This is a genomic window from Streptomyces sp. CNT360 (assembly GCF_000424785.1).
Window position 1 is genome coordinate 104,315 of sequence record NZ_KE384246.1, and the last position, 56,167, is coordinate 160,481.

The window sequence follows — 56,167 nt, forward strand, 5'->3', positions numbered from 1 at the left end:
CGTCCGGCTTCTTGGGCTTGTCGGGGACCTCCGGTGTGTCCGGCTCGCGGCTACGGTCCGGCTTGTGCGGCGACCCGTCCGCCCCAGGAGGCGTGTCGGACGGTGGATCCGGGGCGTCGGAGCCCTGCGCCGGATCGTGCTGACCGCTGTCACCGGAGGGGTCGTTCTTACGCGGCTTACGGCCGGAGGGGGCCTGGTCGTCGTACTTGTGGACCCGGTTCACGTGTCCGGCGGAGTTGACGACGACCGCTGTCGCATTGTCGGCGTCGTTGACCCACAACAGGCCGTCCCGGACGAACAGGCTGAGCTTGCCGCGCTTGCCGGTCACCTTGATGGGTGAGGCGATCGCGGCCTCCTCGGTGTCGTACACCTTCAGTGTGCCGTTGCTGTTGTCCGGCACATACACCTTCGAACCGAGCACCTGCGGAGTGCCGTAGTCGTGACCACCCGCGCCCAGACGGGCATTGAGCAGCGAACCCGTACGGGTGTTGACCAGCGTCATCCGGCCCGACTCACGGGCCAGCACCGGCACCACGTCACCCGCCGTCGACGCGGGAACGAGCACCGAACCGGTCGGCGCCTCGGTCACAGCACCCGGCAGTTTGAAGCGCATCCCGCGCCCCGAGTGCTTGAGCAGCGTCACCGTGCCGCCCTTGGTGTCCGTGACCACTGGACGACCGTCCGCCAGCGTCATCACCAGCGTGTCGGGCTTGCCGCTCCTGTCTGCCACCGCAACGGCGTGCCCCTTCTTGCCGTGCGGGAACGGGACGACCCTGCCCTGGCCGGGAACCGGCACCCACAGCGTCCCCTTGCGGTCCGCGACAGCCTTGCCCAGCGGTCCCGAGCCCAGGTCCACGGGGGCACCGATCCGCGTGGTGCGCACCGGGTCGATGCGCTGCACCCGGGCCTTCACAGGGTCGACGAGATACGCGTACGAGCCCCCCGACACCAACTGCAGGCCCGTCCCGTAGCGCGAGGACTGCTCCGCGGAGAGCTGGGAGGGATCGATACGGACGAGCTTGCCCGTCTTCTCGTCCAGCACCAGCACCGTCTTGCCGTCCTGCGAGATGGAGACCGGATGGTCACCCATGCCGGGCAGCTTGACCTTGCCGTCCACGTCCCCGGTCAGTCCGTTGGCGTGCGCGGCCTCACCGGTGCGGGAACTCGTCAGCCAGGCACCGATGTCGGACAGGTCGGGGACGGCCCCCGCCTTGCCCGAGCCGACCACCACGGACGTACCGACCAGCGCTCCCACCGAACACAGGGCGATGTACCCGGTCGCCCGGCGCCTGCTGGGCCGCACGGCCGACCACAGGGAGGCCAACAGCCCCGTGCAGCGCGCCTTGAGGGCCGCCGGTCCCCGCGGGCCGCGCTCCTCGTCCGTCCCGTTCGTCTCGTCGACCAGCCGCCGCGGACGCAGCCCCGGCGTCCGGCCCTCTTCGGAGCTCCCCCGAGTCTCCGGCATCGACGTCCCCTCCCCGTCCGTCCCCACGCGCCTCGTCCATCCGCACGGGCGCCGCCCGCGCTGCGCTGCTGCCCTTGAAGGTTAACCGGCCCACCCGGCCCGGGGTCAGCGCTCAACGCGGTGCTGTGACAGGAGTATGACGCGCGGCACCGACAATCCGGCACCGGCAATCCGGCCTCGCCGGTCGGATCGACCGAGGGCGGCGCGAACACGGTCGAGCGTCAGCAGCACCTCGCCCTGGTTCTTCGCCTGCTCGATCCACGCCGGAACCGGGCGACCATCGTCATCTCCGGCCCGTGCCCGTACTACGGCGCCAGCTCCCGCGGCGAGGCGGCGACGAAGCACCGCGGCAGAGCCGGATGTGCCAGGTCGTGGGCTCACACGCCCGGCCGTGCCGGGACGTGCCCTGCCACCGCGGCAGCGTGCCGAACCAGACGTCGCAGACGGGCTCGTGCCGGCCCCGGTGGAAGACGGCCCTCCCCGATATCTCCCGGACTCCCCGCGCAGTCCCGGCACGCCGGCCGGGGGGCGGGTAACCCTGGCGCTGCCCGCCCACCGGCGCCACATGTGCGACACCGTCACACCCCGGGCACCGCACCGGCACGGAACCGAGCAGATCCGTACTGAGCCATCGCAGGGCCCGGCATCGCGCGGGCTGCCGGGACGCCGTCACCGGGTCAGTACGCGGGCGTCCGCGTCGCCGTACCGTCCGCGAGGGCCGGGCCCTGGCGGAATTCTCGCGGCCGTACCTGCGTCCCTCGTTTTTCGGGAGCTGCGCTGCTGGCAGGATGCCTGTGATGAGTCGACCCCTTCTCTACCTGGATGTCGACGGCCCCCTCAACCCCTGGGCCGCGGAACCGGAACGACTGCCTGCCGGGTACACCACGCACCTGATGCACCCCGGCAGTTGGATCGCTCTTCACCCCGGCGTACCACCGGACGCGGTGCCCACGCTCCGCGTCCGGCTCGACCCCGCTCACGGCCCCCGCCTGCTGGAACTCGCCAGCCTGTACGAGCTGGTGTGGGCCACCACCTGGGGCGACGACGCCAATGTGCACATCGGCCCGGTACTGGGCCTCCCTCACCTGCCGGTCGTGCACTGGCCCGAGCTCTTCGGCGCCGGGGAGGAGGGCACGTACTGGAAGACCGCTCACCTCGTCGCGCACGCCGCCGGGCGGCCGTTCGCCTGGGTGGACGACGAGATCACCGACGCGGACCGGACGTTCGTCGCGGCCCGCCACGAGGGCCCGGCCTTGCTGCACCTCGTCGACCCCCGACACGGCCTGGCCGACGCGGACTTCACGGCCCTCGACACATTCGCCCGCTCTCTGGGCCCGCTGAAATGAGGAAGCCGGTCACGCGGGCGAACCGGGCCCTCCCGCCGGTTCAGTTCTGCGGCGACGCCCCCTCCCGCGCCTCCTGCATGAGTGCGGCGGCAGCCACAGGGAGTACCCGGGTAGGGCGTGATGCCAGCAGGGTCGCGCGGTTTGTCGTACCTGTTCCGGACACCCGACTCGGCCGTCAAGAACATCCCCCAGCCTCCAGTTGGCACTCACCTCGGGCGCGGAGAGCGACGCAGTCACAGAGCGCTCACGACATCCGAGCACGCTACCGGCCCGTCTGTCAGACCCTTCTGAGAGCATGACGGCCATGACCTCTCCCACCGGAACCGCGTCCGGGCCCGCCCCACGAGACAGCCGACAGGTCATCGAGACGGAGCGGCTGGTGCTGCGGCCCCTCACGCTGCAGGACCTCGACGCCTTCGTCGCGCTGCACGCCGACCCCGAGGTCACCCGCTTCGTCCCCAGCTACCCCCGCGGCAAGGCACGGGCACGTCTCACGGACATCGAACGTCAATGGGCGGAACGCGGGCACGGGCTGTGCGCCGTGGAGTTGAAGGACACCGGGGAGTTCATCGGCCGCTGCGGCCTCAACCACTGGGAGCAGTTCGACGAGGTGGAAGCGGGCTGGACGTTCCAGCGCGCCTCCTGGGGCCGGGGATATGCCACGGAAGCGGCACGGGCCTGCGTGGCATGGGGGTTCGAGCACCTCGACGCGGAGTACTTCACCGCCATGATCGCGCCGGGCAACACCGCCTCCGCCAAGGTCGCCGAGCGGCTGGGCTTCACCCCGGCACGCCGGGAGCGCTTCCTCGGCCTCGACGTCGTCGTCCATACCCTGCACCGGCCGAACCCCGGGAAAGGATGACGCGAGCACCATGTCCGCAGCGGGGACACCACCACCGCGCCTCGGCGCAGACGGCGGTCGCGAGGGGACGCCGCTGCTGCGGCTCAGCGGCGTCAGCCGTCGCTACGGTGAGCGGCACGCCCTCCACCCCCTCGATCTCGACATCGCCGCGGGGACGTGTACCGCGCTGTTCGGGCACAACGGGTCGGGGAAGTCGACGCTGCTGCGCCTGGCCTGCGGCCGCGACCGGCCGACCACGGGCACGGCCGCATTCGACGGGAGCACCGTCGACGAGGACGACCCCGCGGTTCGCGCCCGCATCGCCGTCGCCGGGGACACCGTCGCCTTCTACCCGGATCTGACCGTCCGCGAGCACCTCGAACTCATCACCGTCGCCCACGACGTGGCCGACGCGGACGCCTGGATCGACCAGGTGCTCGCCGACCGCAGGCTGAGCGGCCACGCCGACCATCTCCCTTCCGCCCTCTCCTCCGGCCAGACCCAGGCCCTTCAGCTTGCCGCAGCCCTCGTCCGCCCCCGCGACCTGCTGATCCTCGACGAACCAGAACAGCGCCTCGACCCGGCGGCCCGTACCCGGCTCGCCGCACTGCTCCGTGGCGAGAAGGCCGACGGGGTGGCGGTCCTGCTGGCCACCCACCAGGCGGAACTCGTGCGTGCCGTGGCCGACCGGGTGGTCGTCCTGGAGGACGGCCACGTCCTCGCCGAGGGAGACCCCGGAGCACTGGACGGGTGGGACGGCTTCGCATGAACCGGGCACCCGCAGGAGCGGACGACACGCGCCGTCCGGTATCCCGGCAGAGCTCCTGGACGGAATCCGACGGTCGCGTGGACGGCGAGATCGCTGAGGGAGCCGACGGCAACCGGCAGGACACCGCAGACGCGTGGAGCCACGAGTACGACCGCACCACCGAAACTCTGCGCCTGCTGCGCACCAGACGCCGGGCCCACCGCGCGCAGCGCAACCGCGACCTGGCCGTCGCCGGCTACGTGGTACTGCTCCTCGCCGTCGGATACGGCGGCACCCTGGGCTACCGCTTCGCCCAGCGGCTCGCTCGCCTCGCGGCGCAGGACGGCACCGTGGAGGCGCTGCGCAGCGCCCTGCCGACCGTGCTGATGCTGCTGGCCTGCGGGCTCGCGGTGCTCGCGGCGCGGGACGCGCTGTGGCGCGGGCCCGTCCTGGTGTCCCGCCCGGACGTGTCGTGGCTGCTGACCCAACCGGTGCGGCGGGAGCGGGTGTTGCGGCCCGCGTTCCGGTCGACAGCGGCGTTGATGACGGCAGGCGGAGTGCTGTGTGCGGTGGGCGGCGCCGTCCTGCTGCGGCTGACCGGACTGGCGCCCCTGGGACCCGCACTCGCGCTGTGCCTGCCCGCCGGGGTCTGCCTGCCGCTGCTGGCCGCCGCGCTGGCGCTGCGGGTCGAGCGCGGTCAGCGGCTACCGCGACGGGTGCGGGCGTCGACGCCGTACGCCGTGCTGCTGCTGGCCGCACTCGCCGGGCAGGCGGTCTGGGCTGTGGCCTCGCAGACCGCCGACGGCGGCCCTCCGCCGGGACTGCGGCTGGTGGAGACGGTCGAGCTGTGGTCGGGGCCCTGGGGCTGGGCGGCGCAACCGGTCGTACACGCGGCCGGCGGGCAGGCGCCGGGCTGGCCCGCGGGCGTCGGGCTGCTGGTGGCTGCCACGGTGGCCGCCGTGGCACACGCCGAGGTGACGGCCGCACGCATCCCCACCCGGCACCTCCGGGCCCGTGCCGCGACGGCGACGACGGTCGCGTCCGTCCTGTGGTCGGTCGAGCTGCGCGTCGCCAAGCTCGCCATCGCCGACGCGCTCACCGGCGACGCTCCCGCCGCACGCCGCCACCTGCCCGCGCCGCCGTCGCGCAGGTTCGCGATCGTGTGGCGGGACGCTGCCGCGCTGCTGCGCGCCCCGGCGCGGCCGGTCGGCGCCGCCCTGTGGACGGCCGCCGGTGCGGGCGCCACCGGGCTGGCGGCCGACCTGGACGGAGCGGCGCGCATCGTCGTCCTGGCCGTGGCGCTGACGCTCGGCTGGGCGGGAGTGAGCCGGCTGGCGGAGACCGCGCGGCTGGAGGCGGACGACCTGCGGCGCTCCTCCTGGTCCCCGTTCCGCTTCGCTTCCCTCATGGTGCAGCACACCGTGGTGCCCGCGGTGGTAGGTGCGGTGCTGGCCCTCCTGGCGGCCGTTCCGTTCGCGGCGGGCGGCGCAGCGTGGGCGCTGCTGCTGATGCCGCTGTGTGCCCCGGTGTTCGCCGCCGCGGCGGTGCTGGGAGCGGTACGGGGCCCGGTACGGACCGAGTTGCTGTCCATGGGCCTGGTCACTCCCGCGGGAGACGTCAGCGGCGTCCTCTTCCTGTCCTGGTACGCCGCGCCATTCCTCGCCGGTGTCGGCACGCTGACCGCCGTACTGGGGACGAGCGCCGCGCTCGATCCCGCAGCACCGGCCGGAGCACTCGTCGGGCCGGTGACACTCGTGGCCGGTCTCACCGCCGTACTGCTGTTCGCCGTGGTGAGGCGGTCCAAGGCGTTGCGGCGCACCGCTGGTTGAGGGAAACGGGCGCGCCGTCGACCCTCGTCCGGGTGCCGGGTGCCGGGTGCCGGGTGCCGGGTGCCGGGTGCCGGGTGCCGGGTGCCGGGTGTGGGACTCCGGCGCTGTTGGAGATCAGAGCCGCGAGCAGCGGCCGGTCTCCGCGCGCCGGGTCAGTCGGCTGCCGCCGGTTCCGGGAGGATCTGGCGCAGCAGCCCGCGCGGGTGTCCCCTGCGACGCCACTCCCTCGGGTAGCCGATGGAGACCTCTTCGAAGCGGACACCGTCGTGGCGAGTGGTGCGGGGGATGTGCAGGTGGCCGTAGACGGCTGCGGCCACCGGGTAGACGGTGTGCCAGTCCGCCGTCAGCTCCGTACCGCACCACTGGGCGAACTCCGGGTACCACATGACATCCGTGGGCTCCCGCAGCAGCGGCCAGTGGGTGACCATCACGAGCGGGGTGTCGCTGTCGAGAGCGTCGAGCCGCCGACGGGTGCTCGCGACGCGCTCCCGGCACCAGGCGTCGATGGTCGGGTACGGGTCGGGATGCAGCAGATACTCGTCCGTGCACACGATCCCGGCCTCGTGCGCGCGGGCCAGCGACTCCTCCTTCGTGCGGGTGCCGGGCACCCGGAAGGTGTAGTCGTACAGCAGGAACAGCGGCGCGATCACCACCTCGCCCTGCGGCCCCGACCACCGCGCGTACGGGTCCTCCGGCGTGAGGACACCCAGCGAACGGCACAGCTCCACCAGATGTGCGTAGCGTTCCGCACCGCGCAGTTGCAGCGGGTCTCCGCGCGGGGTCCACAACTCGTGGTTGCCGGGAGTCCAGATGACGCGGGCGAAGCGTTCGGACAGGAGCCGCAGGGCCGCCTCGATGTCCGTGGAAACCTCCGCCACATCACCCGCGACGATCAGCCAGTCCTCGTCCGTGTGCGGCCGCAGCGATTCGACGAGGGGCTTGTTGTCCGCCATCCCCACGTGCAGATCGCTGACCGCGAGCAGGCGGCCCCCGTCGGATGCCATGCGGTCCCCTCCTCGGTACCCCGTCATCCCCTGTCGGTACGACCATAACCGGCGGCCCCGACAGGGCTGTTGCGAGGGCCCGTCGCCCCGACGCCCGCCGGACAGCAGGGCGTCGAGGTGGCAGGGGCCCTGCTCACACGGAGGTTCTCGGCGAGCCGCTCGGCGAGCAGGCGTACCAGGAGAACAGGGTTCCGCGCGGGCTGAGCCGCGGCTCGGGTCCGTGGCCCGTGCGCGCACCGGCCCTTACGCGCCCCGCGGGTCACTCCGCGCCGCACGGCGGAGCGTGGCTTCTTCCGGCGTATGAGGAAGCAGTCTCTCCAGTGTCAGGATCGCCAGATCGTCCTGCTGGTACGGATGGGTGAAGTCCCGCACGTCGTCACGGAGTACCTGCGCCAGGCCCCGCGCGGGGTCCTCCGGCTGTTCCGCCAACTCGTCGCCGGGGTCTCTCAGAGTCTCCACGAGGTCGGCCAGCCGACCGGCCAACGGATAGAACAGCCCGGCACCGTTGCGCGCCTCCGACAGGCCGTCCGTGTACAGCAGCAGAGTCGAGCGCGGCGGGAAGAAGAACCCGTCCGCCACGCGCCCCTCCTTCACCAACGACGCCAGTCCCAGCGGGACCCCTGTGTCAACGAGTTCCACCCGCGTCGGATAACCGGTGTCCCGTACGAGATAGGGCGCCAGGTGACCGCAGTTGACGGCCTCGGCGGCCTCCTGGTCGAGCGGGTCGACCGAGAGGACCAGGGCCGTCACGAACCGCTCCGGCTCACCCGAACGGCGCGCATACGCGTTGTGACGCACCACGGACATCTCCAACGCGTCCACCAGGCCCGTCAGCGTCGGCTCCCGGTGCGCCGCCTCCCGGAAGCCGCCCAGCACGGCGAACGCCACCCCGACGGCCGACAGTCCCTTGCCCTGCACGTCCCCGATCAGGATCCGGGTGCCGTGGCGGGTGTCGGCCACGTCGTAGATGTCCCCACCGAAGAGCTTGTCCTCCTGCAGCGGCTCGAAGACCCCGTCCACGCGCACCTGGGACGTCAGCTCCGGCAAGGGATGCAGGATGTGCTGCTGGATGACGGTGGCCGTGGAACGGAGCCGGAGCAACTCGGTGTCCCGCGCGATGCGCCAGCGGCTCCCGTAGACCGCCAGCCCCGCGAAGATGAGCGTCAACGCCAGCGTGAGCGCGTCGTCCAGGTGGTAGCCGGGCGACCGCGCGATCGACGCCGCCACCGCCGCCGTCGCCCACGCGGAAGCGAACTGCGTCTGCCGCACCGTGCCGAGGCTCGCCGCGATCGCCGGAAGGAAGATCAACAGGCCGATCAGCCGCACTTCGGACCCGGCCGCCAGGCTCAACCCGAACACCAGCAGCGTCAGACCGGCGGCCCAGGCCACGAACGCACGTGCGGAGAGCGACTTCGGCTGCGGCTGCTCCATGCCGCTCAGCGGCTGTGGCAGGACCCGCCGCGGCTGGTACACGGCCCTTTGCTGCTGCTCCATGGCCCGTTCCTAGGGTGCGATGCTCCGAGAGTGCGTCGTCGTCCGTCCTCCCATCCTCACCCGTGCCCGGCCCCGCATTCGCCACGACACCGCGGAGCACTCTCGCGGAACGCACCCGACAGTGCGGCGAGGGCAAGAGCGACGGAGGGGAGGGGGTGGGAGCGAGCCGGGCTGCACCCGGGCGAAGAGGCGGTGCGCCGATCGGGGGAAGAGCGCGCCTCAAGAGCAGGGCGCGCCGTGAGAGGGACGCGCCGCGAGAAGGATGCGGGACGGGTCTTCCATGGTGCCGACCGGGTCAGGACTTGGAGTCCGGGCCCTTCGAGTCCACGCCCATCGGGTTGAGCGGAAGGTGCGGGTTGGCATCCTGCTGCCAGGACGTCTCCAGCGGCTCCGGGCTGTGCAACGGAATACCCGGGTCGATGCTGTCGGCGGGCGGCCACTCCGGACGCTGGTCAGCAGGCAGGCTCCGCAGCGCGTCACTGACGCTGGAGAAGACCGGCAGCACTTCGGTGCTGCCGGTGAGGGCCAGCACCGCTGCCAGCCGCCGCCCCACACAGGCGAGCAGCAGGCTGCCGTCTCTGCGGTGCAGCAGCCATCGCAGGGCCAGGAGGCAGTTGAGGCCCCGGGAATCGCAGAAGACCAGCGCGGTCACGTCCAGCACCAGATGGCGGTACCCCGTGGCGACCACGGCACCGATACGGTCCAGGTAGAACTCTTCCGACCCTCTGTCCAATTCGCCGCTGAACCTCAGCACCGCGCAGTCGTCCTTGACGGTCAGCGGCGTGATGGCCAGACGGTCGCTCTCTCGCGACCTCACTCCGCCTCCGTTTCCCGGCGCAGTGCCGGTCCCCTGCGTGCGCCTGTCCGTCCACCGGCCCGTCCCGTCCGAGTATCCCGAACCCGGCCATTCGAACAGAATTCCGCGAAGCAGAAGCCGACATACCCGGCAGCCGTGCTGACGCCCATCAGACACCCCCCACCTTGCCGAGCACGAGCGGACACCGAGTGAGCCCGTCGGTGAGGGAGAGGGGCTCGGACTCGGCCTCGCACCCGTCTTCCTCAGCGCTCACTCGATATCGCTTCTTGCGTACGTTCCGTCCACGGAGATCGTACGTCCCCGTTCGCCGGATGTGACGGCGCGTCGGCGGAGTCGCCCCTCTTGGTGCTGCATTCCGCGCTTTCCGCCCCCCTAACGTCCGTGCGGTTCTCCCCGTGAGCTCCCGATGGAGCCTCGGTGCTGCCCTCCCGCTCGGCGCCGTTCTGACGGGGTGATGCCGCGGGCACCGTGCGCCGCCTGCCGTGCGGGTCGGTCAGCTCAGCGGTGAACTGGGCGCCGGCCAGCAGAGACAGATTGGACAGCCACAGCCAGATGAGGAAGACCACGATCCCGGCCAGTGGGCCGTACAGCTTGCTGTAGGCACTCAACGACGCGTACAACGTGAACCCTGCCGACGCCGCCAGCCACAGCAGCGCCGCCAGGACGCCGCCCGCCAGTCGGTACCTGCGAGCCAGCGACGTCGCAGGCCCCGTGCGGAACACCATGACGACCAGCAGCGTCACCAGGCACAGCAGCACCGGCCACTTGAGCGCCTCCCACACCAGAGCACCCGTGCCGCCCGACCCCAGCCGGCGGCCCATAGTCTGCGCCAGCGGTCCCGAGAGGGTGAGCACCAGGGCGCTCGCCACCAGCAGCCCCAGCGCGGCGAGAGCCGTCAGCACGATCCGGTGCGCCTTGCGCAGCACCGGGCGCCTGTCCTCCACCGCGTGCATGGCGTGCAGGGCCCGGCGGAAGACCGCCAGGTAACTGGACGCCGACCACAGCGCGCTGACGCCGCCCACTATGACGACGGTCAGAGCCGCCGACCGCTCATCCGCCATGTTTCGCAACGCGTGATGCAGCGACTCGCCCGCCTGCGCCGGCGCCCACGCCGTGATGTGTCCGATCAACTCGTCGGTCGCGGCCGGACTCACCAGACCGATGAGCGAGACGGTCACCAGCAGCGCCGGCAGGAGCGCGAGGATGGCGTAGTAGGTGAGAGCGGCTGCCCAGTCCGATACGTCGTCGTCCCACATCGAGACCGGCGTACGCCGCAGCGCCGTGCGCCAGTCCTGCTGCGGCCGTGACGACGCCGTCCCCTCGGCGGGCGCCTGGGTTCTTGCCATGCTGCCTCTCTTACCTCTCTTGCCTCGCCCGCGTGATCCGTGCCTCGGCGCGTCCGCTGCCGATGCAGCGCTCTGCCGGTGTGCGGCAGCCCTCCCGGTGTCTCTGCTGCGTCGGGTTGCCCCGGACGCCGAGCTCACCCCTCTCTGCTCGTCGCCTGCCCTGGGCTCGTCGCCTGTGCCGGGTCTGTCGCCTCCGTTGGCTCGTCGCCTGCGTGGGGTTCGGCACTCGCGCTGTGCTCGTCATTTGACGCGCTGGGCGCGATGTGAGCGTACGCTCACCCGGACGTGGGCGGTGACCGGGCGGGGCGCGGCTGCTGCCCGTGCCTCCGTGATCGGTTTTTCATAGAGCTGTCTCAGGACGGCCTGCGGTCGAGCGTCGGCTCCCAGCTGTATGTGGATGTGTGCCTGCAGTTGGTCGCTCTTCGCCTGCACCCGCACGTGAGCCCCCGCCACCGAGGGCAGGGCGCGTACGTGTTGCGTCAACGCGTCCGAGAAGGCGCGGGTGCGCAGGGTGACGTCCGGAGGGGAGAGCGGCAGCACCCGCAGGCCACCACGGCGCCCCTCGGCGAACAGCCACCACAGCAGAGCCAGGAGCAGCATCGCTGTGCCGGCGATGACGACCGGTGTCCACCAGCTGTGCGCCCGCAGCTCGCCCAGCCCTGGCCTGTCCAGCAGCACCGAGTCCCGTTCGGCCTCGGGCCACCAACTGGGCAGCCCACCGCCTGTCCGCTCGCTCACCCAGGAGGAGGCCGTCACCAACCAGAAGCCTCCGACGAGCAGCGCGGCGCCGAAGAGCAGGAGCAGTGTCCTGTTGGCGGCGTTACGGATGTTGCTCATCCGATGCTTCCCCTTTCTCTTCCTCGTCGGTACCGGCAGTGCCGTCTTCGGTTCCCGAAACGGCGTGCGCGGGCTCCTTGGTGCCTTGGCAGCCCTCGCTCTGAGAACGGTTCGGCTCCGTGGGGTCGGACCGGCCGGTCCAGTGGGTACGGCCTATGTCAGCTGCACGTTCTGGTCGGACCACCTGCTCCGAGCCGTGTGGATCGCTCTCCTCGGCCTCCGTCTCCGGGGTGGAAGGCGCCGTGTCGTTGCCGGAGAGGGCCGGGCGGAGGGAGGCAGCGCCCGGGGCGGGAGACTGACCGGGCGGGCGCCAGTGTGGTGCGGGCCGTACGCTGACGCGCAGCCGCAGCGAGCGAATCAGGCCGCAGCCGCGGAGTGCCTCACCGGCCGCCGCCCGCACGGCCTCCCGAGCGGCGCTGCGGTCGCCGAAGCTCACCCACGTGCGGACCCGGACACGGCGGTGCCCGCACCGGACGGTCACCCGCACCACGCCTTCCACGCCCGCGACAGCCTCCCGCACCAAGGCCCCCACGGAGGGGCGTTCCAGCGTGACGCGGACGCCGCCCCCTGGCGGCGAGGCCGGCACCAGCGCGCGGCGGCCTGGCGTGAGGGCCAGCCATATCAACCACAGCCCGAGCACGGCAGCCACCGCTCCGCAGACCGCGACCACCTCGTCGTCCGGGCCGTGCCGGGCAAGCCACGTGACCAGATGGCCGCGCCACGGGGAGGGGGAGCGGTGCGCGAGATGTACGGACACCACGTCGGCCAGCAGGGCGGCGCAGGTGCAGGCCGCCAGCAGGATCAGTGCCACCACCGGCAGCCTCCGCTGCGACCAGGGCCGCCGTGCGCGGAGGCGCGGCGTGACGACAGACTCTGCGGTCGTCGGCCTCTGCGACCGGGTGAGACCGCCCTGGGCGGAGGGCTGCGCGAGGCCGGTCACCCGGACCCGGGCCTCCGGCACCGTGAGCCCCGTCAGCCAGGCGGTGCGCTTCCTCAGATGCTGCTGCACTCTCGCACCGGTCTCCGTCAGCGTTGCCGGATACGGCAGCGTGACGTCCACCGTGACGCGGGCGCGTCGCCCCTCGACGGAGGCCGAGGCGTCCAGGACCTCGACCTCGCCTCTCGGCAGCGCCTCGGTGGCCGCACGTTGCGCGATCCGTCGCACGGCGCGGTCAGCGACGGTCGTGGAGCCACGCAGGCCGGGCTCGATCACCGACGCCTCCGGTCCGTGCCGCTCAGGAACTCCCGCCAATCGAGGCCGCCGTCCACCATCCGGCCGGCCGCGAACCCCACCGCTCCCATGGCTGCCACGAGCAGGAACGCCCCGAAGCCGCCGAACCATGCGGCGAAAGCCAGGGCCATGCCCACCACCAGGCCGACCAGTGCTCCGGTCACCCTTATCTCTCCTCGCGTCGTCCGTTTCCGCCCAGCTGTCCGTACGTGGGCCCGGCACCTCGTGCCTGTGCCTCGCGCTCGTGCGCTTCGGGTGGCGCCGACGGTGCCGGGCGGTGGGTGCGGTCACCGCCCGGGCCGTGCGGCGGCCCCGGTGGTTGTCACTCGACGCGGGTGTCCGGGCCGGTCTCCTCCTCGTCCGCCAGATGGATGTCGTTGACGGCGACGTTCACCTCGACGACCTCCAGGCCGGTGATGCGCTCCACCGCCGAGATGACGTTCTCCCTCACGTCCCGCGCGACGTCCATGATCGGGACGCCGTACTCCAGGACCAGGTCCAGATCGATGGCGGTCTGTCGCTCGCCGACCTCCACCTTCACTCCGCGCCCGACGTTGGGGCGGCCGCCGGGGACCCGGTCACGGACGGCGCCGATCGTGCGGGAGAGGCCGCCGCCCATGTCCCAGACGCCGGGGATCTCGCGCGCCGCCATGCCCGCGATCTTGACGACCACGACGTCGGCGATAGAGGTCTTGCCGCGAGTGGGTGCGGGCTCGGCGGAGCCGGGGGTGCCACCGCTCACCGTCGTCGCCCCGGGCGTCTTCGCCTCGCTCGCCTTGTTCTCCACGGGCGTGGTGGTCTTCTGCGACGGGGACATCGGCGTGGTCATCGTGGCCTCCTCGAAGGGTCGGGATCGTGCGTGTCTACTGCTTCCGACACAGCTCCGGCGGATCCGTTACGCGGATTGCGGAAAAAATTGTTCTGAAAGATCTGCCCGGACCGCGTAACGGATTTCGGCGTCGTGGTGTCCAACCCGCAGAGGCGAGTGAAAGGAGCCGCCCTTGTCGGGGGATGAGAAGACGAGGCCGCCGGTGGACGCCGAGAGCGCCCTGCGCGACGCGCTGCTGGCTGTGCGGGCGGGGCAGGGTGACGAGGAAGCCTTCGAGGTCCTCGTACGCCACTACGCGCCTGCGCTTCTGCGGCTCGCGACGCGGCTGCTCGGCAGCCGGGCGGAGGCGGAGGACGCGGTGCAGGAGTCCTTGGTGAGCGCGTGGCGGAAGCTGCCCGAGTTCCGGCAGCAGGCGAGCTTCCGGACGTGGATATACCGCATCGTGAGCAATCGCTGCCTCAACGTGCTGCGCAGCCGCAAGCCCTTCACCGGTCTGGACAGCATTCCTGAGCCGGCCGCGCCCGACCACCTGGTCTCGCCGGAGCGGTCGGCCGAGTCGCAGGCGGCGGGCAAGGCGTTGTTCGAGGCCCTCGCGCGGCTCTCTCCCGAGCAGCGCGTGTGCTGGGTGCTCAAGGAGATGGACGGGCTTTCCCACGAGGAGATCGCGGAGACGGTCGGCATCCGCCCGGAGGCGGTCCGGGGGCGTGTCTTCCGTGCACGGCGCTGTCTGACGGAGGCGATGGGCGCATGGCGATGAACGACGAGACCTACCCGGTGCACGGAGCAGACGGACACCGGGTCGGCCGCCCTCCGCAGGCCGAGGCCCACCTGGCCGGCGCGGTCGATCCGGCACAGGTTCCCACCATGGGCGAAAGAGGTGGCGCTATGGAGGAGAGGGAGGACGAGGGGGGCGACGAGCGGCTGCCGTGCGGCCGGCTGCTCTCGGAGGTGTGGGAGGCCGAGGAGCAGGGGGTGGCGGACCCGCATCTGCACACCTGCCCGCACTGCTCGGCGGCGCGGGCGGAGCTCGACCTGCTCGGAGACACGGTGCGGGACGTCCTGGCGGCGGAGCCCGACGTCGAGGGAGAGGCGTGGGACGCGACGGCGCTGACCGGGCGCGTCATGGACGTGGTGCGGCTCGAACTGAGGCCGGGCCGTCCGCTGCCGCTGGGGGAGTACCCGGAGGACCTGTGGATCATGGAGGCGGCCGCGGCGAAGACGGTGCGTGCCGCGGCCGAGTCACTGCACGGTGTACATGCGGGCTCCTGCCGTATCGGCCCGCCCCAGGAGCAGATCGGGCCTGACCGCCCGGCGGGGCGGCGTCGCTCGGCGCATGTGGAGCTGGAGGTCGTCGTCCCCGCGTTCGCTCCCCTGCAGGACGTGGCCGAAGGGGTGCGCGAAAGGGTGCGCACAGCGGTGGACCACGAGCTGGGGCTGGAGATTTCCGCCATCGACGTGCGGATCACCGACATCTACGCCGACGAGGACGAGGACGAAGGGATAGCCATGCCGGAGTCGGTCGGGTCGTGCGAAGCGCGGGGGCCGGGGCGGCCGGCCATCGGCGGACAAGGAGGTGGCCACTGATGGCCGGGGAGGACCGGGAGGAGCGGGCCCGGGCCGCAGCGGACGCGGCCCGCCGGGTACCCGGAGTGGCCTTCCTCAAGCCCGGTCTGGCCGGGCGCCTGCGGGCATCCGCCGCCAGGGTGGGCAGAGGCGCAACGCGCCTTCACGCCGATCCGGCGGCCGGTGTCCGGGTGCGGCCGGGCTCGCCGTGGGCGGTGGAGGTTCACCTCGTCCTCAGGCACGGTCACCGTGCGCTGGACGTCACCCGGGCGGTACGGGCGGCGGTCGCCGATTCCTTCGGCGAAACACCGGTCCATGTCACGGTCACGGTCTCCGGAATGGTCTGACCTCTTCCCACCCGAGCGTGGTGATGCATGAAGACGGGACCGTCGGGTAACTGACCCTGCATCCGTTGGAGCGTTCACGCGGGGCATCGTTCATCGGACGGCGAGGTAACACACCGTGCAGACAACCTCGCCGGGGAGAAGAAAGACCCCCACATTCGCGGGTCCGAGCTGTTATTCACGGCGAGTGACGCGGAGACGGGAGACAGGTATGGATCAGGCAACAGCCCTCGAGGGCGAAGAGGAGGAGACTCTTCCGGTAGGTGCGGCACAGGCTGTTTATGTGTGCACCAGTTTCCAGGCGCGCCAGCTCACCAGGGATTTTCTGGCCACCCTCGCACCGCCGCCCTCGCCGGAGACCACGGAGACGTTCCTGCTGGTCGTATCGGAGTTGGTGACCAACGCCCTGCGGTACGGGAACGGGGTCACGGACTTCCAGGTGGGTGCTACGCGTAACACCCTGACGGTGGACGTGGGGGATTCCAGTTCCGCGCTTCCCCGTGAGCGGGCGCCCGGAAGTTTTGAGGGTGGGGAAAGCGGAGGATTCGGCTGGCCCATCATCCGCCACCTGGCTCACGACATCACCATCCGGCTGCGTCACAACAATGGGAAGATCATTCACGCGGGTATTCCGATGTAGGAGCTATTCCGGTTGCCAGGAGCGCCGGCGAACGAGAGGCCGACGGGCGGTGGCATGGGAATGAATGTCGTACGGGGAATTGACCACGTCGGAGTGACCGTGCCCGATGTCGAGGCGGCAACGGCATTTTTCTCCCACGCTCTCGGCGCCGAAACGCTGTACGACACGCTGCCGCGCGGGGAGGGACCCAAGGGAGGCGAGGAGACCACCAGCAGACTGGGCGTGGCGCCGGGTACGGAACAGGTGGCCGTGCGGATGCTGCGCCTGCCGCACGGCCCCGGGTTGGAACTGTTCGAGTTCCGGGGCCCGCAGCAGCGTGAGGCGGCAGTGCCCAGCGACATCGGGTGGCAGCACCTGGCCTGTTATGTGGAGGATCTGCGCGTGGCATGCACCGCGGTACGGGAAGCCGGCGGCACCGTGCTGAGCGAGCCGCACCCTCTGCCCGGTCCCGAAGCAGGGCCTCGCAACCGGTTCGTCTACTGCCGCACCCCTTGGGGCAGCACGCTCGAACTGCTCACCTACCCTGACCCGATGCCGTACGAGGACGTCACGGCGGAGCGCCGGTGGCGCCCATAGGCAGGAAGAGACGAAGAGGCAGAGGCAGTAAGGCTGCCGCTGAGCGCGGCGCGCTGGTCACAGGGTCACAGGCCGGGTGCGCCGGTGTGCGCTCGCGCCCGCTCCCGCGTTCGCCAAGCGGCATCCGCCAAGCAGCATCCGCCAAGCAGCGTCCGCCGAGCGGTGTTTGCGGAGTCTCCCCCTCCGGTTCCCTCCGGCGCGGAGCTTCCCGCGCAGAGTTCCCAGACCCCTCCGAGCCTTACGGGGTCTCGTCCCCCTTTAGATCACCCTTCGGCTCGTCCGTCCCCGTCCCCGGTCCCGTCCCCGTCCCTGCCGCGGCTCCGGTCGGCTTGCCCTGACGTGCCGGTCTCCGAGCCCGCGTCCGTACCGGTGGCTTCCGCCCCGACACCCGCGCCGACACCCACATCTGTGCCCGCCTGGGCGGATGCCTCGCGGGCGCGCAGTCGCTCCCGTTGCGGAACGACGGTGTACTTCGGGTCGGCCATGGCCGCGCGTCCGGCGTGGAAGACGCCGAGGCGGGTGCACACCGAGCCGGCGACCAGCGCCGCCCCGCTGAGCGCCGCCAGGCCGCGGTGGCGCCCGCCCGTTGCGGCTCCGGCCAGGGCACCAGTTGCGGTGAGCACCTTGGCGGAGCGCATCAGGCGCCCCGCCAGCCGCTCTTGGTACGTCTCGGCGACCATGCCCAGCCGGGTCTCCATACGGTGGGTGGCGGCGGCCTCCAGGCCGGCGCCGAACAGGGCGGCGTGCCGTGCGGGGCGGTTCTCCCGGAGCGGCGCCGCAAGCAGTGCGGTGCCGGCGGCGGCAGCGGTGGCCGACCCGGCGAAGACATAGGGGAGTTCGCGGTAGCCGTCGTGCCAGGCGGGCACGGCTGTGTCGGCGGCGAGGACGGCGGTGTAGGTGGCGACGGCGGGCCCGAGGAGAGCGGCCCCCGCGGTGGCGGCGTCGCCGGCGCGGGGCAGCAGACCTGTGACGTCGCTGAGGGCGGCCGCGCCGGCCAGCGGGCCGTAGGCGGCCAGCAGCCAGGAGCCGACGCTCATCGGGGAGGTGGGCTTGAGGACGCGGAGCATGTTGGCGAAGCGGGAGGGCCTGCCCAGGTCGTGGATGAGTGCGGCGGCGGAGCCCGCGATGGAGACGGTGGAGCTGATCTTCATGGCCCGGGCCATCGTCGGTCGTCCGGTGGCCCGGGCGCCCGCCGCCAGCAGTGAGCCGGTGCCGGCCAGGCCGCCGAGGAAGAAATAGCCGCCGATGTTGAGGGGTTTCCAGTCCGGGGTGTTGAGGACGGGCTTGCCGTAGTAGGAGGTGAACTCCGCGTCGGGGACGACGGTCTGTTCACCGCGACGCTTGCGTCGGCGGCGGCCGCCGTTGCGGGAGGCGCCGTTCCCTGGTGAGCCGTCGTGGTTGGTGCCGTCCCAGGGGGTGCCGTCCTGGGGGGTGCCGTTCCGGGGCGCTGTCGTCATGGTGTCTCGTCTCCCTGTGCGACCGGCTGCTCGCTCGTCACCGTGGCCACCTTCGTCCGGACCGGCGGCCCGGCTTGCCGGACGTGGCGAAGGCGGCGGCGATTCCGCCGAGCAGGGTGAGCGCGGCGGCGCCCGCGTGCTTCCACATCGCCGGCAGGTCCCGGGTGGTCACCACCGGGTCGGGTGGCAGGCCGTAGACCTCGGGCTCGTCCAGCAGGAGGAAGAACGCGCCGTCGCCGCCTACGCCGTCCTCCGGGTCGTGCCCGTACAGGCGCGCGTCGGGTACTCCGGCGCGGTGCAGTTCCGCGACGCGGGCCGAGGCGCGCTCGCGCAGTTCGTCCAGGGGGCCGAACTGGATCGACTCGGTGGGGCACGCCTTGGCGCAGGCCGGGGTCTGACCGGCGCCGAGACGGTCGTAGCAGAGGGTGCACTTGAAGGCGCGGCCGTCGTCGGGACGTTGTTCGATGACGCCGTAGGGGCAGGCGGGTACGCAGTAGCCGCAGCCGTTGCAGATGTCTTCCTGGACGACGACGGTGCCGAACTCGGTGCGGAAGAGGGAGCCGGTCGGGCAGACGTCCAGGCAGGCGGCGTGGGTGCAGTGCTTGCACACGTCCGAGGACATCAGCCAGCGCAGTTCGGACGAGCCGGAGCCCTGGGCGGCGAGGGCGAAGATGTCGGCGCTGTCGTCGGCGCCCGCGTGCTGCCCGTCGCCCTGCCGTCCCCCGGGCGCGTCGTCGCCCCGGTCGCCACCGCGCTGCGCGAGCGGGAGGTCGCCGCCGGGCTGCGCAGGATGAAGGTCCCCGCCGGGCCGGCCGGTCGGCCGGTCGCCGGGGCGGGGGACCGGCTGTCCGTCCGGCTGGTGCGGGCGGACGACGGGCTTGTTCTGTTCGATGAAGGCGACGTGCCGCCAGGTGGAGGCGCCGAGCCCCTGGGTGTTGTCGTAGCTCATCCCGGTCAGCTCCATGCCGTCTTCCGGGATGGCGTTCCACTCCTTGCAGGCCACCTCGCACGCCTTGCAACCGATGCAGACGGAGGTGTCCGTGAAGAACCCGACCCGCTCGGTCGTGGCGCTCACCTCGCGGGTGCCCGTGCCGCCGACGACCTTGTGTGTGCCCGCACCGCCGGTCGCGGGCCGCCCACCGTTCGGGGTCGTCCCGTCGGCTGCCGGTGTCCCCGGTGCCGTGCCGCCGCTCATCCCCGTACCTCCGCTCATCCCCGCACCTTCGTCCCGGTGTTCTCGCTGACGCCCGCCCGCTCGCGGTAGTCCTCCAGCAGCGTCAGCAGCGCGGGGCCGCGCGGTCGGCGGCCCGGCCTGATGTCGGCGGTCAGGGCCTTGACCTCCTGGATGTGCACGTTCGGGTCGAGCGCGATGGACGTCAGCTCGTTCGCGGAGTCGCCGCGCGCGTAGCCGTTGCGGCCCCAGTGGTAGGGCAGTCCGATCTGGTGGATCTCGCGACCGCCCACCCGCAGCGGCCGCATCCGCTCGGTGACCAGCACCCGTGCCTCCACCGCGCCCCGGGCGGTCACCAGGGTGGCCCACCCGGCGTGTTCCAGTCCGCGCTCGGCGGCGAGCCGCGGCGAGACCTCGCAGAAGAACTCCGGCTGGAGCTCCGACAGATAGGGGGACCAGCGGCTCATCCCGCCCGCCGTGAAGTGCTCGGTCAGCCGGTAGGTCGTCACCACGTACGGGTAGACGCCGGCACCCGCCTCCTGCCCACTGGGGTGGTACGCGTTGGCGGGGTGCGGATGGGTCTCGCGTACGGGGCTGCGCTGCTGATCGGGGTGGAGGGGGTTGTGCACCGGTGAGTCCTGCGGCTCGTAGTGGGTGGGCAGGGGGCCGTCCATCAGCCCGGCGGGCGCGTACAGCCAGCCCTTTCCGTCGGCCTGCATGATGAACGGGTCGATGCCGGACAGGGCGTCGGGCCCGGTGGCGTCCGGGTCGGGCCGGTAGGAGGGCGGGCGGTCGGCGACGAAGTCGGGCACGTCGTAGCCGCTCCAGGAGGACTGCTCCTGGTCCCACCACACCAGCGCCTTGCGGGGGCTCCAGGGAGCACCGTCGGGGTCGGCCGAGGCGCGGTTGTAGAGGATGCGCCGGTTGGAGGGCCAGGACCAGGCCCATTCGGCGGCGATCCAGTCCTGTTCGGTGTGCGGTTTCTTGCGGGCTGCCTGGTTGATGCCGTCCTGGTAGACGCCGCAGTAGATCCAGCAGCCGCAGGAGGTCGAGCCGTCGTCGCGCAGCTCCTGGTAGCGGGTCAGCGGGCTCCCGTCGGCGTGGCGGCCGTTGATCTCGGCCAGTACGGCGTCGGCGACGGGCTCCTCCAGCGGCCCGTCGACCGGGTAGTCCCAGGTCAGTTCGAGTACGGCCCGGTCGCGCGGGTCGGTGGAGCCGCGCAGCTTCTCGCGGATGCGCCGTCCCAGGTGGTACATGAACCACAGGTCGCTGCGGGCTTCGCCGTCCGGTTCCTTGGCCGGGAAGTGCCACTGCAGCATCCGGTTGGTGTTGGTGAACGAGCCGCCCTTCTCGGTGTGCGAGGCGGCGGGGAAGAAGAAGACCTCGGTGGCGTTCTCCTCCGTCTTCAGTTCGCCGGTCTCCGTCTCGGGGCCGTCCTTCCACCAGGTGGCCGATTCGATGAGGGAGAAGTCGCGCACGACCAGCCATTCGAGGTGGGACATGCCCAGTCGCTGCATCTTGGCGTTCGCCGAGCCGACGGCGGGGTTCTCGCCCAGCAGGAAGTAGCCCTTGCACCTTCCGGCCAGTTGTTCGAGCACCGTGTCGTAGGTGCTGTGCGAGCCGGTCAGCTTGGGCAGGTGGCCGAAGCAGTAGTCGTTCTCGGCCGTGGCGGCCTCGCCCCAGTAGGCCTTCAGCAGGCTGACGACGTAGGAGCGCATGTTGCCCCAGTAGCCCTTGTCGGTGCGCATGGCGTCGACGAAGGCGTCCAGGTCCTCGGCCTTGTGCGCGTGCGGCATGGGGATGTAGCCGGGCAGCAGGTTGAAGAGGGTGGGGATGTCGCTGGAGCCCTGGATGCTGGCGTGGCCGCGCAGTGCCTGGATCCCGCCGCCGGGCCGCCCGATGTTGCCGAGCAGCAGTTGGAGCACGCAGGCGGCGCGGATGTACTGGGCGCCCACCGTGTGCTGGGTCCAGCCCACGGCGTAGGCGAACGCCGAGGTGCGCTCGCGACCCGAGTTGTCCACCAGCGCACGGCACACGCCCAGGAACGTCTCGCGCGGGATACCGCAGGTCTCCTCGACCATCTCGGGCGTGTAGCGCGCGTAGTGCCGCTTGAGGACCTGGTAGACGCAGCGCGGATGCTGCAGGGTGCGGTCGTGTGTGCGGCCTCCGGTGACGGGTGCGCCGCCGGAGCCGTGCGATTCGGAGCCGCCTGCGCTGGCGACCGAACGCCCCTGCTTGCTGCGCTTCTCGTAGAGCTCGTCCCGCTCCCCGGAGGCGGCCTGCACCACGTCGCCCTCGTACTGCCAACTGGCGACGTCGTAGTGCCCGGTCTCCTGGTTGAGGCCGGAGAAGACGCCGTCCAGGTCCTCGGTGTCGCGGAAGTCCTCACCGACGAGGGTCGAGGCGTTGGTGTAGTCCAGGACGTACTCGCGGAAGTCCGCTTCGTTGGTGAGAACGTAGTTGATGATCCCGCCGAGGAAGGCGATGTCGGTGCCCGCCCGGATCGGCACGTGCAGATCGGCGAGCGCACTCGTACGGGTGAAGCGCGGATCGACGTGGATGATGGTCGCCCCGCGTGCCTTCGCCTCCATCACCCACTGGAACCCGACCGGGTGCGCCTCGGCGAAGTTGGAGCCCTCGATGACGATGCAGTCGGCGTGCTGGAGGTCCTGGAGGAAGGTGGTGGCCCCGCCGCGTCCGAACGAGGTACCGAGTCCGGCGACGGTGGAGCTGTGGCAGATCCGGGCCTGGTTCTCGATCTGCACCACGCCCAGGGAGGTGAGCAGCTTCTTGATGAGGTAGTTCTCCTCGTTGTCCAGCGCCGCGCCGCCCAGCGCCGCCAGGCCCAGGGTGCGGTTGACGGGCACGCCGTCCTGCTCGTCCTGCCACGTCTCGCGGCGGGTGCGGATCACGCGGTCGGCCACCATGTCCATGGCCGTGTCCAGGTCGAGGCGCTCCCAGTCGGTGCCGTGGGGGCGGCGGTAGAGCACCTCGTGGCGGCGGGAGTCACCCGTGGTGAGCTGGAGCGTGGCCGCCCCTTTGGGGCAGAGCCTGCCCCGGCTGACGGGCGAGTCGGGGTCGCCCTCGATCTGTACGACGCGTTCGTCCTTGACGTACACGTCCTGGCCGCAGCCGACCGCACAGTACGGGCAGACGGACTTGACGACCCGGTCCGCCGAGTCGGTGCGGGGGCGCAGATCGCGGGTGTGCGGGGAGGAGGTGGCCGCGCCTCTGCCGGTCGGATCCTCACCCCCCGTGACCTGCCGGTACACGGGCCAGTTCGTGATCCACGTGCGTACACCCATCCCATGTCCTCCCAGCGGATCGAGTGGCAGTCCGTGCCGTCGGTGCCGACGCGGCTCAGGCGGCTCGCCCGGCGCTGCCACCCAGCGCGTCGAGCAGTTGTTCGCGGGTCATCCTGGAGCGGCCCTTGACGCCCTGGTCGGTGGCCCGCTGGTAGAGCTCCTCCTTGCTCAGGCCCGCAAGCGAGGAAGGACCCGCCCCGCCTCGGGTACCGGGACTCCTACGGCTGCGTGGACTCCCGCTGCTGCGCGTACCGCTGCGGCTCTTCGATGCCTCGCGGCTCTTCGAGCCTCCGCGGTCGGAGCCGGCCCGGTCCCCTGACCCCGTGCGGCTCCGGGCGTCCTTCCGGGCCCGGGAACCCGAACCGCTCCCGGAACCTGAACCGCTCCCGGAACCTGAACCGCTCCCGGAACCTGAACCGCTCCGGGAACCCGAGCCGCTCCGGGAACCCGCCCGGCGCGAGGAGCCCCCACGGCCCGAGGAGCCGCTCCGGCCCGAGGGGCCCGAACGGGCGGAACCACGCGAGTGCGCCCGCTCGATGCTGCGGTTGAGAGCCTCGCTGAGGTCCACCACGTTGGTGGCCTCCGGCGGGCCCTCCTCCGGGGTGACCTCCTCGCCCTTGGCCTTGGCCTCGACCAGTGCGCGGACCCGGTCCTCGTAGGTGTCGCTGTAGTCCTCGGGCCGGAAGGGAGCACTCATGCTCTCGACGAGCTGCTGGGCGGTCTTCAGCTCCTTGCTGTCCGAACGCTCCCGGGAGGGCAGTTCGGCCAGCTCCTCCTGCGGATCGCGGACTTCGTCCGCCCAGTGGAGGGTGTGCAGCGCCAGGGCTTCCTCACCGGCGCGCAGGGCGACCAGGTACTCCTTGGAGTGCATCACGAACGTGGCGATGCCGGTCTTCTCCGTGGCGGCCAGGGCGGCGCGGAGCAGCTCGTACGGTTTGTGGTACTGCTCGCCGCTGGGGGAGAGGTAGTAGGAGCGCACGTAGTAGACCGGGTCCACCTCGTCCGCTTCCACGAACCCGCCCACGTCGATGACCTGGGACTTGCCGGGGGCGATCTCCTGCAGTTCCTCCGGTTCGACGGTGACGTACTCCCCGTCCACGACCTCGTAGCCCTTGACGATGTCGTCGTAGTCGACGCTCTTGCCCGTGCGTTCGTTGACCCGCTTGTTGCGTACGCGGTCGTTGGTGCCCCGCTGCAGCTGGTGGAAGTGCGTGGTGTGGTCCTCGGTGGCGGCGTACATCCGCACCGGGACCGTGACCAGCCCGAAGGTGATCACTCCGCTCCAGACCGGGCGTGCCATCGCTTTCCCTGCCCCTCCGTGTGCCGAGCCGGTGGGTGGCCCCTCCGACCGCGGGACGAGCGCGTTCTCACTCTCGCGCGCCACGCTTCCCGCCGCATCCCGGGCCGTGCGTCCGTGTGCCCGGGTTTCACGCGCCCGGCGGCTCACACGCGCCATTTCGGACGCGTCGCCCCGTCGTGCCGCGCCCTTGCGCCCCGCGTGCTTCGCACCGGATCCACCCAGTGGGAGTCGGGGGCCCGTCGGCGGGGAAAGCCGATTACTGAGAGCTCACCATTCCCACACGCTTCGCATCTGCCCGGTGGTGACCGGCATGCCTGTGCTGTCCGGCGTGCCCGGCGATGTCCGTTCCGGAGAGGTGCCCGGCATGGAGAGAGGAGGAGGCGCTCCGGTATGACGACTGAAGAACTCTCCGACTTCCCCGGCGTGCCCGCCGCCCCGTCCCTGTTGTCCTCCGCGCACCGGCGGATCGATCCGCTGCTGCGCGAGGCGGTCGGAGCCCTCCAGCCCGAACTGCGCCGGGTGTGCGGCTACCACTTCGGCTGGAGCCAGCCCGACGGCAGCCCCACCTACGGCGTCGCCCCCGAACCCCCGTTGCGTGCGGCTCTGACCCTGTACGCCGCGGGCGCGGGCGAGACCGGGCGCGACGGAACCTCGCACACCCCCACGGCCGCGGCGCTGCCGGGAGCTGCGGCCGTGGAACTGGTGCACAACTGGGCGGTCCTGCACGACGACGTCATGGACGGCGAGGCCCTGCGCCACGGCCGCTCCGCCGTATGGGCCGTCTACGGCACCGGGTGGGCCGTCCTGGCCGGTGACGCGCTCCTGGGCGCCGCCACCCGGCGCGTCCTGCCGGTGGAGACGGGGCCGACGTCGACGCCCGGCGCGGACCCGTCGCCGGTGGCGGACCTGGGACCGGCAGCGGTGATGGACGCGGTCACCGGCCCGATGCCGAAAGCGAGTCCGGGGCCGGGAGCGGGTTCGGGCGCGGGGCCGAGGGCGGGTTCGGGACCGGGAGGAGGCCCGGGATCGGCGGCGACGCGCGAGCCGGGGCCGGCAGCCGGCAGGCAGGGTGCGGCAGCCCGCAGACCGGGAGCGGCCGACGGCAGGCGGCACCGTACGGCGGCGGAAGGACGGCGGGTCGAGAGCGGACGGAGCGCCGAGGCCGCGGCGGAGGCAGCCGTGCTGCGCCTGCTGACCCGCACGACGTCCCGGCTGGTCAGCGGCCGTTCCGCCGAGCTCGCCCTGCGGCGCCGCGCCCCCGAGGGCATCACCGTCGAGGAGTACGCGGTGGTCGCCGGTGCGCGCCGCGGTTCGCTGCTGGAGTGCGCGCTGGCGAGCGGCGCCCTGCTGGCGGGCGCGGACGAGCGGGTGGTCGAGGCGCTGACCCGTGCCGGTCACCATCTGGGCGTCGCGGCGCAGGTGGCCCGCGACATCGAGGACCTGTGGTCGGGTACGGCGCTGAGCGGACGGCCGGTCATGAGCGGTCTGCGGGAGGGCGGCCCGAGTCTGCCGCTGATCGCCGCGCTGCGTGCGGGGAACCCGGCGGCCCGTACCCTCGCCCAGTCGCTGGGCGGCGGCCCCGCGTGCCCGCCGCCACCGGACGAGCTGGCCGCTCTCATCGACCACGCGGGCGGGCGGGCGGCCGCACACGAGATCTCCGCCTGGCAGTTGACCGAGGCGCTCACCCAGTTGGACAAGGCCGGGTTGCCGTCCGCCACCCACGCCGCTCTCCGCGCGCTCTTCCGACACACGGTCGCTCAGGGCTGAGCGGGGCGCGGGAGCGGGCCCCCGGTGCCGGCCCGCCGGTTCCGTCGCCGTGACGGGTGGTCTTCGTGGGCCGGATGGCCGTGTCCTGCGGTGTCGCTGCCGGGGGGCGAGGGCGAGGCGTCGTGCAGTGCGTTTATCGCACTTGTATTACTGGTTCGCCTCGCAGGAGTACGCATGAGCACATCAGCGCCTCTCGGCCGGCGCCGCCTCGGCCGCTGTCGCCGCCCTGTCCGCTTCCGACGCCTCCTCCGCTCCCGGCTCTCCGCCCGCCTCCGGTCCTCCGCCCGCAGTCGCCGCGCCGGTGCCGTCCTCGCCGCCTCCGTCCTGCTGGCCGGGGCCGCCGGATGCGGGTCGGCGGGCCAGGGCACGGGCACCGGTCCCGGCGGGAGCGGAGGGCGAGGGCACGGTCAGGACGCCCGGCAGCAACAGGTCCAGGGGCGAGAGCAGCAGCGGGGCTTCTCGCTGGTGGGTACCGGGGACCTGCTCGTCCACGACTCGATCATCCGGCAGGCGCGTGCGGACGCGGGCGGTTCCGGCTACGATTTCGGCCGCATGATCGACGCGGCCAGGCCCATGGTGCGGGACGCCGATCTGGCGATCTGCCACATGGAGACCGTCTCCGGCCCCAAGGGCGGTCCGTTCACGGGGTATCCGCTGTTCAAGACGCCGCCGCAGCTCGCCCGCTCCGCCAAGGACACAGGTTACGACTCGTGTTCGACCGGCTCCAACCACACGCTCGACGACAGCGCCGAGGGCGTGGGCCGCACCCTCGATGCCATGGACAGTGCGGGCCTCAAGCACGTGGGGTCCGCCCGCTCGGCCCGTGAGCGGACCCGCCCCGCCGTGCTGAAGGCGGGCGGCGCCAAGGTTGCCCAACTGGCCTACACCTACGGCACCAACGGCATCTCCCTGCCCGAGGACAAGCCATGGCTCGTCAACCTCATCGAGCCGCAGCGCATCATCAAGGACGCCCGCGCCGCACGGCGTGCCGGGGCTGATGTGGTGGTCGTCAGCATGCACTGGGGCACCGAGTGGCAGCAGGAGCCCGACGAGTTGCAGCGCACGATGGCCAAGAAGCTGACGGCCTCGCGCACGCACGGGCGCCGCGACATCGACCTGATCCTGGGCACGCACGCGCATGTGCCGCAGGCGTACGAGAAGGTCAACGGCACCTGGGTGGTGTACGGCATGGGGGACCAGATCGCGGGCAAGATGAACGACCCCCGCGGCTCCATGGGTACCGCCGCGCGCTTCCACTTCGTTCCGCCGGGCCGACAGGCCGGAGCACGCGGCGAAGGTCACCGGGGCGCCTGGACGATCGACAAGGCGGAGTACACGCCGTTCCTGATGCGGAACTCGCCCCGCTACACCCTCGTCAACCTCGCTTCCCCCGCCAGCCGCAAGGCGGGCGACCCCGAGCAGGACAAGGCATACGACACCATCCGCGGGGCCGTCCTCAGCCGCGGAGCGGAGAAGGACGGCCTGCGCATGGTGCCGTGACCCCGGCCGGTCTGCCGGTCAGCCGGTGGTCGGCAGACCGGGCCCGATGCCGCTCAGCGCGGCCCGGGTGTGGGGAAGCCGCCGGGGACGCCTGCCGGGCCTGGCAGGTCAGCCGGTCCTGTCGCTGTGGCGGCGGGTAGGGCGGCCCGGCGGCGGTCTGCCCGGCTGACGGCGACGGCGCCGACCACCAGCAGCGGTCCCGCACCTCCCGCGACCGGCCCCACGGTCGGTTCGCCGGTGTCCAGGGGCGGGCGCCGGGTGGGCTCGACTCCGTTCGGCGGGGTCAGGAACGACTTGCCCTTGTGCTCGGCCGGAGGGTGGGAGAGGCCCGCACGGCCGCCGCCGCGTTGACCGCGCCGTGGCCCACCAGCGGGTTGTGGCCGCCCGGCGGGTGCGCGGCGGTCCGGGTGAGGATCGAACGGACCTGCGCGGGCTTGAGCTTGCCGTCCTTGCCCGGCATCAGGGCAGCGACACCGGAGGTGAGGGCCGCAGCCGGTGAGGTGCCGTTGACGGGTTCGTAGCCGCCGGTGTTCTTGGCGCTGACGATGCCGACGCCCGGCGCGGCGACGGTGTCGTGCGTCCGCACCGTGGAGAAGTCGGCGCGGCTGCCGCCCTTCTGGCCGGCGGCGACGGCGATCTCGCTCGGGTATCCGGCCGGACAGGACGAGTCGTCGAACCCGTCGCCCTCGTTGCCCGCCGACGCGATGACGGTCACGCCCATGGCGGCCGCGTGCGCCAGCGCCTTGGTCTCCTCCTTGTCGGAGCTGGAGCCGATGGAGTCGCCGCCCAGCGACATGGAGACGACGTCGGCACCGTGGTCGGCCGCGTAGTCGATGCCTTGTGCGACGGGGCTCGGCACGTCGGGCGTCATCGGCCAGGGCCGGTGACAAGGCGATCGAAGCCCCGCCCCGTCTCCGCCACAGAACCGCAGGTCAGAAAAGTTCCGGACACAGCAGGTCGCACGTGTGCCCGCCCGTGGGGGGCGGGCACACGGTGGCTCGAATGTGGTGGTCCGGCGGGCGCGGTGCGGTCACCGCGTGAACGAGGGCTCAATCAGGGGAGGGCGGCGGGTCAGATCCGTTGGAGGGCGTCGTCGTGCCCGTCCTCCGGCCCGCTCGCGGCGGCCTTCGCCGAGACCCTCCCGGTCGCCGGGTGCACGACGCCGACTCCGGTGCCCTCGCCGTCCTGCGTACCGTCTCCGGTCCGGTCACCCGCGGCGGCGGCCTGCTCCTCCTCCGGGACGGAGATGACCCAGTGCGTCGCCTGCCGGGGCCGCAGGTAGCACGCCCAGTACGCCGCGGCCAGGACGACGAGGCCGCCGGTGATGGCGAGGCTCTCGGCGCTCTGCTGGCACAGCACCCACACCAGCGCGGCCATCAGCACGCCGGGGAGCACCGGCCACAGCGGCATCCGCCAGGCGGCCCGGTGCTTGAAGCCCTCACGGCGGGCGGCCAGCGCGCCGAGGGCGACGAAGACGTACATCCCGGCCACTGCCACGCCGGTGACCTCGTTCAGCACGTCGAGGTCGACGAAGCACAGCACGGCTCCGGGAACGCCGACCATCAAGGTGGCCACCCAGGGCGAGCTGAATCGCTTGCCCAGCCGGGAGAGGGCGCGGTTGACCGGGGTGGGCCAGGCGGCGTCGCGGGCGGAGGCGAAGACGACGCGGGAGTTCTGGATGACCATCACGATGGCGGCGTTGACGATGGCCAGCGCGATGCACAGGCTGATGAACGTGCCGACGGCGGAGTTGCTCCACTGCTGGACCATCCCCGCGACGTCGCCGCCCGCCAGCGCGTGCAGGTCCGGGGCGCCGAGCGTGATGGCGACGACGGGGACGATGACGATGGCGAAGCCGAGGGCCAGTGTCCACAGCACGGTGCGCGAGACGGTGCGGCGCGGGTTCTCCATCTCCTCGGCCAGGTACACGGCGGTGGTGAAGCCCTGGAGGATGAACAGCGCGGTGGCCAGTCCCGTGACGATCAACCCGGCCGTGACGGGGCTGGTGTGGCCGTGGCCGCCGTCCATGACCGGGTGGACGAGCACCGAGGCGGAGCGTTGGCTGTGGCTGAAGCCGAGGAAGGCGACGATGCCGGCGCCCACCACCTCCAAGGCCAGGAAGATGCCGGTGATCCAGGCGTTGGCCCGCAGGTCCAGCAGCCCCATCGCGGTGGACAGCAGCATCACGGCGGCGGCTGCGAAGCGCGGGTCGAGGTGGACGAGGGGCGCGAGGTAGTCGGCGGTGCCCAGCGCGATGATGGGCGGCACGATCATCACGACGATCAGTGACAGGACGAAGACGAGCCAGCCCGCGAGCCGGCCCAGGAGGGTGCCCACCATGGCGTACTCGCCGCCCGAACTGGGGACGAGCGTGCCGAGTTCGGAGTAGGTGAAGGCGACGCCGACGCAGAGCAGGGCGGCGATGGCCAGTGTGAGGGCGGTACCCGTGCCCAGGGTGCCGAAGGAGTCCGGCACGATCACGAAGAGTGAGGAGGCCGGGGTCAGACAGGACAGGGTGAGAAGCGTGCCGCCCACGACGCCGATGGAGCGGGTGAGCCGGGGCCGGCTTGCGTCTTCGTGCGTGTCGGTCATGCGGGTCCGTTTCGTACTGCGTACTGCGTACCGAGCACTGCGCACTGGGCGCGTGCTGGGTGGGGAGCGGTATCGCCTCCGGGGCGGGACCGGCGGCGCGGTCCGGGACGTGTGCCGTCCGGAACGTCGTTCCGGTCAGCGCATACAAGCTCCTCGGTCGAAGTGGAGTCAAGACCCTCGTTCGACGGAATCCGCAGGAAAACAGTGCCTCTACTACCGTTCCGTGAGGCAAATGCGCCTTGCGGAAGCGGTTTTCGCTGACTGAGGAAACCGCAGTGACGATTTCGGTTTCCCCGGTCCTTCGGCGGCCCCGCACGGTTGTTGCCACGGCACCAGGCTCGCTGCCCGTATCCGCCCCGGCGCGACGACGGACGCGAGGGGACGGCCACCGGGACGGTCCTGGGCGGACCCCGCGTCGTCGGGCGAGGGTGTCAGTCGCCGCCGGGTGTCAGGCCGAAGGCCTCGACGAGGCGCTGGGCGGCGCGGGTGGCCGTCAGGGAGCCCTCGCGGACGCGCTCCTCCAGCAGCGGGGCCAGCCGCCGCACCTCCGGGTGGCGGGTCAGCCGGCCGAGGAGGTCGTCGCGGACCATCGACCACACCCACTCCACCTGCTGGTCCCGCCGTCTGGCGGCCAGCTCCCCGGTGGACTCCTGCACGGCGCGGTGCTGTTCCAGGCGTTCCCACACCTCCTCCAGGCCGGTGCCCTCCCGGCCGCTGCAGGTGAGCACGGGCGGCGACCAGGCGGCGTCCGGCGTCCTCATCAGCCGCAGCGCGCCCGCCAGTTCGCGGGCGGCCGAGCGGGCGTCCCGCTCGTGCGGGCCGTCCGCCTTGTTGACGGCCAGCACGTCCGCGATCTCCAGCACGCCCTTCTTGATGCCCTGCAACTGGTCGCCGGTGCGGGCCAGGGTCAGCAGCAGGAAGGAGTCCACCATCTGGGCCACGGTCGCCTCGGACTGGCCGACGCCGACGGTCTCCACGAGGACCACGTCGTAGCCCGCGGCCTCCATCACGATCATCGTTTCCCGGGTGGCCTTCGCGACGCCGCCCAGCGTGCCCGCGGTGGGGGAGGGGCGCACGAACGCGTCCGGACTGACGGACAGGCGCTCCATCCGGGTCTTGTCGCCCAGGATGGAGCCGCCGGTCCGGGTGGAGGAGGGGTCCACGGCCAGTACCGCCACCCGGTGTCCGCGCTCGGTCAGCTGAGTGCCCAGCGCGTCGATGAACGTCGACTTGCCGACTCCCGGGACGCCGCTGATGCCCACCCGCCGGGCACCGCCCGCGTGCGGCAGCAGGCCGGTCAGCAACTGCTGCGCCAGCTCCCGGTGGTCGGCGCGGCGGGACTCCACGAGTGTGATGGCCCGCGCGATCCAGGCGCGGGAGCCCTCCAGGACGCCCTTCTCGTACGCGTCGAGGTCGATGCTCCGGGGCACGTGCTCAGCCCTCGCCGTCCGTCGGACCGTCCAGGTCGTCGTGGCCCAGCGCGGCGGCCAGCTTGCCCAGCAGGTCGTAGGCCGCGTCCGGGATGACGGTGCCCGGCGGGAAGACGGCCGTCGCGCCCGCCTCGTGCAGAGGTTCGATGTCAGCGGGCGGGATCACCCCGCCCACGACGATCATGATGTCGTCCCGCCCTGCCGCGGCCAGCTCCTCGCGCAGCGCCGGGACGAGCGTGAGGTGTCCCGCGGCCAGCGAGGAGACGCCCACGATGTGCGCGTCCGCCTCGACGGCCTGCCGCGCCACCTCGGCCGGGGTCTGGAAGAGCGGGCCGACGTCCACGTCGAAGCCGAGGTCGGCGAACGCGGTGGCGATCACCTTCTGGCCCCGGTCGTGCCCGTCCTGCCCCATCTTGGCCACCAGCAGCCGGGGCCTGCGGCCCTCGGCCTCCTCGAACGCGTCCACCAACCGGCGGGTGCGGGCCAGGGACGACGACACTCCTGCCTCCTCGCGGTACACACCGGAGATCGTACGGATCTGTCCGGCGTGCCGCCCGTAGACCTTCTCCAGCGCCTCGGAGATCTCCCCGACGGTGGCCATGGCGCGCGCCGCGTCCACGGCCAGCGCCAGCAGGTTGTTCTCCAGACCCGGTCCCGGGGTGGCTCCGGCGGCCCGGGTGAGCGCCTCCAGCGCCGCCCGGCAGGCGCCCTCGTCGCGTTCGGCGCGCAGCCGTTGCAGCTTGAGGAGCTGCTGGGCGCGGACCGCGGTGTTGTCGACCTTGAGGACGTCGATCTCCTCGTCGCTCGCCGCCCGGTACTTGTTGACGCCGATCACCGGCTGCCGCCCCGAGTCGATGCGGGCCTGGGTGCGGGCCGCCGCCTCCTCGACGCGCAGCTTCGGGATGCCCGCGTCGATGGCCTTGGCCATGCCGCCGGCCGCCTCGACCTCCTCGATGTGCTGCCAGGCCCGCGCCGCCAGGTCGTGGGTGAGCCGTTCCACGTAGGCGCTGCCGCCCCACGGGTCGATCACCCGGCAGGTGCCCGACTCCTGCTGGAGCAGCAGTTGGGTGTTGCGGGCGATGCGGGCGGAGAAGTCGGTGGGCAGGGCGAGCGCCTCGTCCAGCGCGTTGGTGTGCAGGGACTGGGTGTGGCCCTGGGTGGCGGCCATCGCCTCGACGCAGGTGCGGGTGACGTTGTTGAAGACGTCCTGCGCCGTCAGCGACCAGCCGGAGGTCTGCGAGTGGGTGCGCAGCGACAGCGACTTCGGGTTCTTCGGGTCGAACCGCTGGACGAGCTTGGCCCACAGCAGCCGCGCCGCCCGCAGCTTGGCGACCTCCATGAAGAAGTTCATCCCGATCGCCCAGAAGAACGACAGCCGCGGCGCGAACGCGTCCACGTCCATGCCCGCGTCCAGCCCGGCGCGCAGGTACTCCACGCCGTCCGCCAGCGTGTAGGCCAGCTCCAGGTCGGCCGTCGCACCGGCCTCCTGGATGTGGTAGCCGGAGATGGAGATGGAGTTGTAGCGCGGCATCTTCTGCGAGGTGAACGCGAAGATGTCGGAGATGATCCGCATGGAGGGCTGCGGCGGGTAGATGTAGGTGTTGCGGACCATGAACTCCTTGAGGATGTCGTTCTGGATGGTCCCCGCCAGCTTCTCGGCCGGTACGCCCTGCTCCTCGGCCGCGACGATGTAGAGCGCCAGCACCGGCAGCACGGCGCCGTTCATCGTCATCGAGACGGTCATCTTCTCCAGCGGGATGCCGTCGAAGAGCTGCCGCATGTCGTAGAGGGAGTCGATGGCGACGCCCGCCATGCCGACGTCGCCCGTCACGCGCGGGTGGTCGCTGTCGTAGCCGCGGTGGGTGGGCAGGTCGAAGGCGACCGAGAGCCCCTTCTGTCCGGCCGCCAGGTTGCGGCGGTAGAAGGCGTTGGACTCCTCGGCCGTGGAGAAGCCCGCGTACTGGCGGACCGTCCACGGCTGGTTGACGTACATGGTCGGATACGGGCCGCGCAGGTAGGGGGCGATCCCCGGATACGTGTGCAGGAAGTCGAGGCCGCGCAGGTCGTCCTCGGCGTAGAGGGGCTTGACGGCGATCCCTTCGGGGGTGTGCCAGGCCAGATCCTCCACGCTGTGCCCGGTCCGCTCCTTGACGGCCTCCCGCCACCGGTCGCCGGTGGCCGCCGTCTCGTCGGCCCGGCCGCTGTCGAGACCGACGGTGGTGAAGTCCGGGATGGCGGCGGAGTGGTCCCCGCGCTCTCGCTGCCGGCTCATGCGTCGACCCCCATGCGGTCCAGAAGGGAGGTAAGGACGGCGACCGCGTCGCCGCCCGCGTGGACGAACTCGTCGACCCCGGCGGCCTCGTACGCCGCGCGCCGCTCGGCATCCGGCCTTCCGGCGAGGAGCACCGCGGCGGCCCCCGCCTCCTTGAGCGCGGTCGCCGCACCGGCCGCCTCCGCCTCGTAGAGCGCGTCGCTGGAGCACAGGCAGGCCACGGTCGCACCACTGGCCGCGAAGGCCGCGGCGGCGGTGGAGGCGTCCACCGTCACCGGTTCGTGCACCGGCTGGATCCCGCCCGCCCGGGCGAGGTTGGCGACGAAGGAGACCCGCGCCGTGTGGGCGGCGGCGGGACCGAGCGCGGCCACGAACAGCGCGGGCCGGGTCCCGGTGGCGGCCAGGTGGCGGTCCGCACGGGCCCGCAGCGCCTCGTACGCGTCGTCGCGGCGGACCCGGGGCAGCCCGCCGCCGGGGCGCCGCGGCGCGGGCTCGCGCGCGACGGGCCGCTCCTCCAGCGAGGGGAACTCGCTGATCCCGGTGATCGGTTCGCTCCTGCGGGCCAGCGCCGTGCTGCGCCGCTCCCAGGCTTCGCGCAGCTGTGCGGCGACCTGTCCGCCACGCAGCGCGGCCGCCATGCCCCCGGCGCGCTCGGTCTCCTGGAAGCGGTCCCAGGCGGTGTGCGCCAACTCGTCGGTGAGGGCCTCCACGTACCAGGAGCCGCCCGCCGGGTCGACCACGCCGGCCAGGTGGGACTCCTCCAGGAGGATCGAGGAGGTGTTGCGGGCGATGCGCCGCGCGAAGGCGTCCGGCAGACCGAGCGCGTCGTCGAACGGGAGCACGGTGATCGCGTCGGCGCCGCCCACCCCGGCCGCCAGAGTGGCGACCGTGGTGCGCAGCATGTTCACCCACGGGTCGCGACGCGTCATCATCACCGGCGAGGTCACCGCGTGCTGCCGCTGGGCGGCTGCCTGCGCGGGCGCGCCGCACGCCTCGACGACCCGCGCCCACAGCCGTCGCGCGGCCCGCAGGGTGGCGACGGTGGTGAACTGGTCGGCGGTGGCCGCGTAGCGGAACTCCAACTGCGCGGCGGCCTCGGCCACCGACAGGCCGGCCTCGGTCATGTCGCGCAGGTAGGCCACCGCGGTCGCCAGCGCGTACCCCAGCTCCCGGGCCGGGGAGCCGCCCGCCTCGTGGTAGGGGAGCGTGTCGACCACGTAGGTGTGCAGGCCCGGCTCGTCGCGGGCGCAGCGCACCGCCAGCGCGGCGGCCGCAGAGCGCAGCCCGTCCGCACCCGCGTGGTCGCCCGTTCGGGCCGCGTGCCCCAGCGGGTCGGCCCCCAGGACGCTGCCGGGCGCGGGCTGCGTGCCGTCCGGCAACCGTCCGCGCAGGCGCAGCAGTTCGGCGGCGGCCTCCTCCAGTGCGGCGCCCGGCTCCAGGACGACGGGCGCCAGGTCGAGATAGACGCCCTCCAGCGAGCGCTCCAGCTGTGCAACCGGCAGACCGCCGTCGCCCACCGCCAGCCACAGCGAGGTGACCCCGTTCTCCAGGTCGCCGAGGACCGCTTCCCGGGTGCCTTCGGTGTCGGTGCGGGCGTGCCGCTGTCGTACGTCCCACCCCCGGGCGGCGTTGCCCTCGGCGCGGCTGCCCCGGACGAAGGGTGCGAAGCCCGGCCACCCGGTTGACGCGGGCGGGGTGCTCCCGTCGCCGCCGGAGTAGAGAGGGCGCACCTCGATGTCGTCGGCGAGCGTCGTGGTGAGGGCGGACTCGGGCGCGGCGTCGTCGAAGGCCGTCGCTCCCGTCTTGCGCAGAACCCCGGCCACGAGCTGCTGCCACTGCTCGTGCGTGGCGTCCGGGAAGTCCTGAGCGAGGGAGAGCCCTTCTTCAGGCGGGACCGTCATGGCCGCAGGTTAGGGGAGCCAACTGGCCAGTAGCAGGGGGCACGGGTGTGACCTTGCACTCTCCCGTCCAACGGAGCACGCCCCGGTGCGGCGCGGCAGGTCCTGGCGGTCAGGGTCCGGTGAGCTCGGCCAGCTTGCGGCCCGCGAGGTGGTCGGCCCTGCGGGTGGTCTCCGGCTGCCGGTAGGCGGGAGCCAACTGGAGGGTCAGGGCGGTGGCGTGTTCGAGGCCGATCCCGCTGCCGACCGAGACGAAGACGGGCTTGACGCCGTCCTGGGTGCGCAGGGCGCGCCCGACCTCCTCCCCGTCGAGGGTGAGCGGGGAGAAGGAGCCGCGCTCGTGCCCCGGCTGCTCGAAGTCGAAGAGGAACGGCGTCTTGGCCACCCCGAAGCACGGCAGGCCCGTCGAGACGCCCAGGTGGACGGCGAGTCCGGCGCGCCGCGGATGGGCGATGCCGTAGCCGTCGCACACGATCACGTCCGGGCGCCGGCTCAGGCCGTCCAACGCGGCCGACACGGACGGCAGTTCCCGGAAGGCGAGCAGTCCGGGCACGTACGGGAAGTCGGTACGGCCCACGTGCACGGACTCCTCCACCACCTGCAGGCTCGCCGCGTCCAGGAGGACGGCGGCGGCCACCAGGTCACCGCCGTCCGCGTAGGCGACGTCCACCCCGGCGACGGTCCCGACCTGCTCGGGCGCCGGTCCCGGCCCCACCACGTCGGCGGCCTCGCGCACCTGTTCCTGGACGGCGACCGCCTCCGCCTCCGTGGCGGGCCGGCTGTCCGGCCCGCCACGGTGCCCCGTACCTGTCCCCACGTGCCGCTCCGCCTTCCCCGCTCGCTCAGTGCACGGCGCACTCGACGTCGTGCAACTCGATCGGGTGGGAGTCTAGAGCGACGTACGCCGTCGAGGTACTGGTGGTGCCGTCCGCCCAGTAGGCGGTGACGGTCGCCCAGCCGGAACCGGCCGACTGCGCGACCGTCACCGGACCGACCGCGACGCGTTGCGGAGTGTTCTGGGCGCAGAGGATCACGTCGTGGTCGGGGTGCTGGTGCTGCTTCTTCTTGAGGAAGTCCGAGACGTAGCGCTCGCGCTGCTGGGCGGTCGGCCCGTGTGCGCCGTAGAACCAGGTCAGGAAGCGGTGGATCTCGGGGCCCGTGTGGCGGTGCGCCTGCGGGGAGGGGGCCGTCTGCGGTGCCGGGGAGGGCGGCGCGTAGATCTGCGGCTCCGGCTCGGCCGGGGCCGCCCCGGCGGGGGAGACGGTGAGGGCGAGCGCGGCGGCTGCCGCGGCGCACACGGCGAGGGCGGTTCCGCGCACGGTGCGGGCGGGGTGACCGGCTCGGCCGGATCGGGTGGCGCGGAAGGCGGTACGGGGCATCGAACACCTCTTTGGTCGGGCTTGGCCCGGAATACGGGATGGTGACGGTATCGTCCGCCGTCGGGAGGGTCCGCGGTACCGCAGTGCCCCCACGCGCCCCCGCAAATCCCCCTGTCGGCGGGTTGCGGTCGCCGCGCGGGCCGCCGGGTCCGCGTTCCCGGGCGCGGGTGCGGTGCGGGCACCTGAGATCATCAAACGCGTGTCCGACAGCACCCCTCCCAGCGCCCCGGCCTCCGCCACCGCCGGCGGCGAGCCCGCGTTCTGCGGCGAGTTCGAGATCCACCTCACCGTCGACGGAGAGTCCCCGGCCGTCGCCTCCGGCGCCCTGGCCGCCGTCGCCGCCGCACGGGCGTGGAAGTACGCGCGCATCGTGCTCGACCGGGGCCGCGTCCCCGACCAGCCGATGGTCACCCTCACGGTGGAGGGGACGGTCGGGGAGGCCCGCGCGGCGGCGGACGCCGCAGCCCGGGAGCTGGCCGCGGCGGGTTGCCCTGTCGTCCGGGTCAAGATCGAGGCGACGCCGTGGACGCGGGGGGTGCCCGGCTCCGACGAGGAGGGCGCCGCCCTCGGGCCCGCCTACTACTTCGAGCATCACGTCAAACTGCTGCTCCCGGCGGACATCGAGGCGGCCGAGGTGGAGCGCCTGACCGGGCTGGTCGTCCGGCACGCGGCCCATCTGTCCCGCAACGCCCGCCGGACGCGCGGCGACGGACAGCAGGAGCGCTTCGTCACCCAGCGCTGCCGGCAGGTCGGCAACGAGACGGCCGCCCGCGAACTGAACCACCTCCTCGCCCACCTCTCCCGCCCGTACCCGATCCTGTCCGTGGAGCGGGAGTTCGTCGTGCTCGACAGCGCGGGGGAGCTGGACGAGGGCTGGATACCCGAGACGCGCGAGGAGGGCGCCACAGCGGTGCGGCAGCCGGGGACGCCGGTCCGCGCGGGGTGGCGCAAGTTCGAGTACGGGCCCTGGGCGGCCGAGGAGACCGTCCCGCAGCAGAAGCTGGACGAGGAGACCCGCGCCGCACTCGCACTCCCTCCCACACTCCGCCCGGTGCTCGGCGGCGACGCCGTCGTGCAGCGCCCCGTCTTCGACCCCGCGATGAAGCACCACACCAGGGCGATGCGGCTGGGCGAACCGCAGTTCACGGACGCGGAGTCGGGCGCGGCGTGGTACGCGGCGCGGAGCGAGGCACTGGACCTGGTGCTGGCCGCCGTCGCCGGCTCGCCGTGGGCCGACCACCTGGTGCTGCGGGGCAGCGTGCTGCTCCGCGCCTGGTACGGGACCGCGGCACGGGAGCCGGGCGATCTCGACTTCGTCGTGGAGCCGGACACCTGGCAGGTGGACGAGGAGCGTACCGAGCGCATGCTGGTGGAGCTCGCCCGCGCCGCCGAGGCCCTCTCACACCGCGCCGGGCACGGCACCGTCCGGCTGGACGCGGACCACGCGGCCCGCGGCGAGATCTGGACCTACGACCGGGTGCCGGGCCGCCGCCTCGTCATCCCGTGGACCGCCCAGGGTGTGCCCGGCGGCACGGTCCAGCTCGACTTCGTCTTCCACGAGACGCTTCCGGCCCCCGCCGCTCCCACGCCGGTACCCCGCCCCGCGGGCGTGCCCGGCGGGCCGCTCACGGTCCGGGCAGCCACCCGTGAACTCTCCCTCGCCTGGAAGCTGCTGTGGCTGGTCAGCGACGCCTACCCGGAGGGCAAGGACCTCTACGACGCGGTGCTGCTCGCCGAGGACCCGTCGTTCACGCTCTCCTTCGACCTGCTCCGTGCCGTCTTCGTGGACGTCGAGTACGGGTACTACGACCGGAACCCGGTCCTCCTGGGCAAGCTCGTGGACGCGGCGGGCAACGCCGACTGGTTCGAGTTCGCCAAGGACCACCCGGACATCGCCGGCCCGCCCTGTTTCGCCGCCGGGGCCCCCACGCCCGACCGGCTCGACCGGTTCGCCACCGCGCTGGCGCCCGCCTTCGCCCTCGACGACGGCAGCGGCGAGCCCGCCCGGTACCAGCAGTACGCCCGCTGGCTCGCCCCGCTCGTCGCCGCGAGCCGCGCCGCGTACGCCGAGGGCGGGCTGCCGACCGTGCTGGAGCGGCTGTCGGCCGCCCACGTCCCGGCCGACTCCGCGCTGGTCGTCGTCCGCGAGGTGCTGGGCCGCGCCGCACACTCCGTGGAGGGGGTGCTTCCGCTGCTGGCCGCGTTCCGGTCCCCGCCCGACCCCGGGCACCCCTGGCGCCGGGGCGGCTGGCAGGAGGACAGGTTGCACGCCGGGGCCGCGCTGCTGCGTGCGGGGTGACCGCTCAGTCCCCGGACACCCCGAAAGAGGCGTCGGGTGCGGGCGGCGGCCCCCACGGCGCCTCCAGGGCCGTGCGCAGCCCGGCGACGGCCGTCGTGCCGATCCGCTCGGCCAGGCGCGCCTCCAGCTCTGCCAGGATGCGCTCCGCCTGCCCGTGCACCCGCGTGCCCTCGGTGGTGCGCCGGATCAGCCGCTGCCGCGCGGAGCCGGGGTGCGGCGCCTGCTCCAGCAGTCCGGCGTCCATCAGCCCGTGCACGGCCTGGTGGGCGGTCTGCCGGGTGACGCCCATCCGCCGCGCCAGCTCCGCGATGGTGGTGCCCTGCTCGTCGAGTACGGCGAACAACTGGGCCTGCGTCGGCGACACCGGTGCGGCACCGGCCGCCGCCATCGCCGCCAACAGCCCCTCCTCGAACCAGCGCCGGGCCTCGACGAGCAACTGGGGCAGGTTGCGGCGGCTGTCGTGCATGGGCTTCCTCGCGGTGCGGTCCGGCGGGGGCGGGCCGCCCCCGCCGGTCAGGTTACCGACGGCGCCGGGGCCGCGGCGCCGTCGGCAGGGGTCAGCCCTGGGCAGCGGCGGGGGCGTCGAAGGAGATCCAGGTGTCCGGCGGCAGGTCCGGGCGATCCGGTACCGGCCTGCGTTCCTCGGTCCACGCGTCCCCGGCGATCTCGGTGGCGACGCGGCGCCAGAACGCGACCGCGGCGACGTTGCTCTCCTGGAAGGCGACGTCCCACGGCCCCGGGTGTCGCGCCACGACCTCTTGGACGGCGCGCAGCCCGATCCCCGCCCTGCGCGCCCCGCGGACCACGAAGAAGCTGTTCAGCACGCGCGTCGGAGCAGTCAGACCGCGGACGAACGCCAGGCCGACAGGGGACGTGCCGCCGGTCAGCAGGTAGGGCGCCCAGTCCGCCCGGGCGAAGGCGGCGTGGAGCCGGTCGCTGCGGAAGGTGCCGTCCGGGTGGGGCAGGGCGCCGTCGAACTCCGACATGTCGTGGCGGAACAGCAACCAGAGGCGCTCCATCACCGGTTGGTCGGCTGCGACGGCGAGGCGCGCGGTTACGTCGGTCATGGAGCTCCCTCGGGTGGTGTGCGGACATGGTGCCCGGTTCCTCGTCGGTGGTGTCATCGCCAGAAGAACATCCGCCCTGCCCCCGGCGGGCACGTGCAGTGCGCCCAGACCGTCTTGCCGGGAGCGGCCGGGGTACGGGGCCGCACGCCCCAGTCCTTCGCCAGCGCGGAGACCAGCACCAGCCCCCGCCCCGACTCCTCCTCGGGGCCCGGTGGCGCCGGTGCGACCGTCGGTGGCCGTACCTCGCCCCTGGTGTCCGACACCTCGATGAGGAGGGTGCCCGGCTGCGGCAGATCCAGGGCGAGTTCGAAGTCCCGCCCCGGTACGCGGCCGTGGAGCACCGCGTTCGCGGCCAGTTCCGCGAGGACAGCCGCCGCGTCCTGGGCGTACCTGCTGGTGTACGGCACACCCCAGCTGTCCCATTCGTGCAGCGCGAGCAATCGCGCCAGGCGCGCGCCGCGCGGGGTGGCGGAGAACCGCTGGACGAACATACGCTCGGTAGCGGGCGTGGGTACGGGAGTTGGTGAGCGACGCTGCTGCATGCGCGTCACGGTCGCGGCTCCGCCGCCCCTGGGCCAGGTCACCAACCCCTACGCTGCGCAAGCGTAGGGGTGCGGAGTGTGGACAGCGCAGCCGATGAGCCGTAACCCTGGGTGAGTGCAGGGAGGTGGCGCGAAATGACCGACGAAGAACCCGGCCCCCAGGGCTGCGGCAAGGAACCCGAACGCTCCGACAGCTTGCAGACGTTCGGCGCCGTTGTGAAGGCCTTCCGCGAGCGCGCGGGGTACACGCAGGAGGCGTGGGCCGAGGAGTCGGGCTACTCCTTGAGCACCTGCGCGGGGGTGGAACAGGGGCGCCGGTTCCCGCCGCCCGGATTCATCGACCGCGCGGAGGACAAGTTCGACGCCTTCGGCGCGCTGCGGAAGGCGTCCAAGTTCCTGTCGCGGGGCCACGGGCTGGCGGCCTGGTTCCGCCAGTGGGCCAAGATGGAGCTGACGGCACTCAGTTTGTACACGTACGAGTGCCGTGTGGTTCCGGGGCTGTTGCAGACGGAGGCGTACGCGCGGGCGGTGATGCGGGACGTGCCGCCGATGCCGACCGTGGAACAGATGGAAGAGCGGCTGGCGGCGCGACTGGACCGGCAGGAACTGCTGTACCGGGGACAGCCGGTGACGTTCAGCTTCATCATCGAGCAGGCGCTGCTCGAACGGCGCACCGGAGGTGAGGAGGTCGCGCGCGAGCTGCTGGACCACCTCATCGCCTGTGCGGAGCTGTCCAACGTGGAGCTCCAGATCATGCCGCTGGTCCAACCTGGGCACGCCGGTATTGACGGTCCGTTGCGATTGCTCGAAGGTCCTGAGCACCGATGGTTTGCCTATTCGGAGGGACAGGAGACGGGGCAGTTGATCTCCGATCCCTCGGCGCTCAGCCGACTGCACATGGTGTATGCAAAACTGCGCTCACAGGCTCTGACCCCGGCGGACTCCCGGAGCCTGCTGAAGCGAATGCGAGGAGCGTTATGAGCAATCCGGCCGAGCTCAACTGGTTCAAGAGCAGCTACAGCGGCTCCAAGGGCGACAGTTGCGTCGAGGTTGCTCTCGACTGGGTGAAGAGCAGCTACAGCGGCTCCCAGGGAGACGACTGCGTGGAGGTCGCCACCACCCCCGCCGCCGTCCATGTGCGCGACTCCAAGGACGTCACCGTCCCCGCCCTCACGGTCTCCCCGTCCGCGTGGACGGAGTTCCTCGCGGACACCGCACGCGGCTGAGCGTTCGGGCAGGTACCGGCACTGCGAGGCCCGCACCGCACGGTGCGGGCCTCGGTGCGTATGTCTTGACAGTCGCCGTGCGCCACTGCGTTACTGACCGCACCGAATGATCGGTCGGCGTGAAAGCGGGAGGTCAGACGTGGGGAGTGGCCCCGTGGAGGCGATGCTGGAGGCCGACAGGGCCTCGGCCGCGCTCGGGATCGAACTGGTCGACAAGGGTGCCGGGACGGCCACCTGCCGCATGACGGTGACGGGCGGGATGGTCAACGGCCACGGCACGGCGCACGGCGGTTACCTCTTCCTCCTCGCGGACACCGCGTTCGCCTGCGCGTGCAACAGCCACGGTCCGGTGACCGTCGCGGCCGGTGCCGACATCACGTTCGTGGCGCCCGCGTGGGAGGGCGACGTACTGCGGGCCGTCGCCCAGGAACGCACCCGCTACGGGCGCAGCGGCATCTATGACGTCACCGTCTCGCGCGAGGCGCCCGGCGCCGCCGACACCGCCGGTACCGCCCGCGTCGTCGCGGAGTTCCGGGGCCGCAGCCGTACGGCGACGCCCGTCAAACGGGGGGAGGCCCCCGCGTGACGGACCGTCTTCCCGATCCGGGCGAGCACCTGACCCGCACCGAGCTGGAGGCCCTCCAGCTCGAACGGCTCCAGGCGACACTGCGGCACGCGTACGAGGATGTCGAGCTGTACCGCAAGAAGTTCGACGCCGCAGGGGTCCGCCCCGAGGACTGCCGTTCGCTCGCCGATCTGGCGCAGTTCCCGTTCACCACGAAGGCGGACCTTCGCGAGTCGTACCCCTTCGGCATGTTCGGCGTGCCGATGGAGGACGTGCGGCGGCTGCACGCCTCCAGTGGCTCGACGGGGCGCCCGACGGTCGTCGGCTACACGCAGCGGGACCTCGACACGTGGGCGGACCTGGTGGCGCGGTGCATCCGCGCGGCGGGCGGGCGCCCGGGAGACAAGGTGCACGTCTCCTACGGGTACGGGCTGTTCACCGGAGGGCTGGGGGCGCACTACGGGGCCGAGCGCGCCGGATGCACGGTGATCCCCGCGTCCGGCGGGATGACGGCACGGCAGGTGCAGCTCATCCAGGACTTCCGCCCTGACATCATCATGGTGACGCCGACGTACATGCTCACGCTGCTGGACGAGTTCGAGCGCCAGGGCATCGACCCGCGTACGACGTCGCTGCGGGTGGGGATCTTCGGCGCGGAGCCGTGGACGGAGGCGATGCGCCGGGAGATCGAGGAGCGGTTCGCGCTGGACGCCGTGGACATCTACGGTCTGTCGGAGGTGATGGGTCCCGGCGTCGCCCAGGAGTGCGTCGAGACCAAGGACGGGCTGCACCTGTGGGAGGACCACGTCTACCCGGAGCTCGTCGACCCGCTGGGGGAGGAGCTGTGCGGCGGTGACGGCGAGCGCGGCGAACTGGTGCTGACGACGCTCACCAAGGAGGCGCTGCCCGTCATCCGGTACCGGACCAGGGACCTGACGCGGCTGCTGCCGGGCACGGCGTGGCCCGCCTTCCGCCGGATGGAGAAGGTCACAGGCCGCAGCGACGACATGATCATCCTGCGCGGTGTCAACGTCTTCCCCAGTCAGATCGAGGAGATCGTGCTCGGGCTGCCCGCCGTCGCCCCGCACTTCCAGCTCCACCTCAGCCGACAGGGCCGTATGGACCACCTCAGCGTGGTGGTGGAGGCGCGGACCGACGCGACGAGCGCCGAACGGCACGCGGCGCGGGACGCGTTGGTGCAGGGCATCAAGGACGGTATCGGGGTGACCGTGGACGTCCGCATCGTCGACCCCGAGACGATCGAGCGCTCCGTCGGCAAGTTCCGCCGCATCCGCGACCTGCGGACGGAGGGCTCCGGCGTCCCGGCGTAACCCGCGCGCGTCCGGGAAGCGTGTGCCGGAAAGCTCCGGTTTACTGCCTGTATGAGTGTGATGCCCGGCCACCCCCGCCCCCAGCGACGGCTTCCCTTCCCCACGCGTGCCCGTCGGCACCGCGCCCACGAGCGGGCCTTCCAGCAGGTGGAGGACGTCCTCACCCGGGACTCGGCCACCGGCGGCGTCCCGGCCGACAACGAGACGGGCGCGATCGGCTGGGGCACCTCGTGGCGGATGCAGGGCTACCTGCTGATGGCCGAGCGGACGGGAAACCCCGCCTACGCCACCCGACTGGCGCACCTCGTCGACCGGGTGCTGGACGCCCGCGACGACATCCGTGGCACCGCCGACCACAGCGGGCGCAGCGCCCCGGTGTGGTCCACGGCGGGCAAGTTCACCGCCGCCACCGCCCGCCTCCCCGACGAGTCCGGCGAGATCGCCCTGGAGGTGACCGTCTGCCCGCCGCGCGCCCTCGACGCACGGGTCACGGTGCTCCCCCAAGGGAGCGAGGGCCGCTTCTCCGTGACGGTGGAAGGCCCGGGGCGGACCCCGTTCACCGTCGAGGGCCTCAGCCTCGACCCCGCCGACCCGCGCCGCGCCGACCGGGTGCTCTACGCGGCGTACGAGCAGCGCAGTGCGGTCACCGGACGGCTCGTCGCTGCGGGGGAGCGGTCCGGCGGACAGTTGCGGACCGGGCTGCGCCCGGGGGCGGTTCCGCCGCGCCGGGTGCAGCCCGGCACCTACCCCGTCCGCCCCGCCCGGGTGGCCCTCGCGGCGCAGACCGGCATGATCACCTACCCGATCGCAGGTCTCGTCCGGCTGGCCCGCCAGGATCCCGCCTCCCGTGCCGTGCCGGACTCCGTGCGGGCCCGCCTCGACGCGTACCTGGACGCGGTGGTGCAGGCCGTGCGGGCCCACGACCACCAGTGGCTGACCGGGACCGACCGGCGGGGCTGCTACGGCTGGCCGGCGCAGGAGCCGGTCTCGTTCGCGGGCGCGGAGCTCCCCACCAACGAGTTCCTGGCGATGGGCCGCACCCTGGTGCACCTGGCCGCGCTCACCGGCGAGGAGGAACACGCCGAGCGCGCTGCCGCCATGGCGCACGCCCTGCGCGCCGACCTGACCCGCACGGAAGAGGCCGCCACGTGGCCGTACTGGCCCAGCTTCGGCCGGGTGCACAGCGGCTGGACGGCCACCGGCAGTCCCGAGTCGGACGGTTCGGCCTACCGCCCCGCCTACGCGCCCGTCACCGTGCCCGAGGACGTCACCCACGCCCTCATCGACCTGGACTTCCTGCACCTGTACCACGGCCAGCCGCCCGGACTGCTGCCGCCGGTCTTCGACGAACACGACCTGCGGTCCGTCGCGGCGACCTTCACCCGGCACGTGGTCGAGCACGGCACAGGACCCGACGGCCGAGAGCGCCCCCGGATGCGGCACGACGTCGGCGGCAGCGGCCGCCCCGGCACCGACCGGGAGCAGGCCCACGTCGCCGCGTGGCTGCCGATGCGCACCTGGGACCGGGACGTGGCGGACCTCGTGCACGCCATCCACCCACCCGTCCCGCCGCCCCCGACGATGGGCGTCGACGCCTACTGCGCGGCCCTGCTCGCCCGCTGGGCCTGAGACTCCAGCCGCCTGTCGGCGGGCCTCCTCGAAAGCCGGCGGGCGCTCACCGGCCGGACCCGGGCGGGACCGTGGCTCTCCCCGCGGGGCCCGGGATCAGGCCGCCGCGGGCTTGAGGACCGTCTTGACCATGCCGTCCTCCTTGCGCTGGAAGGTCCCGTACGCCTCCGCGGCCTTCTCCAGGGGGAGGGTGTGGGTGGCGAAGGTGTCGACACCCAGCGGGTCCTCGTCGGTGAGCAGCGGCATGATGTCGTCCACCCAGTGGTGCACATTGGCCTGGCCCATGCGCAACTGGATCTGCTTGTCGAACATCTTCAGCATCGGCAGCGGGTCCGCCGCACCCCCGTACACCCCGGACAGCGAGACCGTGCCGCCGCGGCGCACGACATCGAAGGCGGCGTGCAGAGCCGCGAGGCGGTCGACCCCGGCCCGCTGCATCAGCTTCTGGCCCAGACCCTCCGGCAGCAGCCCGACGGCCTGGTGCGCCGCCTTGGCGACCGGCGCGCCGTGCGCCTCCATGCCGACCGCGTCGATGGCCGCGTCCGTGCCGCGTCCGTGCGTCAGCTCCTGCACGGCGGCGCCGATGTCGTCGTGCTCGCGCAGGTCCAGCGTGTGCACGCCCCGCGCGCGGGCCCGCTCCAGCCGCTCGGGCACCAGGTCGACGCCGATGACCTGACCCGCGCCCCGGTGCAGCGCGATCCGGCAGGCCATGTCACCGATCGGGCCCAGGCCCAGCACGGTGACGCTGCCGCCCTGCGGGATGTCCGCGTAGGCGACGGCCTGCCAGGCGGTCGGCAGCACGTCCGACAGGTAGACGTAGCGCTCGTCCGGCGGCCCGTCCGGCACCTTGATGGGCAGATGGTTCCCGAACGGCACCCGCAGGAACTCCGCCTGGCCGCCCGGCACCTGCCCGTACAGCTTGCTGTAGCCGAACAGCGCGGCGCCGCTGCCGTACTCGCGCACCTGCGAGGTCTCGCACTGCGACTGGAGACCCTGCTCGCACATCCAGCAGGTGCCGCAGTTGACGTTGAAGGGCATCACGACCCGGTCACCCGGCGAGAGCGCCGCCACCTCCGGGCCGACCTCCTCGACCACGCCCATCGTCTCGTGTCCCAGCACGTCCCCCTGGTCGAGGAACGGGCCGAGGACCTCGTACAGGTGCAGGTCCGAGCCGCAGATCCCGGTGGTGGTCACCCGGACGAGGACGTCGTCGGGCTGCGAGATCTCCGGGTCGGGAACGTCCTCGACGCTGACGTTGCGCTTGCCTTGGTAGGTCAGGGCCCTCACGGAAGCCTCCTTGTGTCGTACGGGCTGCGCCGGGCGGTGGCCCGGGTGCGGGCCGCGCGCGGCCATGGTGCGGCCGGGGCGCGGTCGGTCAGCCCGTCTGCGTGCTGGTCTTGTTCTGGTTGAGGCGGCGTGCCGCGCGGTCGTTGAGCGCGCTGACCACGGACTGCCAGCGGGAGCGGCCGGACCTGTCGGACTGCTCCGGGCCGGGCATCACCCGGGCCACCAGCTCGTTGGTGCGGGTCACCAGCGTCGGGGCGATCCCGTACGCCTTGGCGCCGAGCTGGGCGGCCGGAGTGAGCACCACCCGGGTGCGGCGCTGCTCCACGGCGCGGACGATGCGTTCGGCGGCGCTCAGCGCGTCCATCGACACCCCCGGCAGGCCCGCGAGCGTGGCGAACCACGCGTACTCCTTGCCGGTGTCGCCCGACAGCTCCACCTGGTTGTGCGAGCCGGTGCGCATCAGACCCGGGTGGACCGCGGTGATGCTGACCCCGTGCTCCGACTGCTCGGCGCGCAGCCCCTCGGCGAGCGCGGCGATCGCCGACTTCGCACACGAGTACGGCAGCAGATGGGGGACCGGCAGCAGCCCGCCCACCGAGCCGATCAGCCCCAGCCGCCCGCCCGCCGGGCTCTCCCGCAGATGGGGCAGCGCCTCCATCGAGGTGTGCAGCGCCCCGAAGAACATCGTCTCCATCGCGCCGCGGAACGCCTCCGTGCCCGCCTTTTCCGCCGGTCCCACCTGGATGTTCCCGGCGTTGCCCAGCACCACGTCCAGGCCACCCTGCTGGGACGCGGTCCGCTCCACCAGCTCGTGCACGGCCTCCCGGTCGGTGACGTCGCACACCCGGCCGGTCACGCGGTTGTCCCGCGCTCTGCGGCGCAGCAGCTCCACCGCGTGGTCCAGCTCCTGCTGGTTGCGGGCCGCGACGGTGACATCGCAGCGGCGCTCCACGCACTGCCGGGCCAGCAGCAGGCCCAGCCCGCGGGAACCGCCTGTCACCAGCACCGACAGGTCCGTGAGTGCGTCCATCACCGGCCTCCTTCGCGGCGGCTTGCTCGCGCCTGGTACCCGTCCTCGGAACGGAGGCGTCGATACCCCGCGGTTCCCCGCATCCGCCGGGTCACACCCGCTGCCGCCCGCGGAGCCACGGGCCCTGCCGCGCGGGAGCCCCGGATGCACCCCCGCCGCCCGAAGGACGGTGGGTATGCGCGGAAGGCGGCGGAGGTACCCGTGGAAGGAGAGCGACCAAGGAGCAGCACATGCAGATCGGCTACAAGCTCGCCACCGAGCAGTACGGGCCCCAGGAACTGATCCGGCAGGCCGTCGCCGCCGAGGCCGCCGGCTTCGACTTCGTCGAGATGAGCGACCACTACCATCCCTGGCTCGACGAGCAGGGGCACTCCGCGTTCACCTGGAGCGTGCTGGGCGCCATCGCGGCCAAGACCGAGCGCATCGGGCTGGTCACCGGGGTGACCTGCCCGAGCATGCGCTACCACCCGGCCATCGTCGCCCAGGCCGCGGCCACCATGGCGCTGGTCTCCGAGGGCCGCTTCGTCCTCGGTGTCGGCTCCGGTGAACGGCTGAACGAGCACGTCACCGGCCGCGGCTGGCCCGCCGTCTCCGAACGGCACGCCATGTTCCGTGAGGCGCTGGAGATCATCCGGCTGCTGTGGCAGGGCGGCTACCGCTCCTACGAGGGCACCCACCTGCGGCTGGAGGACGCCCGGGTCTTCGACCTGCCGCCCGAGCAGCCCCTGATGGCCGTCGCCGCCAGCGGCCCCGCCTCCTGCCGGATCGCTGCCGAGCTGGGTGACGCCCTCTTCGCCACCGAGGAGAAGCCCGAGATCGTCCGTCACTACCGCGAGGCCGGCGGCACCGGCCCCGGCTACGCCGAGGTACCGGTGGCGTACGCCGGAAGCGAGAGCGAGGGGGCGCAGTCGGCGCTCACCTACTTCCGCTGGGCGCTCAGCGGCTGGAAGGTCATGAGCGAGCTGCCCAACCCGGTCAACTTCGAGGCCGCCACCGCGCAGGTGCGCGAGGAGGACATCCGCCAGCGCTTCGCCTGCGGCAACGACCCCGCGCGCTTCGAGGAGGTCGCCAAGCCCTTCACCGACGCCGGCTACGACCGCCTCGTCCTGATGAACGCGGGCCCCGACCCGCGCAGCTTCTTCGACTTCTGCGACGCGGAGCTGATCGGACGTCTCAAGCAGCTGACCCCGGCCCGCGGTTGAGCCCCGGGGCCGTACGCCGGTCGCGACGAAAACAGGTTGCGGCCGGACCGGCGACACGCTGAGCTGCTCCCCGTCCAGCCGACCACCGACGCCAGTCGGTCACCTGAACGAGGAGCCTCATGCCGCGCGCCGTGTCCCTGATCCGGTCCCGAGCCCTGTCCGACGTGGCGGAGTACGCCTACGCGGCCACGGCGCCCGCCGAGGCCCGCCTCGTCTTCCTCGCCGGCGCCTGCCCGCTGGACGCCGACGGAACGGTCACCCCCGTCGGCGACCACGCGGGGCAGGCCGCCCTGGCGGTGGAGAACCTGCGCACCGCGCTCGGCGAGGCGGGCGCCGGGCTCGCCGACCTGATCAGCACCCGGGTCCTGGTCGCCTCCGACCGGCAGGAGGACCTGGTCGCCGCCTGGGAGGTCTACCGGGACGCGATGGGCGACCACGACGTCCCCAGCACCCTGATGGGCGTCACCGTCCTCGGCTACACCGGCCAGCTCGTCGAGATCGAGGCGGTCGCAGCCGTACTGGAGGCCCCCGGGGACGCGGACCGCTAGCGGCCGCTGCCGGGCGCTCTCACCCCGGCAGCTGGAAGGGGACCGTCCTCCACGGGCTGCGCGGGTGGCGCGTCAGTACGTCGTGGGCTTCCAGCACGGAGGTGTACCAGTCGCCGAAGTGCTCGTCGTCGAAGTGCAGGCAGCGGCCCATCACGTACGCCGCCGAGAACTCGGCCCAGGACGTGTAGGTGGCGCGCACCCCCGCACTCACGCGCTGGAGGGCGTCGTACATCTCGGCGCGGGTCGCGTAGCGGGCTCCGCGCCCCCAGCGGGCCATCTTCGAGCCGCGCCCCAGATCCCAGGCGGCGATCGTCCGCACCGTCTCGTCAGGTCCGAGCAGACCGTCGGCGCGGAACCGCGCCTCGTACCGAAGGATCTTGCCGACCAGCTCGCGCATCTCGGTGACGAAGGAGGCGAACTCCGCCTCGTCCGGCGGCTGGACGGCACGCCGCAGGGTCGTCTCCACGCTCTGCCGCCACAGCCCGGCGTCCACCGGCCCGCGACCGCCCTGCTCCGTGCGCAGCGCGAGCCGGGCGCCCAGGACGAAGTCCCAATACCACGGGCTGACCTCGCACTTCAGCAGCGTCTGCTGCATCTCCAGCCAGTCCGCACGGCTGGAGACCCCCCAGAACTCCGTCAGCCGCTTGACTTCCTGGCTGTACCCGGCGCCGTGCCAGTCGAGGGTGTTCCAGGGGTCGCCGTTGTAGTAGCACAGGTGGGCGCCGCAGGCCAGGCCGTGCAGCAGCGGTCCCGTCCCGGGCGCCCCCGTGTACCGGGTGACGACGCGGTTGAGCAGGGCGTGCGGATCGAACAGTTCCTCGTGCAGGTCCGACCACACCTCCCGCTCCTCGTCGTCCACCTGGAACATCACCTGGCACGGTGTCGCCGCGTTGACGACCAGCACGTCGACCTCCGGCGGCACGATGTCCGCGAGGGTGCCCAGGGTGACGAACTCGTAGACGAGGTAGGGGTGCGGAGGGGGCAGCACCCCGTCCGTGTAGACCTGCGCGATGGTGCGCACGACACCGTCGGAGCCGGTGATCTCGCTGGTGAACAACTCGCGTTCGGCGGGATCGCGCGTGGTCTGCTCGATACGCATGGGGTGGTACACCCCGTGGTGTGCGAGCGCGCGCAGATAGGTGTAGCTCTCGTCGACCTCGGACAGCTTGTGGAGCCGCCGCTCCAGGTCGGCTGGGGCCTGCCAGGGGCCGTCGCCCTCGTGCTCGATGACCGGGAAGACGTCCTCGTGGTCGTCCTGCTCGCCTACCGTGTACACCCTCGCCCCGTTCCGGCCTCGCGACGTCCTACCGGGACCTCGCACGGACGCGCCGGAGTCCGCGCCGCCGCAAGCCGAGGCCCCTGCCATGATCGAGTCGATCACGCTACCGCCCGTTGCCTCCACCGCCGCACGAGGGGTCCCGCCGGACGAGGGACGCAGCCCGCAACGTGCCTCCCCGCCGGCTCGGACACACCTCCGTTGCGTACCCAGCACCTCCAACAGCGTCAGCTTCTCGGCCGCTTCGCCACCCGGAGCCGCCGTGTACACCACCAGCCGCGCCCCGCTGTCGGGCGAGGCCGGCACGTCGCAGTCGAGCGCGAGGGCCCGACCTCGGGATGGTCCACCGTCTGGGCCGCCCGGGTGTGCGCACCGACCGCGTGCGCCTCCCACAGCCGGGCGAACCGGCCACCCGCCGCGCGCAGTTGGGCGATCAGGCCGCTCAGCTGCGGATCGGCGGGGTGGTGGGCGGTCGCCGCCCGCAGCTCCGCGACGGCGGTCTCCTCGAAACGCTCCCGCTGCGCCGCGTCGAGACGGACACGCCCGGGCCGCCCCGTGAAGTGCGGCCACAGCACGTTGCGTTCCCGCCCACGCAGCGGTGCGGGGTCACCCAGCAACACGGCGAACCGCGGATTCCAGTCCAGCAGCGTCGACGCCGCGTCGAACACACCGACCGGCGTGCCGGCATCTGCTCCAACAGGCGGTGTACGCCCGGCGGGACGCGCGCCGGCACCGAACCGGCCCCCGGTACGGCGCGCCGCGCCAGCAGGAACCGGTGCCGCCGCTCGCCGTCCGAAAGACGCAACCCGCGCGCCGGCGCCGCCAGCACCTGCGCGGAGGGGGAGGCCGCCCGGCCCTGCTCCAGCCGTACGACGTAGCCGACCGACACACCTGCCAGGCGGGCCGGTTCCGCACGGCACAGCCCGGCCGCCCGGCGCGAGCGGCCGCGCCGCGCCTCCTTCGCCGACGGCCTCGACAGCGCCGGTACGGCGGTCCTCAGCGCGCCGGCTGCGGAGGCCGGGATACGCCCGGAGCGGGACCTCGCCGCCTCGCTGGACGCCGAACTCGCCCGCACGCGGGAGCTCGGCAGCGCGACGGGACCGGTCCTCCTCGTCGAGGGCCGCCGGGTGCTGCACGAGGCACCGACCGTGGAGGAGCTGCTGACGCTGCTGCGGGAGCGGTCCCGCGCCGACGGCTGACCTGCGCGGGGCGGGCGGGGCCGTGGCCCGGTGCGTCAGGCCTCCAGCCAGAAACCGGCGCGCCGCCGCCACAGGTCGAACAGCTTCCGGTCGCCGCGGATCTCGACGCTCAGCGCCGTCCGCCGGTAGAGGCACAGCAGGAGATCCGTCACCGGCGCGTGCACGGTCACGGCGGCCTCGTCGCGGGCGGGCACGCGCCGCCACCGCGGCCGGGTGCCGGTGAGGTCGACCCTCCAGCGGCCCGCCCCGTCCGCGTCGAGGTGCAGGGTACGGCCGGGCCCGAGCACGTCGGGTTCCTCGGAACGGGACGCGAACGCCTCGGGCACCGTCGAGAACTCCAGCCACTCCTCGACGGCGTCCACCGCCAGCTCCTCCTTGACCGTGAACCGTGTCCCGGTCGCCAGCGCCGCGTCCGCCCGGTGCACCACCGTCTCGTACAGCATCCGGCGCGCCCAGAAGCCGACGGTGTCCTGCCCGTCGGCCGGTGTCCACACCTTCCGGCCGGGCCCGGCCCGCCGCAGGGTGACGGCCAGTGTGCCGGCCCCGTCGGCCAGCCAGCCGTCCAGCACGGCTCCGTCCTCATGGGTGTACGCGGACACGTCGTCGACCAGGCCCCCCGCGAGAGGCCCGGTGGCCTCGGTGCGTACGACCTCCTCGGCCCACCGGTGGTCACCGCCGACGTGGCGCAGAAGCTGACCGAGGTTCCAGCCGGGGCAGGAGCGCACCGGGGCGGCCATGTCCGCGCCCGCGACGTGTGACCGCAACAGGTCGGTCTGGACGACGATCTCGGCGCAGTGCCGCTCGAAGGGCAACAGGGTCACGACCGGTTCCTCCGTTCTCCTCCGGGCTGCTTCCTCCGGACCTGGGCGGACGGGACTGCCGCCGAGTGGCTCGCGCCGGCTGCCGGAAGGGCAACACAGCCGAGAGGCACGGCCACCTGGCCGCGCCAGCTTACGGGGCGGCAGGCGTCACCCGCCGCCCCGTAACAGCCGCAATGCACCTGTGCGGCTTGGCCGTTCGAGAGCTGCTGGTGGCAAGGCTGGTGCGAGGGTCCGCCGGGGAGCGCGCACTGATCGCGGACGGGCGGTGCGTCGGCGCGCCGTTCGATCACGATGAACGCCGCCACCATCACGGACCCGGCGGCGAGCACGCCGAGCGTCGGCCCGAGTTCTTCGCCGCGGCGCTCCAGCCGGACGATGCCGTAGGCGAGCAGCAGCATCGCGGCGGCGGCGCTTGCCGGACCGGCCAGGTCGTAGCCGCGCGGGGTCGGGACGGGGCTCGGGCGGCAGCAGTCGGGGCGCCGCCAACAGGAGGGTTCCGGCCAGGAGCACGGGGCGAAGAACGCCCGGCGCCATCCGCCCCGGAGCCGCCACGGTCGCCGTGGCCGCGACCGTACCGAGCAACAGGCAACCGGGCCCACACCTTTTAACCGGGCCCAGAAGTACCGTTCGGGCGGTCGGTACAGGCGCAGGGGCGGCCCCTGGTTCAGGCCGGAGGTGTCGTGGGCGGCGGCGGAACCGATGCGGGGGTGCCCTCGGTCGGCGGCGCGGGCCGGGGCGGCGTCTGCGGCGGAGGCGGCACCGGCTTGCCGCTCGCCGCACCCTCGGGCGGCGGCGCCACGGGCCCGGCGTCGCCCTGGGGGCCGGTCGAGGTCGCGGGTGTGTGCCCGGCGCCGTCCGGCTCGGGGCGCGTCGCGGGACCCGTCGGCTCGGGGCGCGACGCCGGGGGCGCGCTCGGTTCGGGCGCCGTCGGCCCCGGGTTCGGCTGCGGACTCCGCTGAGAGCTTGGCTGCGGTGCCGCAGCCGCGCCGGAAACCGGCCCCGAGGCGGGCGGCGCCTCAGCAGCGGGGGCCGGAACGTGGGGCGTCGCCGGGTCGGTCGCCGATGGAGTCCGGTGCCGCTTGCCGCCGCTCCGTGCCGCGCCGCGCAGGGCGAGGGCAAGGGCCGCCAGCAGGGCGGTGACGATCAGTGCGGCCGCCCAGCCGGGCAGCACCAGGGCCAGCAGCAGACCGACCGCCACCACCAGCGCGCCGCCCGCGTACAGGGCGGCGGCCCCGGCACCCGCGTTGAGCTTCCAGGTGCGGGCGGAGAGGCGGGCGCGCACCTCGGCGCGGACCTCGTCCTCCACCGACCGCAACTGCTCCCGCACGAGGTGGGCCACCGGTTCGGTCAGGTCGGTCGCCGGGGTGGCGCCCGGCAGTTCGCCCTCTCTGGGAATGGTCGCCTTGTCACTCATCCGCACCGGGTACCCCGCCACGGGCGGTCATGCCCTCTGCCGCCTCATCGGGCCTGCCCGTCCACCGGGGCCGCCGGACGCCCCGGGGCGTCCGCGATGAGGGCCGACAGTGTTCACCGGCGTGCCTGCGGGGCCGTAAACGCCCCTGAGCTGAGCGGCGTTGACGTGGCAAGATGGGGACGCCACCAAGATGACCGCAGGGTGGCGCGAGGAAGCGGCACGAGGAGGGGAGCACGGTGAGCAGTATCAACAAGGGTCTCAGCAAGGTGGAGGTCACCCTCAAATGGGATCCCAGTCCCCTGGGGGAACCGGATCACGATCTCGATCTGGTCGCCGGTACCTACACCGCCGAAGACCCTTCCGGGGAGCCGGACTACCTCGTCCACTTCGACAGCCGGTCCCCGGACGGCACCATCATTCTGAACCGGGACAGCAAGGACGGTCAGGGCTTCGGCTCGGACGAGGTGATGACCCTCGAACTCGACCGGCTGGCCGAGAACTACACCCGCGTCGTGATCGGCGTGGCCATCCAGCAGAACGAGGGCCACAAGACGTTCGGGCAGATCGAGAACACCGCAGTCCACATCCGCGAGGGATACGAGGAGCTGTCCGAGAGCGATCTGAGCGGCGTCTCCACCGCCACGGCGGCGACGGTCGCGGAGTTCGTCCGCGGCGAGTCGGGGGAGTGGTACCACAAGGTGCTGCTGCGCGGCTACGAGGGCACGCCCGAGGAGTTCACCGCACGGATGGGCGCCGCGGGAGCGGGCACGGCCTGACGAGGCAGGCGCATGCGTACGCGTCCTGGCCGTGGACGCGGGGGCGGGCGGTACCGGATGGCGCATCCGGTACCGCCCGCCCCCGTTGTCGTGCCGGTGACCGCGCAGGTCACAGCTCCTTGATGCGGACGTTGCGGTAGGAGATCACGTCGGTCGTGCTGTGGACCTGGAGGCCCACGTACCCCGAGGCGTAACGGCGCCCGTCGGTGCCCGGGTCGTCGTCGCGCGGCGGGTTGAAGAGCTGACCCCGCGCGTTCTCGAACTCGTTGATCAGCGTGCCGTTGCGGTAGAGCTGGTAGTGCTGGCCGATCACCCTGATCTCGTAGTCGTTCCAGGTGCCTTTGGGCGTGACCCCGGCGCCGGCGAGCCCGACCCGGTCGAAGCCGTAGACGGACCCGGTCTTGTACATGTCCCCGTCGGGCCGGTCGAGGATCTGCATCTCGTGGCCGTACTTGATGGCCACCCACTCGGGGCGGGACTCCTCCGGATGGTCGTGGACGTCGGGGAAGCGGACGAACACGCCGCCGTTGGCGCGGCCGTCACCGGGCGCGTCGTCGCGGAACTGGAGCTTGAGCGAGAAGTCCCCGTACCGGCGCTCCGGGTACCACAGCATGCCCATGCCCTCGACGGTGGCGTCGCTGGTCATGGAGCCGTCCTCGTTCAGCCCGAACTTCCCGCCGCCCACCTGCTCCCAGGCGGCGAACGACTCCTTGCTGCCGTCGAACAGGTCGCGGTACCCGGTGTTCTGGCCCGGCGTGCCGATGCCGGAGCGCTTGGCGGCCTGGTTGATCAGCTTCCGCTCGCGCGGCACCAGGACGCCGTCGTCGACCAGTTCGTCGGTGACGCCGTGCACGTGCTTGAGGAAGAGGGCCTGGGAGCTCCACTCCTTCTCGTCCTCGATCAGTTCACCGACCGTGCAGCGGCGCTGCGTCATCCGGTTCGGCACCCCGGTGTCGATGGTGCCGACGAACACC

The 56,167-nt window shown here is 72.6% G+C and carries 52 protein-coding genes and 1 pseudogene (2 of these 53 cut by a window edge); 20 read left to right on the plus strand and 33 right to left on the minus strand.

From position 1 onward, the window contains the following. Positions 1 to 1,465, minus strand: partial view of a fibronectin type III domain-containing protein gene (locus H297_RS0131175; protein WP_051352330.1) — the 5' portion only. The gene continues 860 nt to the left of window position 1, outside the view; the window shows 1,465 of its 2,325 coding nt (coding positions 1-1,465); the start codon lies at positions 1,463 to 1,465; the stop codon falls past the left edge of the window. 797 nt (positions 1,466 to 2,262) lie between these two features. Between H297_RS0131175 and H297_RS0131185 the strand changes: the two genes are divergently transcribed. From H297_RS0131185 to H297_RS39500, 4 genes are all read left to right on the plus strand, one after another. Next, entirely contained in the window at positions 2,263 to 2,811 is a 549-nt protein-coding gene (locus H297_RS0131185; protein WP_106959737.1) for an HAD domain-containing protein, read from the plus strand. Positions 2,812 to 3,115: 304 nt separating this feature from the next. Then, positions 3,116 to 3,673, plus strand: coding sequence for a GNAT family N-acetyltransferase (locus tag H297_RS0131190; RefSeq protein WP_051352331.1), 558 nt, complete (start codon positions 3,116 to 3,118; stop codon positions 3,671 to 3,673). Between the two features lie 10 nt (positions 3,674 to 3,683). Next, positions 3,684 to 4,421 carry an ABC transporter ATP-binding protein gene (locus H297_RS0131195; RefSeq protein ID WP_027740243.1) on the plus strand — a complete coding sequence of 246 codons (738 nt, stop codon included), beginning with the start codon at positions 3,684 to 3,686 and terminating at the stop codon, positions 4,419 to 4,421. A gap of 77 nt (positions 4,422 to 4,498) precedes the next feature. Next, complete coding sequence (locus H297_RS39500) at positions 4,499 to 6,229, plus strand: DUF6297 family protein (protein ID WP_051352332.1); 1,731 nt, start codon at positions 4,499 to 4,501, stop codon at positions 6,227 to 6,229. Positions 6,230 to 6,381: 152 nt separating this feature from the next. Here H297_RS39500 and H297_RS0131205 read toward each other — a convergent pair whose 3' ends face one another. The 8 genes from H297_RS0131205 to H297_RS0131245 all read right to left on the minus strand — a co-directional run bounded on the left by H297_RS0131205 (position 6,382) and on the right by H297_RS0131245 (position 13,787). Further along, on the minus strand, positions 6,382 to 7,233 hold the full coding sequence (locus H297_RS0131205; protein WP_106959738.1) for a metallophosphoesterase family protein: 852 nt from the start codon (positions 7,231 to 7,233) through the stop codon (positions 6,382 to 6,384). A 243-nt stretch (positions 7,234 to 7,476) separates the two neighbouring features. Continuing rightward, positions 7,477 to 8,727, minus strand: a complete 1,251-nt coding sequence (locus H297_RS39505) for a PP2C family protein-serine/threonine phosphatase (protein WP_051352333.1) — start codon at positions 8,725 to 8,727, stop codon at positions 7,477 to 7,479. 295 nt (positions 8,728 to 9,022) lie between these two features. Next, positions 9,023 to 9,544 (minus strand): STAS domain-containing protein, encoded by a 522-nt coding sequence (locus H297_RS39510; protein ID WP_037795807.1) that lies wholly within the window; start codon positions 9,542 to 9,544, stop codon positions 9,023 to 9,025. 242 nt (positions 9,545 to 9,786) lie between these two features. Then, a complete protein-coding gene (locus H297_RS39515; protein ID WP_078514903.1) occupies positions 9,787 to 10,890 on the minus strand; it encodes a YhjD/YihY/BrkB family envelope integrity protein in 1,104 nt (367 codons plus the stop codon). A gap of 240 nt (positions 10,891 to 11,130) precedes the next feature. Then, entirely contained in the window at positions 11,131 to 11,727 is a 597-nt protein-coding gene (locus tag H297_RS40635) for a hypothetical protein (RefSeq protein ID WP_051352334.1), read from the minus strand. After that, entirely contained in the window at positions 11,711 to 12,940 is a 1,230-nt protein-coding gene (locus tag H297_RS43050) for a DUF6286 domain-containing protein (protein ID WP_051352335.1), read from the minus strand. Before H297_RS43050 ends, H297_RS40635 begins: the two co-directional genes overlap by 17 nt. Then, positions 12,937 to 13,122 (minus strand): hypothetical protein, encoded by a 186-nt coding sequence (locus H297_RS0131240; RefSeq protein WP_027740245.1) that lies wholly within the window; start codon positions 13,120 to 13,122, stop codon positions 12,937 to 12,939. Before H297_RS0131240 ends, H297_RS43050 begins: the two co-directional genes overlap by 4 nt. A gap of 158 nt (positions 13,123 to 13,280) precedes the next feature. Beyond that, positions 13,281 to 13,787, minus strand: coding sequence for an Asp23/Gls24 family envelope stress response protein (locus tag H297_RS0131245; RefSeq protein WP_027740246.1), 507 nt, complete (start codon positions 13,785 to 13,787; stop codon positions 13,281 to 13,283). Between the two features lie 172 nt (positions 13,788 to 13,959). On the opposite strand from H297_RS0131245, the gene H297_RS0131250 reads away from it, so the two are divergent. The 5 genes from H297_RS0131250 (at position 13,960) to H297_RS0131270 (ending at position 16,910) form a co-directional block, all read left to right on the plus strand. Beyond that, the gene (locus H297_RS0131250) at positions 13,960 to 14,544 is read left to right on the plus strand and encodes a sigma-70 family RNA polymerase sigma factor (RefSeq protein WP_078514905.1); all 585 of its coding nucleotides are present in this window, start codon (positions 13,960 to 13,962) and stop codon (positions 14,542 to 14,544) included. Then, the gene (locus tag H297_RS39530) at positions 14,535 to 15,371 is read left to right on the plus strand and encodes an Asp23/Gls24 family envelope stress response protein (protein ID WP_064744904.1); all 837 of its coding nucleotides are present in this window, start codon (positions 14,535 to 14,537) and stop codon (positions 15,369 to 15,371) included. Before H297_RS0131250 ends, H297_RS39530 begins: the two co-directional genes overlap by 10 nt. Further along, complete coding sequence (locus tag H297_RS0131260) at positions 15,371 to 15,697, plus strand: hypothetical protein (RefSeq protein WP_051352336.1); 327 nt, start codon at positions 15,371 to 15,373, stop codon at positions 15,695 to 15,697. Before H297_RS39530 ends, H297_RS0131260 begins: the two co-directional genes overlap by 1 nt. Positions 15,698 to 15,905: 208 nt before the next feature. Further along, positions 15,906 to 16,334: an ATP-binding protein gene (locus tag H297_RS0131265; protein WP_027740249.1), complete on the plus strand. Its 429-nt coding sequence runs from the start codon at positions 15,906 to 15,908 to the stop codon at positions 16,332 to 16,334. Between the two features lie 60 nt (positions 16,335 to 16,394). Further along, on the plus strand, positions 16,395 to 16,910 hold the full coding sequence (locus tag H297_RS0131270; protein ID WP_027740250.1) for a VOC family protein: 516 nt from the start codon (positions 16,395 to 16,397) through the stop codon (positions 16,908 to 16,910). A 263-nt stretch (positions 16,911 to 17,173) separates the two neighbouring features. On the opposite strand, the gene nrfD is transcribed toward H297_RS0131270, so the two are convergent. Genes nrfD through ku form a run of 4 tightly spaced genes read right to left on the minus strand, consistent with a single transcriptional unit; the run spans position 17,174 to position 24,143 of the window. Next, the gene (gene nrfD / locus H297_RS39535) at positions 17,174 to 18,367 is read right to left on the minus strand and encodes an NrfD/PsrC family molybdoenzyme membrane anchor subunit (protein ID WP_078514907.1); all 1,194 of its coding nucleotides are present in this window, start codon (positions 18,365 to 18,367) and stop codon (positions 17,174 to 17,176) included. Between the two features lie 37 nt (positions 18,368 to 18,404). After that, a complete protein-coding gene (locus H297_RS39540) occupies positions 18,405 to 19,580 on the minus strand; it encodes a 4Fe-4S dicluster domain-containing protein (RefSeq protein WP_486589745.1) in 1,176 nt (391 codons plus the stop codon). After that, a complete protein-coding gene (gene fdh / locus H297_RS0131285) occupies positions 19,577 to 22,843 on the minus strand; it encodes a formate dehydrogenase (RefSeq protein WP_027740251.1) in 3,267 nt (1,088 codons plus the stop codon). Before fdh ends, H297_RS39540 begins: the two co-directional genes overlap by 4 nt. A gap of 55 nt (positions 22,844 to 22,898) precedes the next feature. Beyond that, positions 22,899 to 24,143 (minus strand): non-homologous end joining protein Ku, encoded by a 1,245-nt coding sequence (ku, locus tag H297_RS0131290; protein WP_027740252.1) that lies wholly within the window; start codon positions 24,141 to 24,143, stop codon positions 22,899 to 22,901. Positions 24,144 to 24,533: 390 nt separating this feature from the next. Here ku and H297_RS44705 point away from each other — a divergent pair, with 390 nt between their 5' ends. Continuing rightward, complete coding sequence (locus H297_RS44705) at positions 24,534 to 25,910, plus strand: polyprenyl synthetase family protein (protein ID WP_027740253.1); 1,377 nt, start codon at positions 24,534 to 24,536, stop codon at positions 25,908 to 25,910. A gap of 183 nt (positions 25,911 to 26,093) precedes the next feature. On the opposite strand, the gene H297_RS44710 is transcribed toward H297_RS44705, so the two are convergent. After that, positions 26,094 to 26,402: a hypothetical protein gene (locus H297_RS44710; RefSeq protein ID WP_486589746.1), complete on the minus strand. Its 309-nt coding sequence runs from the start codon at positions 26,400 to 26,402 to the stop codon at positions 26,094 to 26,096. Between H297_RS44710 and H297_RS39545 the strand changes: the two genes are divergently transcribed. Beyond that, positions 26,376 to 27,410 carry a CapA family protein gene (locus H297_RS39545; protein ID WP_486589747.1) on the plus strand — a complete coding sequence of 345 codons (1,035 nt, stop codon included), beginning with the start codon at positions 26,376 to 26,378 and terminating at the stop codon, positions 27,408 to 27,410. The two genes, H297_RS44710 and H297_RS39545, sit on opposite strands and share 27 nt — an antisense overlap. A 283-nt stretch (positions 27,411 to 27,693) precedes the next feature. Here the strand turns inward: H297_RS39545 and H297_RS39550 are convergent, their stop codons facing one another. From H297_RS39550 to H297_RS0131335, 7 genes are all read right to left on the minus strand, one after another. Continuing rightward, complete coding sequence (locus H297_RS39550; protein WP_051352337.1) at positions 27,694 to 28,269, minus strand: S8 family serine peptidase; 576 nt, start codon at positions 28,267 to 28,269, stop codon at positions 27,694 to 27,696. A 212-nt stretch (positions 28,270 to 28,481) separates the two neighbouring features. After that, positions 28,482 to 30,002, minus strand: coding sequence for an APC family permease (locus tag H297_RS39555; RefSeq protein WP_486589748.1), 1,521 nt, complete (start codon positions 30,000 to 30,002; stop codon positions 28,482 to 28,484). A gap of 431 nt (positions 30,003 to 30,433) precedes the next feature. Further along, on the minus strand, positions 30,434 to 31,432 hold the full coding sequence (gene meaB, locus H297_RS0131315) for a methylmalonyl Co-A mutase-associated GTPase MeaB (protein ID WP_027740254.1): 999 nt from the start codon (positions 31,430 to 31,432) through the stop codon (positions 30,434 to 30,436). 4 nt (positions 31,433 to 31,436) lie between these two features. Further along, the gene (scpA, locus tag H297_RS0131320; protein ID WP_051352338.1) at positions 31,437 to 33,704 is read right to left on the minus strand and encodes a methylmalonyl-CoA mutase; all 2,268 of its coding nucleotides are present in this window, start codon (positions 33,702 to 33,704) and stop codon (positions 31,437 to 31,439) included. Beyond that, positions 33,701 to 35,605, minus strand: coding sequence for a methylmalonyl-CoA mutase subunit beta (locus H297_RS0131325; RefSeq protein ID WP_027740256.1), 1,905 nt, complete (start codon positions 35,603 to 35,605; stop codon positions 33,701 to 33,703). Before H297_RS0131325 ends, scpA begins: the two co-directional genes overlap by 4 nt. Positions 35,606 to 35,714: 109 nt before the next feature. Beyond that, entirely contained in the window at positions 35,715 to 36,419 is a 705-nt protein-coding gene (locus H297_RS0131330; RefSeq protein ID WP_027740257.1) for an endonuclease V, read from the minus strand. 25 nt (positions 36,420 to 36,444) lie between these two features. After that, complete coding sequence (locus H297_RS0131335) at positions 36,445 to 36,981, minus strand: hypothetical protein (RefSeq protein ID WP_486589749.1); 537 nt, start codon at positions 36,979 to 36,981, stop codon at positions 36,445 to 36,447. Positions 36,982 to 37,180: 199 nt separating this feature from the next. Here H297_RS0131335 and H297_RS40640 point away from each other — a divergent pair, with 199 nt between their 5' ends. Next, positions 37,181 to 39,280 carry a nucleotidyl transferase AbiEii/AbiGii toxin family protein gene (locus H297_RS40640; RefSeq protein ID WP_486589750.1) on the plus strand — a complete coding sequence of 700 codons (2,100 nt, stop codon included), beginning with the start codon at positions 37,181 to 37,183 and terminating at the stop codon, positions 39,278 to 39,280. Between the two features lie 4 nt (positions 39,281 to 39,284). On the opposite strand, the gene H297_RS0131345 is transcribed toward H297_RS40640, so the two are convergent. The 3 genes from H297_RS0131345 to H297_RS0131355 form a co-directional block, all read right to left on the minus strand. Beyond that, a complete protein-coding gene (locus H297_RS0131345) occupies positions 39,285 to 39,746 on the minus strand; it encodes a MarR family winged helix-turn-helix transcriptional regulator (RefSeq protein WP_027740259.1) in 462 nt (153 codons plus the stop codon). A gap of 91 nt (positions 39,747 to 39,837) precedes the next feature. Next, positions 39,838 to 40,347, minus strand: a complete 510-nt coding sequence (locus tag H297_RS0131350) for an acetyltransferase (protein ID WP_027740260.1) — start codon at positions 40,345 to 40,347, stop codon at positions 39,838 to 39,840. Positions 40,348 to 40,400: 53 nt separating this feature from the next. Further along, positions 40,401 to 40,838 (minus strand): ATP-binding protein, encoded by a 438-nt coding sequence (locus H297_RS0131355; RefSeq protein ID WP_027740261.1) that lies wholly within the window; start codon positions 40,836 to 40,838, stop codon positions 40,401 to 40,403. A gap of 186 nt (positions 40,839 to 41,024) precedes the next feature. On the opposite strand from H297_RS0131355, the gene H297_RS0131360 reads away from it, so the two are divergent. From H297_RS0131360 to H297_RS0131380, 5 genes are all read left to right on the plus strand, one after another. Beyond that, positions 41,025 to 41,870, plus strand: a complete 846-nt coding sequence (locus H297_RS0131360; protein ID WP_027740262.1) for a Scr1 family TA system antitoxin-like transcriptional regulator — start codon at positions 41,025 to 41,027, stop codon at positions 41,868 to 41,870. Next, complete coding sequence (locus H297_RS0131365; RefSeq protein ID WP_027740263.1) at positions 41,867 to 42,115, plus strand: DUF397 domain-containing protein; 249 nt, start codon at positions 41,867 to 41,869, stop codon at positions 42,113 to 42,115. Before H297_RS0131360 ends, H297_RS0131365 begins: the two co-directional genes overlap by 4 nt. Positions 42,116 to 42,221: 106 nt before the next feature. Then, positions 42,222 to 42,701: a hydroxyphenylacetyl-CoA thioesterase PaaI gene (paaI, locus tag H297_RS0131370; RefSeq protein ID WP_037795809.1), complete on the plus strand. Its 480-nt coding sequence runs from the start codon at positions 42,222 to 42,224 to the stop codon at positions 42,699 to 42,701. After that, the gene (paaK, locus tag H297_RS0131375; RefSeq protein ID WP_027740265.1) at positions 42,698 to 44,011 is read left to right on the plus strand and encodes a phenylacetate--CoA ligase PaaK; all 1,314 of its coding nucleotides are present in this window, start codon (positions 42,698 to 42,700) and stop codon (positions 44,009 to 44,011) included. Before paaI ends, paaK begins: the two co-directional genes overlap by 4 nt. 51 nt (positions 44,012 to 44,062) lie before the next feature. Continuing rightward, entirely contained in the window at positions 44,063 to 45,640 is a 1,578-nt protein-coding gene (locus H297_RS0131380; RefSeq protein ID WP_158693782.1) for a hypothetical protein, read from the plus strand. 96 nt (positions 45,641 to 45,736) lie between these two features. On the opposite strand, the gene H297_RS0131385 is transcribed toward H297_RS0131380, so the two are convergent. Both H297_RS0131385 and H297_RS0131390 read right to left on the minus strand, forming a co-directional pair. After that, on the minus strand, positions 45,737 to 46,927 hold the full coding sequence (locus H297_RS0131385) for a zinc-dependent alcohol dehydrogenase (protein WP_027740267.1): 1,191 nt from the start codon (positions 46,925 to 46,927) through the stop codon (positions 45,737 to 45,739). Between the two features lie 88 nt (positions 46,928 to 47,015). After that, positions 47,016 to 47,957, minus strand: a complete 942-nt coding sequence (locus tag H297_RS0131390; protein WP_027740268.1) for an SDR family NAD(P)-dependent oxidoreductase — start codon at positions 47,955 to 47,957, stop codon at positions 47,016 to 47,018. A 230-nt stretch (positions 47,958 to 48,187) separates the two neighbouring features. On the opposite strand from H297_RS0131390, the gene H297_RS0131395 reads away from it, so the two are divergent. Both H297_RS0131395 and H297_RS0131400 read left to right on the plus strand, forming a co-directional pair. Continuing rightward, positions 48,188 to 49,159, plus strand: a complete 972-nt coding sequence (locus H297_RS0131395; RefSeq protein ID WP_027740269.1) for a TIGR03557 family F420-dependent LLM class oxidoreductase — start codon at positions 48,188 to 48,190, stop codon at positions 49,157 to 49,159. A gap of 119 nt (positions 49,160 to 49,278) precedes the next feature. After that, complete coding sequence (locus tag H297_RS0131400; RefSeq protein ID WP_027740270.1) at positions 49,279 to 49,707, plus strand: RidA family protein; 429 nt, start codon at positions 49,279 to 49,281, stop codon at positions 49,705 to 49,707. Between the two features lie 19 nt (positions 49,708 to 49,726). Here the strand turns inward: H297_RS0131400 and H297_RS0131405 are convergent, their stop codons facing one another. The 6 genes and pseudogenes from H297_RS0131405 to H297_RS43885 form a co-directional block, all read right to left on the minus strand. Beyond that, positions 49,727 to 50,983 (minus strand): DUF1266 domain-containing protein, encoded by a 1,257-nt coding sequence (locus tag H297_RS0131405; protein WP_027740344.1) that lies wholly within the window; start codon positions 50,981 to 50,983, stop codon positions 49,727 to 49,729. 227 nt (positions 50,984 to 51,210) lie between these two features. Further along, positions 51,211 to 51,651, minus strand: coding sequence for an MmyB family transcriptional regulator (locus tag H297_RS44715; RefSeq protein ID WP_051352339.1), 441 nt, complete (start codon positions 51,649 to 51,651; stop codon positions 51,211 to 51,213). Positions 51,652 to 51,818: 167 nt separating this feature from the next. Further along, positions 51,819 to 52,058 (minus strand): annotated as a pseudogene (locus H297_RS44720) (hypothetical protein); the annotation flags it as partial. 159 nt (positions 52,059 to 52,217) lie between these two features. Beyond that, positions 52,218 to 53,003 carry a maleylpyruvate isomerase family mycothiol-dependent enzyme gene (locus H297_RS0131415; RefSeq protein WP_027740271.1) on the minus strand — a complete coding sequence of 262 codons (786 nt, stop codon included), beginning with the start codon at positions 53,001 to 53,003 and terminating at the stop codon, positions 52,218 to 52,220. Further along, on the minus strand, positions 53,000 to 53,401 hold the full coding sequence (locus tag H297_RS0131420; RefSeq protein WP_027740272.1) for a hypothetical protein: 402 nt from the start codon (positions 53,399 to 53,401) through the stop codon (positions 53,000 to 53,002). The genes H297_RS0131415 and H297_RS0131420 overlap by 4 nt, the downstream gene beginning before the upstream one ends. A gap of 266 nt (positions 53,402 to 53,667) precedes the next feature. After that, positions 53,668 to 54,417: a phage holin family protein gene (locus tag H297_RS43885; RefSeq protein WP_078514929.1), complete on the minus strand. Its 750-nt coding sequence runs from the start codon at positions 54,415 to 54,417 to the stop codon at positions 53,668 to 53,670. Between the two features lie 236 nt (positions 54,418 to 54,653). On the opposite strand from H297_RS43885, the gene H297_RS0131430 reads away from it, so the two are divergent. After that, complete coding sequence (locus H297_RS0131430) at positions 54,654 to 55,193, plus strand: TerD family protein (RefSeq protein WP_027740273.1); 540 nt, start codon at positions 54,654 to 54,656, stop codon at positions 55,191 to 55,193. A gap of 109 nt (positions 55,194 to 55,302) precedes the next feature. Here the strand turns inward: H297_RS0131430 and H297_RS0131435 are convergent, their stop codons facing one another. Further along, on the minus strand, positions 55,303 to 56,167 hold the end of the coding sequence (locus H297_RS0131435) for an OmpL47-type beta-barrel domain-containing protein (RefSeq protein ID WP_051352341.1). 1,127 nt of this gene lie beyond the right edge of the window; the window shows 865 of its 1,992 coding nt (coding positions 1,128-1,992); the start codon falls outside the window, past its right edge; the stop codon is at positions 55,303 to 55,305.

Coding starts and splice junctions, on each gene's coding strand:
- ku (WP_027740252.1), bottom strand. CDS start 24,143: ATGGCACGCCCGGTCTGGAGCGGAGTGATCACCTTCGGGCTGGTCACG.
- H297_RS0131245 (WP_027740246.1), bottom strand. CDS start 13,787: ATGACCACGCCGATGTCCCCGTCGCAGAAGACCACCACGCCCGTGGAG.
- scpA (WP_051352338.1), bottom strand. CDS start 33,704: ATGAGCCGGCAGCGAGAGCGCGGGGACCACTCCGCCGCCATCCCGGAC.
- H297_RS0131420 (WP_027740272.1), bottom strand. CDS start 53,401: ATGCTGCTGCTCGCCTACGGCATCGTCCGGCTGGAGCGCCGCGGCGAA.
- H297_RS0131325 (WP_027740256.1), bottom strand. CDS start 35,605: ATGACGGTCCCGCCTGAAGAAGGGCTCTCCCTCGCTCAGGACTTCCCG.
- H297_RS0131400 (WP_027740270.1), top strand. CDS start 49,279: ATGCCGCGCGCCGTGTCCCTGATCCGGTCCCGAGCCCTGTCCGACGTG.
- H297_RS0131365 (WP_027740263.1), top strand. CDS start 41,867: ATGAGCAATCCGGCCGAGCTCAACTGGTTCAAGAGCAGCTACAGCGGC.
- H297_RS0131360 (WP_027740262.1), top strand. CDS start 41,025: ATGACCGACGAAGAACCCGGCCCCCAGGGCTGCGGCAAGGAACCCGAA.
- H297_RS0131270 (WP_027740250.1), top strand. CDS start 16,395: ATGAATGTCGTACGGGGAATTGACCACGTCGGAGTGACCGTGCCCGAT.
- H297_RS39505 (WP_051352333.1), bottom strand. CDS start 8,727: ATGGAGCAGCAGCAAAGGGCCGTGTACCAGCCGCGGCGGGTCCTGCCA.
- H297_RS0131380 (WP_158693782.1), top strand. CDS start 44,063: ATGAGTGTGATGCCCGGCCACCCCCGCCCCCAGCGACGGCTTCCCTTC.
- nrfD (WP_078514907.1), bottom strand. CDS start 18,367: ATGACGACAGCGCCCCGGAACGGCACCCCCCAGGACGGCACCCCCTGG.
- H297_RS0131205 (WP_106959738.1), bottom strand. CDS start 7,233: ATGGCATCCGACGGGGGCCGCCTGCTCGCGGTCAGCGATCTGCACGTG.
- H297_RS0131195 (WP_027740243.1), top strand. CDS start 3,684: ATGTCCGCAGCGGGGACACCACCACCGCGCCTCGGCGCAGACGGCGGT.
- H297_RS39540 (WP_486589745.1), bottom strand. CDS start 19,580: ATGAGCGGAGGTACGGGGATGAGCGGCGGCACGGCACCGGGGACACCG.
- H297_RS44705 (WP_027740253.1), top strand. CDS start 24,534: ATGACGACTGAAGAACTCTCCGACTTCCCCGGCGTGCCCGCCGCCCCG.
- H297_RS0131185 (WP_106959737.1), top strand. CDS start 2,263: ATGAGTCGACCCCTTCTCTACCTGGATGTCGACGGCCCCCTCAACCCC.
- H297_RS0131260 (WP_051352336.1), top strand. CDS start 15,371: ATGGCCGGGGAGGACCGGGAGGAGCGGGCCCGGGCCGCAGCGGACGCG.
- H297_RS0131355 (WP_027740261.1), bottom strand. CDS start 40,838: ATGTTCGTCCAGCGGTTCTCCGCCACCCCGCGCGGCGCGCGCCTGGCG.
- H297_RS0131390 (WP_027740268.1), bottom strand. CDS start 47,957: ATGGACGCACTCACGGACCTGTCGGTGCTGGTGACAGGCGGTTCCCGC.
- H297_RS0131345 (WP_027740259.1), bottom strand. CDS start 39,746: ATGCACGACAGCCGCCGCAACCTGCCCCAGTTGCTCGTCGAGGCCCGG.
- fdh (WP_027740251.1), bottom strand. CDS start 22,843: ATGGGTGTACGCACGTGGATCACGAACTGGCCCGTGTACCGGCAGGTC.
- H297_RS39555 (WP_486589748.1), bottom strand. CDS start 30,002: ATGACCGACACGCACGAAGACGCAAGCCGGCCCCGGCTCACCCGCTCC.
- H297_RS39530 (WP_064744904.1), top strand. CDS start 14,535: ATGGCGATGAACGACGAGACCTACCCGGTGCACGGAGCAGACGGACAC.
- H297_RS0131350 (WP_027740260.1), bottom strand. CDS start 40,347: ATGACCGACGTAACCGCGCGCCTCGCCGTCGCAGCCGACCAACCGGTG.
- paaI (WP_037795809.1), top strand. CDS start 42,222: ATGATCGGTCGGCGTGAAAGCGGGAGGTCAGACGTGGGGAGTGGCCCC.
- H297_RS0131335 (WP_486589749.1), bottom strand. CDS start 36,981: ATGCCCCGTACCGCCTTCCGCGCCACCCGATCCGGCCGAGCCGGTCAC.
- H297_RS39515 (WP_078514903.1), bottom strand. CDS start 10,890: ATGGCAAGAACCCAGGCGCCCGCCGAGGGGACGGCGTCGTCACGGCCG.
- H297_RS0131190 (WP_051352331.1), top strand. CDS start 3,116: ATGACCTCTCCCACCGGAACCGCGTCCGGGCCCGCCCCACGAGACAGC.
- H297_RS40635 (WP_051352334.1), bottom strand. CDS start 11,727: ATGAGCAACATCCGTAACGCCGCCAACAGGACACTGCTCCTGCTCTTC.
- H297_RS43885 (WP_078514929.1), bottom strand. CDS start 54,417: ATGAGTGACAAGGCGACCATTCCCAGAGAGGGCGAACTGCCGGGCGCC.
- H297_RS0131265 (WP_027740249.1), top strand. CDS start 15,906: ATGGATCAGGCAACAGCCCTCGAGGGCGAAGAGGAGGAGACTCTTCCG.
- H297_RS0131395 (WP_027740269.1), top strand. CDS start 48,188: ATGCAGATCGGCTACAAGCTCGCCACCGAGCAGTACGGGCCCCAGGAA.